The following is a 51,066-nucleotide window of genomic DNA, read 5'->3' on the forward strand; positions in this document are numbered from 1 at the left end:
CTGACTCAATCCAGGCATTACGACTTCGTGCCCATCATCGACCGCGAGCCGTTCAGGCTGCCCGACGGGGCCCGCGTAGCGGTAATGCCTTACCTGAACATCGAGCATTTCCCGGCCGACATCCCCGGAACCGCGCTGGTTCCGGGCACCCAGCAGTTCAATCCCGACCCGCTGAACTACGGCTGGCGGGACTACGGCAACCGTGTCGGACTGTGGCGCATGGCCGACCTGCTCGACGAGTGCGATGCCCGTGCGACCGTGTGCCTGAATTCCGAAATCATCCGCGAGTACCCGCGCATCCTCGAAGAAGGCATGGCCCGCAACTGGGCCTGGATCGGGCACGGCGTCAACAACGCACCCGCCAACTTCATCAGCAATATCGACGAGGACCGCGAGCGGGAGATCCTGAGTGCGGTGCTGACGTCCATGGAGGAAACGATCGGGCGACCCACCAAGGGCTGGCTCAGTCCGTTCCTGACCCACACGGACAACACGCCGCGCCTGCTGGAGGAGTTCGGCGTGGAGTACCTGTGCGACTACACCGCCGACGACCACCCGTTCCGCTTCAATACGCCGAAAAACAACCTGATCGCCGTGCCCTACACGGTGGAATTGAACGATATTCCGGCGTTCGGCAACGTTGGCGTGTCTTCGGAGGCGTTCGGCGACATGATCATCGACCAGTTCGACGTGCTCTACGAGGAAGGCGCGACCAACGCCCGCTGCATGCCCATCTGCCTGCACACCTTCTGGGTGGGCCAGCCGAACAAGTTCAAGCACCTGGCGCGCGCGTTCCGCTACATGGCGAAGCACGAAGGCGTCTGGTTCACCACCGGCGACGACGTCAACGACTGGTACCGCGCGAACTTCATGTAGCCCCGGGACGGAGCGTATCGCTCCGCTATGGAGTGCGGGTGTCCCGCCTCCCAGGGAGAGGGAAACCTTCGCTCCCATCGGCCGGTTAACCGGGCCGCGGCCTTGTTCGCGGTAAGATTGGGCCAGCGCCCACGACTGAAGGAAACCGCGAACATGAACTACCGCTGCCTGATTCCCGCATTGACCGCAATTGCTCTTGCCGCCTGCGCGGAAACGGGCGACGACGCAATCGGCGGCACCGAATCGAACCGCTATACGATCACCGGCGACCTCTCGTCCGTTTATGAGAATGGCGAATTCGTTGTCTGGACACCAGCGCCGAAGGAGGACGCGGCCGGGGCCGGGGTCATGACGGCCGCAACCTCGATGTCAGGCGCCGGAAACTCCGAATCCAGCCTCAGGGACGGACTGAATGTTGTTGCCGAGGCACCGGTGGTGGACGGCAAGGTATTCCTGGAAGGAACGGTGGAAACGCCCCGCAATGTGTTCTTCTACGTCCTGAACGCGACGAGAGACGGCGGAATGCGATTGGCGCCGGTCAAGGGTCAATCCTTCGTGCTGGAACCGGGCGATCTGAAGCTGACCATGGACGGCCGCGCCAAGTTCATTGTCGAAGGCGGCCATTACAACGACATCGTGATCAATTCCTGGCGCCTTTCTCCGGAATACCTGGAACATATGGAAGCGTATAACCGGACGGTGAAATCCGTGGAAGGCGAGACCGAGGACGAGCGGCGCGCGCGCGTGGACAAATCCAGCGAGATCTTCAACGGCATGCTGCAACTTGAGAACCAGGGCCGTCAACAGGTGGCCCTGGCCCACGACGATCCGCTGGCGCGCAAGCTGACCATTCAATCCACCTGGCTGAGGGGTCCGTGGATCACGGATGCGGTCCGGAGACTGGCCGAGATCATCCCGGACGATCCATGGGTGATCGAGAGCCTTGCGTCCGAAGAGGCGTATGCCGCCAACCGGGCGAGAGCCGATACGTTCGCGGTGGGCAGCCAGATCGAGGACTTCGAAGCCGAAACGCTGGATGGAGAGATCGTCAGCGTATCCGGCGCGCGTGAAGGGAAGGACGTGGTTCTGGTGGAATTCTGGGCTTCCTGGTGCGGTCCCTGCCGGGCGGAGATCCCGCACATGAAGCAGGCCTATTCCGAACACGGCCCCAGTGGATTCGAGATCTTCTCGTTCACGGTGGACGATGAACGCGAGGACTGGGTGGAGGCTTCAGAGGAAGAGGACCTGCCCTGGATCAATGCCGGAATGGGCATGGATCATCCCGCCACCAAAGCCTACGGGGTTACCGGCGTGCCGGCGAACTTCCTGGTGGACGCCGCCTCGGGCGAAATCGTGGCCAGGAACCTGCGGGGACACAAGCTCGACGAAGCGCTTGAGGAGCGCTTCGCGAATTCAGGCGACGAGGGCTAGAGCGGCGCTCCGACCGACCCCGGCGCTCGGTCAGGCGTTCTCGACCGCTTCGATGACCAGGTTCGGAGTGAGAATCTGAGGCAGAACCAAGGCCTCGTCGGCCCCGGGCTTGAAATAGAGATACAGCGGCACGCCCGCCCGTCCATGGCGCTGCAGAATCTCGGTGATCGCCGGGTCCTCGTTGGTCCAGTCGCCCACCATGACCTGCACGCCCTCACTGGAAAAGTACTCCCTCACCGCGTCGCTCTTGAGCGCCACGTTCTCGTTCACCTTGCAGGTGATGCACCAGTCGGCGGTGAAGTAGGCGAACACAGGCATCTCATCGGAGCGCAACTCGTCGAGCGTTGCCGCCGAGTAGGCCACCTCGTTTGAGGCCACCGGCGTGCTGTCCGGCGCCGCCGTAAAACGCGGCACCGCCCAGATGCTGAGCGCCACCACGAGCAGTCCGGCTACGCTTGCGGTGCGCCAGGGGCGCGAATAGCTCTCGGCGCTGCGGCGATTCCATCCGAACGTGCCCAGCCCAAGGGCCAGGGCGGCGATCAGCGCCAGCGTCAACGCGTTGACTCCGGCCTGGTTGCCGAGCACCCAATACAGCCAGATTGCCGTTCCGAACATCGGAAACGCCAGCGCCTGGCGAAAACTCACCATCCAGGCGCCGGGCCTGGGCAGTAGCCGCTGGGCATCGGGCAGGAACGAAACGACGAAATAGGGGAGCGCAAAGCCCAGCCCAAGCGCCAGGAACACGCCGACCGTAACCGCGGCCGGCTGCACCAGCGCGTAGCCGATCGCACCCGCCATGAAGGGCGCGGTGCAGGGTGTCGCCACCAGCACCGCCAGGACGCCGGTGAAGAACTCGCCGGCCTTGCCCTGGGTAGCCTTGCCGCCGAGCGCGCCCCCTCCTACGTTGACTTCGAACGCGCCGAGCAGATTGAGGCCCACCCCAACCATGACCAGCGAGAGGATCGCAACGATGAGCGGGTTTTGCATGTGAAATGCCCAGCCCACGAGCTGACCGCCCTGGCGCAATGCAATGATCAGCGCCGCGAGGACCAGGAAACTCACCAGCACGCCGGCGAGGAACTGTATGCCCGAATTGCGCGCGGCGCGCGGGCTTTCACCCGCCATCTGGGCGACGCCCAGCGCCTTGAGGCTCAGGATCGGCAAGACGCAGGGCATGAGATTGAGGATCAGACCGCCCAGGACCGCAAAACCGATTGCCTGCACAAACCCGACCAGGAAATTTCCGTCGGAACCTGCCGGGCCCGGGGAGGACCCCGAACCGCCGCTGCCCGCCTGGCTTCCCCCGCCGGGGCTGGAGTACCCGCCCCCGCCGGGCGTGACGCTGAGGCTCGCAATCGCTTCCGTCTCCGCTTCGTCCGGGCCTTCCGTGCGCTGTGCCGACAGACTGAACGACTGCCGCGGAGCGCCGTCCACGGCCACCGAAATCACCAGACCGGTATCGTCATAGCGGGCCACCCGCCGACCGGCAGGAACGCTGACATGGAGACGGTCCGCCCAAAGGCCCACCTGCTGCGCGACCGTGTGGTCGATCATGCCTTCGGCTTCCGGGAACAAGTAAACGCTGGCCGCGTTTTCCATCGAAAGAGGCGTGGCCACGTCGAAGACCACTTCGCCCTCACGCTCGGAGAAAACGGCAGGCCACTCCACGTCCTGCGGTATCAGCGCGCGTGCCTCGGCAAAGGCCGCGGTCCGCCATTCTTCGGCCTCGGGGGCCGTTCCGCCCGAACCGGACACCGGAATCTCGAGCGTCAGGTTCGCGCGCTCGGGAATACAAACCTGGTCGTCACATACCAGCCACGAGGCCCGGGCGCTGATCGCCAGAGAATCGCCGGACACCGGCTCGGTTTGAATCACGTCCACCAGCAGGAGCGTCGGCCCGTTGTAGCCGTAGCTCATCATGGTCATGAAGGGCACGAAACCGGGGGCGGGAAATTTCAGTTCGCCGAACTCCAACTCCTCCGGAGCGTCCCATTTGAGTTGCGCCGGCTTGCCGGCGTCGCCCGGATTGATCCAGTAGGTGTGCCAACCGGGATCGGGGGTGAGATTGAGGCCAATTGTGAAAGGCTGGCCCGGTGTGACGCTTGCCACCTCCGCCAGCAGTTCGGCCTGCGTGTTACCGGTCTTGACCGGCGCCGCCTGCGCCGGCTTAAGCGCAAATGCAGCCACCGAGATGAGGATTCCGGCGCATATCGCCAGGATCCGGTCACTGCGTGTGTGGAGCCTCATCAGATTGTTGTCGCCCTTGCCTTGTTCCATTTTCCTGTTCCCGCTTGCACCCCGTTCAATGATCATAGCGCAGTCCCGTCCCGCTTACCTTACGATTTCCTGATCATGCCGGGCCGTCGTCCACCCCTGATGCCGGCCGGTTGCGGGCCTCGCCGTTTCGCAGGGCAACGTCGGCGATGACCTCAAGGAAAGCGTCTCCGAAGCGCTCCAGCTTGGCCTGCCCCACGCCATGCAGGGTGAGCATTTCCTCGGGCGAGCGGGGACGGGTGCGCACAAACTCCCTTAGCGTCGCATCGTGGAACACCACGTAAGGCGGGACCCCGGCCTCGTCGGCCAGAGCCAGCCGGCGTTCCTTCAGCGCCTGCCACAAGGGTTCGTCGCCGGGGCCGATTTCCCAGTCCGGCTGCCGGCGTTTCGGCTGATGCCTGGGGCGGGCGGCGCGCACCTCCTGGCGCAATTCAATCGACTGTTCGCCCCGCAGCAGGGGCCGTGAATCCGGCGTAAGGACCAGCGCCCCGTGCCGTTCGGGATCCACCCGCGCGAAACCCAGCGCCACCAGCTGCCGGGCGACGGCATGCCACTCGCGCGCCGACAGGTCGGCGCCGATTCCGAAGGTGGACAGCTCCTGATGCCGGTGTCTTTGCACCTTGTCGGTTTCCTTCCCGCGCAATACGTCCGCCAGGTGGGCCACGCCGAACCGCTGCCCGGCGCGCACCGCGCAAGACAGGAATTTCTGCGCGGGAACGGTGCCGTCGAAGGTGTTGGGCGGGTTCAGGCAGATGTCGCAGTTGCCGCACGGCCCCGCATATCGCTCGCCGAAATAGGCCAGCAGCGCGGCCCGCCGGCAGCGCGTAATTTCGCACCAGGCCACCAGGGCCGCCAGGCGGGCCCGCTGCACCCGCTTGTGCTCGTCGCCGGCCTCCGATTGATCGACCATTTGCCTGAGGCGCACGACGTCTTGCAGCCCGTAGCACATCCAGGCTTCGGCCGGCTTGCCGTCGCGTCCCGCGCGCCCGGTCTCCTGGTAATAAGCCTCCAGGCTCTTGGGGAGGTCGGTATGGGCCACAAAACGAACGTTCGGCTTGTCGATCCCCATGCCGAAGGCGATCGTCGCCACCACGATCGCCTCGTCGGACCGCTGGAAGTGCGCCTGGCAGCGACGGCGCTCCCCTGCCGAGAGGCCGGCATGATAGGGCCAGGCGTCATACCCCGCCTCCCGCAGGCGCTCGGCGGTCGTTTCCACCTTTCGCCGCGAAAGGCAATATACGATTCCCGCCTGGCCCTTGCGTGTAGTGAGAAAGCCCGCCAGGTCCGCCCCGGGGCCCCCTTTCATGCGCACGGTGTAGCGGATGTTGGGGCGGTCGAATCCGCTTATGAACCGGGACGCCCCGGTCAGCTTCAGGCGCCGCACGATTTCCTCGCGGGTCGCCTCGTCCGCCGTGGCGGTGAGCGCCATGCGCGGCGTGCCCGGGAAATGGTCCCTGAGCACATCCAGGCCCAGGTACTCCGGCCGAAAATCGTGCCCCCATTGGGACACGCAATGCGCCTCGTCTATGGCGATGAGAGCGATTTGCGTTTCCCTGAGCAGCGCCAGAGTCCGCGTTTCTTCACGAAGCAGCCTTTCCGGGGCCAGATAGAGAAGGTCCAGTTCCCCTCGCCTGACAGCACCGATGACCTGCCGCTGGTCCTCAGTGGACATGGATGAATTGAGGAACGCCGCAGCGACGCCATGCTCGCGCAAGGCCGCAACCTGGTCCTGCATGAGCGCGATGAGCGGCGAGACCACCAGGCCGACGCCGGAGCGAAGCATCGAGGGAATCTGGTAGCAAAGCGATTTGCCGCCGCCGGTGGGCATCAGCACCAGCGCATCGCGGCCGGCTAGGACGGCTCGTATGATCGCTTCCTGCTCCGGCCGAAAGGCCGAATACCCGAAGACGGAGCGCAGGAGCCTGTGGGCGGTCGTGAGATTCACGGCGGGATTATAGGAATCGCCGCGATCCCCTTTAGTTGCGCCCCGCTTCCTCCGCTACCTGCTGCGCAGCGCGCTACGAGAGGCGTCAGCCGATGGCGATGGGCCGCACGGGCGAACCGGAGGCGCCCACGGAACGCAAGGGCAGGATGATCGTGCAGGACTCCCATACCTGGTCCGCGGCGAGTTCGGCCAGGTTTGCGTTCTGGATGTTGTGCACGCCGGACTGCGTGAGGTTGTGGTGGTGAATCACGAACGGCAGGCCTTCCGGAGTGCCTTCGGGCGGGCCCGCCTGACCCATGAGTTGCCCGTCGTGGGCCGGATCGGTGAACGGATTGTCCAGCGCCACCAGCACCACTCCCTTGTCGCCCAGCATCTTTGCCGCGTCGTATCCCAGGCCCGGCCCCATCGCGTAGTACGGCGGCTGGTTCCAGTTATCGCTCCATCCCGTGTAGATATAGACCACGTCGCCGGGCAGGATGCCGCGCTCGGCCAGGCCCTGGGCCGCCAGCATCGCTTCGATATCGGCCGCGGTGATCACCTGCCCCGGCTGCAGGGGATCGCCGCCGCCCATCTGGGCGCGGGCGTCCAGCAGCAGGGCGCTGGTCACCAGCGGCGGCGCGTGCTCGATGCCTAGCTTCAGCAAGGGGGAATCGGGCGTCGGCTTTACGTCGGCCTGCGAATAGCCGCCGTAATACATCGCCGAATCGGCGGGCAGATCGCCTTCGCCCAGCCAGGGTTCGGGAAGGTAGGCGAAGTGTCCCAGCGCGTCCATCTGGGTGCCCTGCGCGCCCGGCTCGCCGCCGGTCAGGTGCTCGCCGTTGAAGGCGTGGGCGGTATAGGGAATGCCGACGGTGGGACGGTAAACGTATTCGAGCGCAGGCGAGAACGGTGATTGGGGCATGGACATCGAGCGCGGGTGCGACAGTTCGTAGACCTTCGCGCCGGGTTTGCCCATGTGAAACGCGCAGCGCATCCAGGTGCCCGGACCCTGGGTATTGCCGTTGCCGCGCTGGTCGCCCTCCGCCCAGGGACCGGCCGGAGTCAACTCGACGGACTGCGCCCGGATAGCGGCCTGCGGATCGGCCGCCTCCTCCACTTCACCCTGCGGCGCTTCGCAAGCCCAGATCAGGGTGAGCAGCGCAACACAGGCGCCCGTTGTGCGATAAATCGAAGTCATTTGCTGTCTCCCTTGGCGCGGTCTCCGCCGCGGCCCCTGCCCCGGTAGCTTGCCACAAACATAGCCGCGATCACGATCGCCGGCAGCACGATCTGCACCACGAAACTCTCGATCGGAAGTCCGAGAATCATGGCCCGCGGCCCTCCCGGCCGGCCGCCGCGACGCCGCCGATGGCGACGGCCGGCGGCGTAAAGGCATTGACCAGCGCCATCGTTGCGCCGGCCACCAGCAGGCCCGGAATGCCCGGATGCAGGACTTGCGCCCAGCCCTGACCGCTCAGCGTGCCGGCAATCCAGATCAGCGTGGTGGCGACGCCGCACACCGACGAGGCCAATGCGGCCTCGGCGCTCACGCGGCTGCTCACCATCCCCGCGATCAGCGGGAAGAAGAAGGCCGCGCCGATGATCGCTACGGCGAAGGACACGATCCGCAGGATCAGCGCTACGTCGGGTATCGCCAGCACGAAGGCCACGGCGCCGACGGCCACGATGGCCCAGCGCGATATCCAGACGTAGCTGCGCTCTTCGCGTTCGACCCCCCGCGGCTCGTCCACGCACTTGCGCACCAGGTCATGGGCCAGGGCCGAACCCGCCATCAGCAGCAGCGAGTCCGTCGTGGACATCGCGGCCGCGGCGATCCCGGTGAGCGCGAACGCGGCCAGAGCCGGAGCCAGGTACTGGCTGACCAGCGCGACGTAGGCCTGATCGGGCGAGGCCAGGCCCTCCCAGACCGTGATCCGGGCCACCGCGCCCAGGTACATGTTTCCGTAGAGCAGGAACACCATCACGATCAGGATGGTCCACGGCAGCGATACCCGCGCGACCCACGAGTCGCGCGCGGCGTACATTTTCGTGACCAGCTCAAGGCGCGTGCAGTAGGCCAGCATCCAGATGATCTGCCAGGAAATGAAGTACCCCCAGCCCCAGGACACTCCGCGCAGGCTGGTCCAGCCGGGCGCGGCCTGCTCCACTTGCTGCATGACCGCGGTCCAGCCGCCGACTTCCTGCAACATGACCGGCGCGATCAGCAGCAGCCCGGCCCACATGAAGAAAAACTGGGCGATGTTCGTCCACACGACGGCCAGCAGGCCGCCGAGGGCGACATAGGCCACGAATATCAGGCTGCCCAGCGCCAGCCCCCAGAGGAAGGGGATATCGAGCAGGCGCTCCAGAATGAAGGCCATGCCGCGCAATTGCGCCACCAGGTAGACGACGCTGGACACGGCCACGACGATCGCGCTCCAGGCGCGCATTTTCCGGCTTGCATAGCGGTCGCCCAGGTAGTCCGGCAGCGTGAAGCCGCCGGACTGACGCAATTTGCGGGCGAAGAAGAAGAATACGATGGCAATGCCGACGGTGAATGCCAGAAACGGCAGCCCGGCCACGCCGCCGAATGCCCCTATGAAGGCGACGCCGCTCAGTATCGAGCCCCCGTGCATGATGGCCGCCACGTTGGCGAGAACCAGGACGGGAACGCCGAAACGGCGACCGGCGACCCAGAAGTCCTCGCTGGCCCGCTGTCCGCGCGAAGCGACCAGTCCCAGCGCCACCACCAGCACCAGGTAGGCGGCGAAAATGGTCGGGCCCATGCCGTCGGCGGCGGGTCAGCGCGGCCGCTCGCTGCCGGCCAGTCGCGCAATCATGCTGCGCAGCATCTGTTTGAAGTCCTGCTGCTCCAGTTCGGGGAAATCCGCCAGCACGTCCGCCTCGCGGGCCTTGGCCACGGCCAGCAGCTTGACGACCTGCCGGCTGCCCCGCTGGGTGCAAACCAGTCGCGGCAATCCGCCTTTCACCCTGGGTTCGGCTTTCGCGATCATCTCCTGGTCGAACAGTGCCCTGAGCGTTTTGTCGAGAATCTCGTCCGGCATGCGGATGATCCACGCGAGTTCGTCGCGGGTGCAACTCTGGTCGCTCAATGTGGCCAGCACCCGCCATTCGTCGCGGGGGATTTTCTGCTCGGTCAGGTGCTCGTAGAACGGCAGGCCAAAAAGCCGGTAGGCCCGCGCGAGCAGGGGCAGCAGGAAGTCATCGACATAGCCGCCGGCGATCTCCGATCCGTCCGGGCCATCCGCCGGGCGCGGCATCGTGACCGTGTAGTCGCCGCGGTGGAAGACCAGCGGAGTTCGGTCGTGAACCTCGAACTGGAGCACCTCTCCCACGAAGATCGCATGATCGCCGCCGCTGTAACGGTGCACGTTGCGGCACTGGAAGGTAGCGGCGCACCCGGCGATCACGGGCGCGCCGCCGATGCCCTCCATGCAGTCCAGTCCCGCAAACCGGTCCTCCACGTCGCGCGAGAAACGCCGCGAAACATCGACCTGGTCGGCCGCCAGCACATTGACCGCAAAGTGGTCCGCATTCGCGAACACCTCGAAGTTCAGCGAATCGTTCCTGAGGCTCCAGAGCACCATCGGCGGATCCAGAGAGGCGGAATTGAAGCTGTTGGCGGTCAGCCCGATGCGGTCTCCGCTCCCGGACTTCGTGGTCACCACCGTTACGCCGGTTGCGAACTGCCCGAGCGCGTTGCGGAAACCACTTGAGTCCAACTGTGTTCCTCGTGACCGGCTAGCCGTCGTCTTGGGAAGAAGTGCGAAGAAACTCGCGCACGCGTTCCATGTACGGAGTGCGGTCCTTGGAGTGGAAGATCGCGCCGGCCATCCGCACGGGATCGCCGAAGAAATAGGTCTCGTACTGCACCTGCCGGGACGCGAAAGCCGACAGCGCCGTGTCCCAGGCCAGGCGGTAGAGCGGAATACGATCCTTCGCCTCCAGCCGCGCCGCCTGGTAGTAGCGATGCACCTCCTCGCTCAGCGGACCCTTTAGGTCCGCTTCGGTGGGCATGGCAACGAGGCCGCTGGCGCCCAGCAGGCGGACGATCTCGACCATGCGCGGGTAGAGGCGCGGATACAGGTTGCGGGCCGCGTCCAGCGGATCGAAGGCCGGCGTCATCATGCCGTGCTCATTGACGGCCGCGTCGGCCTCCGCGGCCCGCCGGAAGGCCTTCATGGTTTCCAGGTTGACCCAGATCTCGGCCACCTTCTCCTGCACATGCTGGAAGATCTCGATCCCCACGGCGTCGATCATCAGCGAGACCAGGCCCAGCAGGAACTCGGTCTTGGCGATGTTCTTGCAGATGACCTGGTGCGACATGTGCACCACCGCGGAGGTGGCCGCGTAGGCCTCGTTGCAGGCCTTCACGTCGCGGTACAGGAACACGTTCTCCCACGGCACGAACACGTCGTCGAACACCACCAGCGCGTCCAGTTCCTCGAACCGCGAGCCCAGCGGGTGATCGAAGTGGTTACGCCCGTAGTCCACCGTTTCCCGGCAGATGAACTTCAATCCTTCGGTCGCGTTGGGCAGGCAGAAGGCGAACGAATACGGCGCGTCCTCTTCGGGATTCTTCAGAAGCGTGGAAGGAAACACCATGATCGAGTCGGAGATCGGCAGCGTGGCCAGCATCCGCGCGCCCTTGATCACCAGGCCGGCGTCGGTTTCCTCCTTGACCCGCGCCGCCAGGAACGGGTCGGCCTGCTTCGCGGCGCTGACCGCGCGGTTGATCTGCGGGTTGATCAGCGTATGCGTTAGCGCCAGGTCGCGTTCGCGCATGTCCCGGTGAAACGACCTGGCGTTCGCCCCGCCCCCCGGGTGCGCCGAATCCAGCCAGCCGGCGGCAGCAGCGTAGGCGCTCATTGCGCGGTTCAGGTAGCTGGGGTCGCGTCCCGCCATCCCGAAGCTGAAATCCGCGAGCCGGTGCATCGAATCGCCGACGCGAACGAGATCCTCCCGCGTCTCGGGAATCATGAAGCTCATTCCCACCGGGTCGCCCGTCTGGGGCGAGGGAAAGAGCAAGGTTTCGGGTTCTTCGTGCTGAAAGTCGTAGCGGGCTGCAAGGCTGCGCACACCGCCGGCTATGCCGTCTTCGGCGGTGATGTCTTCAACCTTTCGTCCCCGATGCCACAACTCCATCGGAGAGTCCCTGAGTGCCTGTATGAGCTCGTCGCCTGTTCTCGCTGGCAAGACCTGTTCCTTCTGCGCTTACTTCCGGTCGGGCGGCCATTCTAGCCCGAACGCCATCCCGCAACGGGGCAGGCATAATTCCGCCCATGAATACCGAATCGAATCTGCAGGAGGCCGTCGCCGGCGTCCTGCGCCAGTTGCAGAAAAACTGGGACCGCATGGACCTCAAGGCAATGGCCGACCTTTGGGACACTTCCGATCCCGAGCCCTTCTACCTCCCGGAGGAAGTCGATCAGCCGTTGCGGGACTGGGACGCGATCCATGCGTATTGGAACAAGACCATGGAGTTGATCCCACGTCTGAAGATGCGCATCTGGGACGTGAAGGCCGTACCGCTCAGCGACGACCTGGCGTGGGTTTCCTACCAGTTTCACTGGGACGCGGTAGCCGAGGGCTACGACAAGCCGGTTGGCGCGGACAACCGCGCCGTCGCGCTGTTTCGCAAGCTCCCCGAGGGCTGGCGGATCTGCCGCTACGTCGAGGCGCCGCTCGCGCCCATCCTCTACATGCGCAAGCTCTACGAGAACTCGGTGGAGGCCGATTTCAGCTAAGCAGCCAGTAGGTGATCGTTGAGATCACGAGCGCGCCCAGGAAGTTGAGCACCAGGCCCTCGCGGGCCATTTGCGGAACGGTCAGGCGCCCCGAACTGAAGATCACGGCGTTGGGTCCGGTCGCGACCGGCAGCATGAAGGCGAAACTGGCGCTGATCGCCGCCGGAACCATGATCAGGCGCGGTTCCATGCCGGCGGCAACGGCGGCGGCGGCCAGTATCGGCATGAGCAGCGAAGTCGTGGCCGTGTTGCTGGTGATTTCGGTCAGGAAGGTGACCGCCAGGCAGATGAGCAGGATCAGCAGCAAGGGTGTCCAGTCCGCCTGAGCGGCAAGCGCCGAGCCCAGGCTGGCGCTCAGGCCCGTGCTGGCGAAGGCGCCGGCAAGGCAGATGCCGCCGGCGAACAGCAGCAAAACGCCCCAGGGAATGCCGGCGGCCGTCTTCCAGTCCAGCAAACGACCGCCGGCGCCATTCGGAATGACGAACATAGCGACTACCGCAAGCAGCGCCACGCTGCCGTCGTGGGCCTGGTCCAGGCCCAGCAGTCCGGACCAGCCGCCGAAGGGTTCGCGACGGGTCACCCAGAGCAACGCGGTGATCGCGAATACCACGAGAGTCCGCACCTCCTCGGTGCGCCACGTTCCGACGGCCGGCAGTTGCACGGGCGCGCGCAGCTTGAGCTCGCGGGTCAGCCAGAATCCGGCTATCGGCAGCATCACCAGGACCACGGGCAAGGCCCAGCTCATCCACTGCGTGAAGCCCAACTGATTCCCCGTGGTCTCCTCGTAAACGCGCATGAAGATCAGGTTGGGCGGCGTGCCCACCGGAGTGCCGGTGCCGCCGATGCTGGCCGCATAGCACATTCCGAGCAAAAGCGGCAGGGCCAGCCTCTTGTCGTCGCAGCCCTGGATGACAGCCAGCGCGATCGGCAGCAGCATCAGGGTGGTGGCCGTGTTCGATATCCACATGCTGAGCACCGCGGCCGCGGCCATGAAACCGAACACGAGCCTGCGGCCGTCGCTGGCGCCGAAAAGATTGATCATCCCCAGCGCGATCCGGCGATGCGCGCCGCTCTTTTCCATGGCCGTGGAAAGCATGAATCCGCCCATCAGCAGCATGATCAGAGGATCGCCTACCGCGTGCGCCGCCTGCGACGGCGGAATGGCGCCTACCAGGGGCAGCAGTGCTATGGGAATCAGCGCCGTGACCGGAATCGGCACCGCCTCGGTGATCCACCAGGCCGCGCACAGCGTCGTCACGGCCACGGTCCAGGCCACGGCCGGCCCGGCATCCCGCATCAGGAGACCCGCCGTCAGGGCCGCCAGCGGGCCCGCAAACAGCATGATTTTCTTCAGCAAACGGCGGTTACCCCGGACCGAAGGCTGCCCGGCACCATTCCAGCAGCGGATTGGGCCAGACGCCGATGACCACCAGCGCCAGCCCGTTGGCGCCCAGCATTACGCTGGCGCCCCAACCGGGCTTCAATCGCTCCTGCTCCTGCTCGCGCGGGGCCTCCATGAACATCAGCCGGATGATCCGCAGGTAATAGTAGGCCCCGACCACGGCGAATACCACCGCGACGATCGCAAGGGCCGTGAAACCCTGGTCCACCAGAACCATCAGCACCTGCCACTTGGCCAGAAAGCCCGCCAGCGGCGGGATCCCGATCATGCTCAGCATGATGAGCAGCATGATGGACGCCATCCCCGGGTGGCGGCGGTAAAGCCCCCGCAGGCTGTCCAGCGGAGCGGTTTGTTTCTCCAGGGCGATGACCACCCCGAAGGCGCCGGCCGCCATGAGCACGTAAACCAGCGTGTAGAACAGCGCGGCGCTCAAGCCCTCGCCGCCGCCCGCGACCACGCCGAGCAGCAGGAATCCGACATGCGCGATCGCGGCCCATGCCAGCAGCCGCGCGGCCTGGGTCTGGGCCATGGCCACGATGGTGCCCAGGGACAGGGACGCGACCGCCATCACGATCAGCAGCAGGTTCCACTGCTCCTGCGAAGCGGAAATCCCGTCAACCAGCAGCCGCACGATCAGGGCGAACGAGGCGAGCTTCGGGACCGTAGCAAGCAGTACGGCCACACCCAGCGGAGGCCCGTCATACGCGTCGGCCACCCACTGGTGGAAGGGGACGGCGCCGAGTTTGAACGCCACTCCCGTCAGCACCAGGGCCGCGGCGACATACGCCCCCACGCTTTCGGGCGCCAGGGTCGCCGTTTCGCTCAGGAGCAGCGATCCCGACAGGCCGTAAAGCAGGGACATGCCGTACAGCATCGCTCCCGAGCCGATCGCTCCGAGCACGAAATATTTCATTGCCGCCTCGGCCGCGCGGGCGGAGTCGCGCTGCAGGGCCACCAGGGTGTACAAGGCCAGCGCAAGCAGTTCCAGGCCGAGATACAGGGTCAGCAGACTGCCGGCGGATGCGGTCACGAAAACGCCCAGCAGCGCAAACAGGCCCAGGAGGTAATACTCGCCGCGCAGCGCACCGGCCTGGCGCAGGTCGCGCGGCGCATAGACGAAGGCCACGACGCTCATCAGCACACCGGCAATCTTCAACAGGCGGGCCAGCCTGTCCATCACGAATGCGTCGTAGAACATGGCCCCGTCCGCCGCCGCGAAGCAGGTCCACCCCACAAGGACCAGTCCGGCCAGACAGACCGACTGAATGACGACCGGCCGCTTCCTGCCCACGGCCAGGTCCACAAGCAGCAGGACCGGAATCAGCAGCGCAAGCGCCAGTTCCGGGTATAAGGGCGCCCAGGAGGTCAGGTCCATCATCATCCCGCCACCTTCCCGGCCAGGACGTGCCGGGCCAGCCCGTCCAGCGAGGGCTCCATCATTTCAACCAGGGGATCCGGATACAGGCCAAGGACAATCACCGCAAGGCCGATGCCGCCCAGCGCAATCAGTTCGCGGGTATCCAGGTCCTCAAGGCCCGCCACCCGGTCGTTCGCCACCTCGCCGAACACCACCCGCTTGAGCATGTACAGGCTGTATGCCGCGCCCAGCACAAGGATCGTGCCCGCGCCCAGGGCGACCAGCGGTTCGGCGCGGAACGACGCCAGGATGACGAGGAATTCACCGACAAAGCCGGAAGTACCGGGCAGTCCCGCGTTGGCCAGCGCGAACAGCACCAGCAGGACGGCAAAAATCGGCATCGTGTTGGCCACGCCGCCGAAATCGTCGATCCGGCGCGTGTGTACGCGGTCGTAGAGCACCCCGACGCACATGAAAAGGGCGGCCGAAATGAAGCCGTGCGAAATCATCTGCACCATGCCCCCGCCCATGCCCAGCGCCAGGAGCTGGTCCTTGCCCGCGCCCGCGTAAACCAGGGGAATGAACAGGCCCAGGGTCACGAATCCCATGTGCGCCACCGACGAATAGGCGATCAGCTTCTTGAGATCGCGCTGAGCCAGAGCCACTACGGCGATATATACGATCGCGACCAGCGACAGGCCCACGATCAGCGGCGCGAACTGGTATGCGGCATCCGGCGTGACCGGCAGGCTGAACCGAAGCATGCCGAAGCCGCCCATCTTCAGCAGGATCGCCGCCAGAATGACCGAGCCGCCGGTCGGCGCTTCCACGTGCGCATCGGGCAGCCAGGTATGCACAGGCCACATCGGCACCTTGACCGCAAACGCGGCCAGGAAACCGAAGAACAGCAACTGCTGCTGGGCCAGCGTGAGCGGCGCGGCGTGCAGGTCGGGTATGGCGTAACTGCCCGCCTTCAGGTACAGATAGACCAGCGCGACCAGCATGAACACCGAGCCCAGGAAGGTGAAGAGGAAGAACTTGACCGTTGCGTAAATCCGCCGCTCGCCGCCCCAGATGCCGATGATCAGGAACATGGGGGCGAGCATGAATTCCCAGAACACGTAGAACAGCAGGCTGTCCAGCGCGCAGAAAACGCCCAGCATCAGCCCCTGCTGAATCAGCAAAGCCCCGTAGTACAGCCCCGAGCGCCGGTCTATCGCGCGCCAGCCCGCCACGACCGCCGCCGGCGTGAGCAGGAGCGTCAGCAGAATCAGCGCCAGCGCGATGCCGTCGATGCCGAGGTAGTACTGCACGTCGAAACGCTTGATCCAGTCGTGCCGCTCGACGAACTGGTAGCCGCCGCCCGGCTCGAAGGCGCGCCACAGGATCCAGCCGGGTATCCATTCGAGCAACGCTACCCCCAGGCACGTCCAGCGCGCCACGGCGGCGCTGCGCGCAAGGCCCATGATCAGCAGGCCGGCAGCCACCGGCAGCCAGACGATCACGCTCAACAGGCCTGAGTCGGGCATCAGTCCAGCACCAGGATGACCCAGGCGATCAACAGGCAGATGGCCGTCACCATCACGAAGGCATAGTGATACAGGAGGCCGGTCTGCAGGCGCCGCATGACGCCCGAGCCCCAGCGAATCGTCCGCGCCAGCCCGTTGACCAGCAGGCCGTCGATAAAGCGCGCGTCGGCCTGGTCGGCGGCGCCCCTGGCCAGCCCCTGTGTACCGGGTATTACGGCCCGCTCAAGCAGCGGATCGAAGCCGTAACCCAGTTCCAGCAGACGCTTCGGCAGGCGCAGCATCGGCCCGGCCCGGCTCCGCCAGCGAGGCTTCCATTCGTAGAGGGCCCAGGCTGACAGTCCGCCCAGTACCGCCAGCAGAAACACCGGCGAGTACAGGCCGTGGACGAAGAAGTCGAGCGTGCTCGCGCCCAGGTCCGGGGCGCCGGAACCGCTTCCTGAAAGGTTGACCAGGGACCCGGCGAAATACCCGCCCAGGACCACCGGTTGAAACGTGAACCAGCCGATCAAAAGCGAGGGAACCGCCAGGAACACCAGCGGGCCCAGCATCCACCGGCCGCGCGGCTCCCGTTCCGTCATATGGGAAGCGGCTTCGGTCTCGCGGCCGTGAAATACCACCAGCAGGAACCGGGCGCTGTAAAACGCGGTGACCGCCACCCCGGCCAGCAGGCACCAGCCGGCGTATGCGCCGACCGGACCGGAGGACTGGGTCACGGCCGAGATCAGCGCGTCCTTGGAAAAGAAACCGGCGGTTCCCGGTATGCCGGCCAGCGCCAGGGTCCCGATCAGGGCGGTTGCGTAAGTGATCGGCATCCGCCGGCAGAGGCCGCCCATGCGCCGGATGTCCTGCTCGTGATGCAGGGCGACAATGACCGCGCCCGCGGCCAGGAACAGCAGCGCCTTGAAGAACGCGTGGGTGAACAGGTGGTAGATGGCCACCGAATAGGCCGAAACGCCGATACCGGCCATCATGTAGCCGAGTTGGGACAGCGTGGACCAGGCGACGATGCGCTTGATGTCCTGCTGCACGATCGCCACCAGGCCCGTCGCCAGGGCGGTGGTCGCGCCTACCGCCAGCACCAGGGAAAGCGCGAACGGGCTGTATTCGAACAGGGGCGACATGCGCGCCACCATGAATACGCCCGCCGTGACCATGGTCGCGGCGTGGATCAGGGCCGAAATGGGGGTGGGGCCTTCCATCGAGTCCGGCAGCCAGATGTGCAGCGGCATCTGTGCCGATTTGCCCATCGCGCCCACGAACAGCAGCACGCAGCCCAGGTCCAGCGCCGGCAGGCTCACTCCGGGCCAGATGGTGATTTGCTGTTGCGCCAGGCCGGGGGCGCCGGAAAAAACCACGGCGTAATCGAGCGAGCCCGCGGCTCCGCCGATGAGGGCGATACCCAGCAGCAGCCCCAGATCGCCGATGCGGTTCACCAGGAAGGCCTTCAGGCTGGCGAAATTCGCCGAGGGCCGCTTGAACCAGAAGCCGATCAACAGGTAAGAAGCCAGCCCGACGGCTTCCCAGCCCACGAACAACTGCATGAAGTTGTCGGCCATCACCAGCAGCAGCATGGCCGAGGTGAAGAAGGCGATCAGCGCGAAGAAGCGCGCGTAGCCGGGATCGTCCCGCATGTAGCCGACCGTGTACACGTGCACAGCCAGCGACACCCAGGTGACGACGCAGGCCATCAGGGCGGTCAGGCGGTCGATAAGCAGGCCAAAGCTCAGTTCGAACCCGCCGATGCTGAGCCAGTCCAGCAGCTTTACTCTGACTGGTTCGCCGCTCAGCTGCTCCGAAAGGGCCAGGATCGACAGGACGGCGGACAGGCCCACGGCCAGGATCGGCAGGCCGTGAACCACCTGGCGCGGCAGGACCCTGGCGCCCAGCGCCACCAGCGCCGCCGCGCACAGCGGCGCGAACAGGATTGCTTCGTACATCATCCCTTGAGCAGGCTGAACTCTTCCACGTTCACGCTGAGCCGGTTGCGGAACAGCACCACGAGGATCGCCAGGCCAATCGCGGCCTCCGCCGCGGCCACGGTCAGGATGAAGAACACGAACACCTGCCCGGCCAGGTCGCCGAGGAAGTAGGCGAACGCGATGAAATTGAAATTGACCGCGAGCAGCAACAGTTCCACGCACATCAGAAGCAGGATCACGCTGCGGCGGTTGATGAAAATGCCGCACACGGCGATCGCGAACAGGATCGTGCTCAGGGTCAGCAGGTGGGCAAGCCCGATCACTGGTCCTTCTCCACGGGCATCCTGACCAGCCGGACCCGGCTTTCCGGCCGGACGGCGACCTGTTCGGACACCTGCTGCACGCGCAGGCCCTTGCGGCGGCGCAGCGTGAGCGTAATCGCGCCGATGATGGCCAGCAGGAGGATATAGCCGGCTATCTCGAAGGCATACAGGTGCTCGGTATACAGCAGCGTGCCCAGCGCCTGCGTATTGCCCTCCTCGAAAACCAGCGTATCGGCGGGCGCCGCGGCTTCCAGTCCGGAGCGCCGCAACCACCAGACCGAGGAAAGCTGCGCGGCCAGCAGCAGACCGACCAGCACGCCCAGGGGAGCATAGCGCGTGAGCCCTTCACGCATGCGCTCGACGTTGATGTCCAGCATCATCACGACGAACAGCAGCAGCACCATGACCGCGCCGACGTAAACCAGCACCAGGGCCACGGCCAGGAACTCGGCGCGCAGCAGCAGCCAGATGGCGGCCGAGATGACGAAGCACAGCACCAGAAGCAGCACCGAATGAACCGGATTGCGCGCCGTGATCACGCCCACGGCGGCCGCAATCAGCATGCCCGACCAGCCGTAGAAGAGTATGAGCGGGAAAATTTCCGGAATCTGCTGCATGAAGATGCGGTTCAGCGGTAGGAAGCGTCGGCGCTGCGATCGGCGGCAATCTGTTCCTCGTATCGATCGCCGATTTCAAGCAGCCGTTCCCGGGTCAGGATGTTCTCGCCCCTGTTCTCCATGTGGTACTCGTGAATCCGGGTCTCCACGATCGCGTCCACCGGACAGGCTTCCTCGCAGAACCCGCAGTACACGCACTTGAACAGGTCGATGTCGTAGCGGCTCGCCCGGCGGGTGCCGTCCTCGCGCACTTCGGACTCGATCGTGATCGCCAGCGCCGGACAGACGGCTTCGCACAGCTTGCAGGCGATGCAGCGCTCCTCGCCGTTGGCGTAGCGGCGCAAGGCGTGCAGGCCCCGAAAGCGCGGCGATTGCGGGGCCTTCTCTTCCGGATACCTGAGCGTGACCTTGCGCCTGAAGAAGTTGGTGAGGGTTACGCGCAGTCCCCGCAACAGCTCCCAGAGAGCGAAAGTGCGGAAAACCGCCCGGACGCGATCGCCGGGGCCGGGCTTGCCGGCCGCGGGCCTTTTTTCGGAATCATTCATTTGAACGGCCCCATTTCAAGCACGGACAGCACGGCCTCCACGCCGATCCACACCAGCGTCACCGGAATGAACACTTTCCAGCCCAGACGCATGATTTGGTCGTAGCGGTAACGGGGGAAGGTCGCGCGCAACCACAGGAAGACGAACACGAACAGAAACGTCTTGGCGGCCAGCCAGAACAGGCCGGGGGCCGCGAGAATTCCCACAACCGGCCATTGCCGGTCAATGAGGCCGGCAAACGGCGAGTCCCAGCCGCCGAGGAACAGCACGGCGGTGAGCGTGGCGATCAGAATCATGTTGGCGTATTCCGCCAGGAAGAACATGGCGAACGTGGCGCCGCCGTATTCCACGTGGAATCCGGCCACGATTTCCGACTCGCCCTCGGCCACGTCGAACGGAGCCCGGTTGGTCTCGGCTATGCCGGAGATGAAATACACGAGGAACAGGGGCAGGAGGGGAAGAACGAACCAGTTGCCCACTCCCCCCGCCTGTTTCTCGACGATGTCGCCCAGGTTCAGGCTGCCGGCCGCCATCAGCACGCCCACCAGTGCGAACCCCATCGCGATTTCGTAGGCGACCATCTGCGCAGCCGAGCGCATCGCCCCGAGCAGCGCGTACTTGGAGTTGCTGGCCCAACCGGCCAGGATGATTCCGTAGATTCCCAGCGAGGTCATGGCCAGCAGGTAGAGCAGGCCGGCGTTCAGGTCCGCCACTGCGAAGTCGGGGAACAGCGGCACCACGGCCCAGGCTGCAAGCGCCGGAACCAGCGCCAGCACCGGAGCGGTAAGGAACAGCCAGCGGTTGGCGCGGCCGGGAATCACGATTTCCTTCACCAGCAGCTTCAGCACATCGGCGAACGGCTGCAGGAGTCCGCGAAAGCCCACCCGGTTCGGGCCCTGCCGCAGTTGCATGAAGCCGATCACCTTGCGCTCCAGGTAGGTGGCGTAGGCCACGCAGAGGATCACGACTACCGTGACCGCGAGTATCGCCACCAGGTCGATCAGCGCACCGACCGCCTCGGGGGGCAGGAAATCCAGCCAGGTGGAGAGCAGTTCGGTCATGGGACGGCTTCAGGCAGCCCTTTGAATCGCAGCGGCTTGCTGCAGGGGTGCGGAACGCCGCACCAGGCCATCGACCGAGTACATGGGCAATTCCAGCCCGGCGAATTCTTCATCGTCGAAACGCCGCGAGCCGGGCGCGCCGCCATTCGAAGTGGACGCCGGGGAGGCAGCGGGGCTTTCGATACGCTGCCTGAGTTCCGCCACGACCTGGTCCGTGTCGGCATATCCGAAGCTGTCGAGTCCCAAACGGTCCGCCAGCGCCCTCAGCACTTTCCAGGCCGGGCGGGCCATACCCGGAGGCGGAGCGGCTGCGTCAAAACTCTGCCAGTCCATCTGTCCGTTCACCAGGGTCCCCGGAGTCTCCAGGTAAGTCGCGGTAGGCAGCAATACATCCGCGTGGCTGAGCAACCAGGGCGAAACCCAGGGATTCAGCGCAAGCAGGAAACCGGCGTCGCGAATCGCATCATGGGCGCCCGCGACGCAATCAAGATCCGGCTCGACGCCCATCAGGACCATTCCCGGAAGGGACATGCGGCCCATCCGGTCCGCATCGAGACCGGCAGCACCCTCTCCATTGGCCTGGCCGGGCAGGACGCCAGCCAGGTGCAAGCCGGCGGCGTTTCCGCCCTGCGTCACATGGCCGAGCGCGGCGGCGCCGGCCGCCTCGGCGGCCGCTTCCAGCAATTCGACGTAGGCCGGATGGCGAAGCGCGAGTCCGCCCAGCCACAATGCACGGCGCTCGCCCTTGAGGGCGCGATGGGCCAACGGCCCCAGAGCGCGGGCCCAATCCCGGGGCGGCTGCACGCTCCTGCTGCCTATAGGATGCAGGTATTCCCGCTCGGCCAGGTCCAGATAGCTGACCCGGGCGCCGGCCATGGCCGCCTTGCGAACCCGGTGGGCCAGAATCGGCGCTTCGCTGCGCAGATCGCAGCCCACCAGCAGCAGGGAGTCCAGCGACTCCACGTCGCCGAAACGGGTCCCCAGCCACGGCGCCTCGCCGGCCGGCGCGGCGCCGCGAAAATCGCGCTGCCTGAGCCTGTGATCGACGTTGGCCGATCCCAGTGCGCTCATCAGTTTCCCCAGGAGGTAGCCTTCCTCGGCCGTCGCCGAAGGAGAGACCAGCGCCCCAGGCCCCTCGCCGCCCTGCTCTTCCGCCGCGCGCATCAGGCCCGCGGCAGCCGCGGCCAGCGCTTCCTCCCAGCCGGCCTCGATCAGCCGCCCATCGCGCCGCACCAGCGGCTTGTGAAGCCGCTCCTCCACATACAGGCCCTCGCAACTGAAGCGGTCCCGGTCGGAAATCCAGGTCTCGTTCACCGCCTCGTTCTCGCGCGGCACGATCCGCCGCACGCGCCCGCGCAGGACGTGCGCATAAAGCGCCGAACCCACGCAGTCGTGCGGCGCCACCGTCGCGTGAGCGCTCATTTCCCAGGCGCGGGCGGTGAAGCGGTACGGCTTGTTGTTCAGGGCCCCGACCGGACATACGTCGATGACGTTGCCGGACAGTTCGTGCTTCAGGGACCGCTCAACGTGGGTGGTGATCTCCATGTGCTCGCTGCGGCCGGTCGCGCCGAGTTCCTGCACGCCGGCGACCTCCTCGCCGAAACGTATGCAGCGCGTGCAATGGATGCAGCGGGTCATGTCGGTGGACACCAGCGGGCCCAGGTCCGGATCGGGCACCGCCCGCTTTCCTTCCGAAAAGCGCGAGATATCGCGGCCGAATCCCATTGCCAGGTCCTGAAGCTCGCACTCCCCTCCCTGGTCGCAAACCGGACAATCGAGCGGATGGTTGATCAGCAGAAACTCCATCGTCGCCCGCTGGGCCGCTATCGCCCGGCCGGACCGGGTTTCGACCTCCAGGCCGTCGGTGACAGGCAGGGCGCAGGCAGGCATGGGCTTGGGTGCGCCGGCCACGTCCACCAGGCACATGCGGCAATTGGCCGCGACGCTCAGCTTGGGGTGATAGCAGAAACGGGGCACGTAAATGCCGGCCCGGTCAGTCACCGCGATCAGCATCTCGCCGGCCGCGGCCTCGAGTTCCCGGCCGTTTACGGTAAGGCGAACGCTCCGGTCAGGCATAGGCCGTCTCCCGCTGACGGGCGATGGCCCGGGAACTCCGGATCTTCGCCTCAAATTCACCGCGGAAATGCTTGAGGAAGCTCTGTACGGGCCACGCCGCCGCATCTCCCAGGGCGCAGATCGTGTGGCCCTCGATGTTGTTGGCGACGCTCAGCAGCAGGTCCAGGTCCGATACGCGGGCCCGGCCTTCCAGCATGCGCGTCAGCATCCGGTACAGCCACCCGGTGCCTTCGCGGCAGGGCGTGCACTGGCCGCAGGACTCGGCGTAGTAAAAGCGTGCAATGCGCCTGAGGACGCTCACCATGCAGGTTCGATCGTCCATTACGATCATCGCCCCGGTCCCCAGCGCCGAACCCGCCTCGCTCAGCGAGTCGTAATCCATCGTGCATTCCCTGATGATTGCCGCCGGCAGCACCGGGACCGAAGACCCGCCGGGTATCACCGCCTTGAGCTCGCGGCCCTTCCAGACACCGCCGGCATGCTCCAGCAGTTCATTGAATGAAACGCCCAGCGGCGCCTCGTAGTTGCCGGGCCGCTCCACGTGGCCGGACACGGAATAGATCATGGTGCCGGCCGAATTGGGCGGCCCCAGCGACTTGAACCACTCCGCGCCCTTTTCCACGATGGCCGGCACGCAGGCCAGGGTCTGGGTATTGTTGACCGTGGTGGGACGGCCGTACAAGCCGCTTTGCGCGGGGAACGGCGGCTTGAAGCGGGGCTTGCCGGGCTTGCCTTCCAGCGACTCCAGGAGGCCCGTCTCCTCGCCGCAGATATACGCGCCCGCGCCCACGAAGGGATGCAGCTCGAAGTCGATCCCGGCAGAGCCCAGGCCACGGCCGATCAGGCCCGCCGCCCGAGCTTCGTCCAGCGCGTCAAGAAACCTCGGCACCGGTTCGCCCAGGAACTCGCCGCGAATGTAGTTGTAGCTCACCGTCGCGCCCATCGCAAAGGCGGCCAGCGCCATGCCCTCGATCAGCACGTGCGGGTTGTAGCGCAGGATGTCCCGATCGTGGCAGGTTCCGGGCTCGCTCTCGTCGGAGTTGCAGACGAGGTAGGTGGGTTGCTCGCAGTCCCCGGGCATGAAACTCCACTTAAGCCCGGTGGGAAAGCCGGCCCCGCCACGGCCCCGCAGCCCGGATGCCTTGACCGATTCCTGGATTTGTCCGGCTTCGAGTTCGCCGGCCAGCACTTTCCGCCAGACCCGGTAGCCGCCGCGGCCCTCGTAGGACTCCAGCCGCCAGGGCCGTTCCGCATCGGGCGGCGGCATGCAGACGTGAACCAGGTTCATGTCCGTCAGCTCAACCCCCCGACGATGCGGTCGGCCTCGTCGGGCGTCACGTTCTCATGGTAGTGGTGGCCCACCATCATCATCGGCGCGCCGGTGCAGGCGGCCAGGCACTCCTCCTCTTCCTTTAGAAAAATCCGTCCGTCGACGGTGCTCTCGCCCGCGGAAATCCCCAGCCGATTCTCCAGGTGTGCAAGCAACTCTCGGCCGCCGCGAAGCCAGCAGGAAATATTGGTGCACACGGATACGCAATGCCGCCCGACCGGGCGCACCTCGAACATGGAGTAGAAGGTTGCGACCTCATAAACCTGGATAGGCGGCAGCTCCAGCTCCCCGGCCACTGCGTCCATCAGTTCCACCGACAACCAGCCGCCGTTCTCCTCCTGGGCAAGGCGAAGCGCGTCCAGAACCGCGGAGCGCTGGCGCCCGCTCGGGAACCGGGCGGCCGACGCCCGGATGGCTGCGCGCGCCGCGTCGGGAAGCAAGGAGTTGTCGCTCACAGCTATTCCTGCCGCGCTAGCGGTCAATCTCGCCGAACACGACGTCCATGGTGCCGATGGTCGCCACCACGTCGGCCAGCATGTGGCCCCGCACCATCTCGTCCATGGCCGCCATATGGGCGAAGCCCGGCGCCCGTATCTTGACCCGGAACGGTTTGTTGGCGCCGTCGGAAACCAGGTAGACGCCGAACTCGCCCTTGGGGTGTTCCACGGCGGCGTAGGCCTCGCCTTCCGGCACGCAGTAGCCCTCGGTGAAGAGCTTGAAGTGATGGATCAGCGATTCCATCTTCTCCTTCATCTCCTCGCGTTTCGGCGGCGCCAGCTTGTAGTCGTCCACCATGACCGGCCCGGGGTTCGCGCGCAGCCAGTCCACACATTGCCGGATAATCCGGTTGGACTGCCGCAATTCCTCGACCCGCACCAGATAGCGGTCGTAGCAATCGCCGTTGACTCCCACCGGAATGTCGAAGTCCACGTCCGCGTAGGCCGCGTACGGCTGCTTTTTGCGCAGGTCCCACTCCACGCCCGAGCCGCGCAGCATGGGACCGGTAAAGCCCAGGTTCAGGGCCCTTTCGGGGGAAACCACGGAGATGCCCACCGTGCGCTGCTTCCAGATCCGGTTCTCGGTCAGCAGCGTTTCGTATTCGTCCACGTGGCCGGGAAAGCGCCGGGTGAAGTGTTCGATGAAATCGAGCAGCGAGCCGTCCCGCCCTTCGTCCATGGCCTTGTCGCGGCCGGAAGCCCTGTTCGCATCGGGTTGCGCCAGGTGCCTGGGCATCCGTTCGGGCAGGTCGCGGTAAACGCCGCCCGGCCGATAGTAGGTTGCGTGCATGCGCGTGCCCGACACCGCCTCGTAGCAGTCCATCAGGTTCTCGCGCTCGCGGAAACAGTAGAGGAAGATGGTCATGGCGCCCACGTCGAGGCCATGGCAGCCCAGCCACAGGAGGTGATTCAGTATCCGAGTGATCTCGTCGAACATCACGCGGATGTAGAGGGCCCGGGGCGGCGGTTCGATCCCCAGCAGCTTCTCGATCGCCAGGACATAGCCATGCTCGTTGGCCATCATGGACACGTAGTCAAGACGGTCCATGTAGCCGATGCTCTGGTTGTAGGGCTTGGACTCCGCCAGTTTCTCGGTGGCGCGGTGAAGCAGCCCGATGTGCGGGTCGGCGCGCATCACGACTTCGCCGTCCATTTCCAGGACCAGCCGCAGCACGCCGTGCGCGGCCGGATGCTGGGGGCCGAAGTTCATCGTGTAGCTCTGAAACTCAGCCATCGCCCACCTGCCCGCCGCCGTCGCCGGGCTCGGCCCTGAGCGCCGGCCGGTACCGGTTGTCGTCCCGGATCACGCGCGGAACCAGAGTTCGCGGCTCTATGCTGACCGGCTCATACACCACGCGGCGCTTGTCCTCATCGTAGCGGACTTCCACTTTTCCGCTCAACGGAAAATCCTTGCGGAAGGGATGTCCGATAAAGCCGTAATCGGTCAGGATACGGCGCAGGTCCCCATGGCCCTCGAAAACGATGCCGAACAGGTCGAAGGCCTCGCGCTCGAACCAGTCGGCCGCCTGCCAGACGGCCGTCACCGACGGCAGGATCGGCGGGTTCTCCCCCACGGCGAAGGCCCGCAGCCTGACGCGCAGGTTATGGCGCAGCGACAGCAGGTGATAGACGGCGGCGAACCGCGCCGGCTGCTCCAGCGCCCGGCGTTCGCTTTCGGAAGCCGTGCGGGTCGTGCTGGCGCCCGGCTCGACGGCCCGGCTGAAGCCGGACTCGGTCGCCGCCTCGGTCCTCCACTGGGCCTGGCCGTAGCCCAGGTAATCGACGCCGCACACGTCGATCAGGGTCGCGAAGGAAAACTCGTCTTCGTCGCGCAAGGCGACGGCGGTTGCCGGCAGGTCGGACGCGTCGAGGTCGTAGCTCAATTCGCCGCAGAAGGATTCCCGCCGGTGCAGCACGCCTTCGAAGCGCGCATGCAAGGCTTCGGCCAGGGACTCGAGGCGGGCGGACATGAAGCGCCTCGTTCAGGCTGTGGGTTGCGGACGCGCCAGCGCCTTGCTGTGGCGAATCTTGTTGCGCAACTGCAGGATGCCGTAGAACAGCGCCTCGGCCGTCGGAGGACAGCCGGGAACATAAACGTCCACCGGCACGATGCGGTCGCAACCGCGCACCACCGAATAGGCATAGTGGTAGTAGCCGCCGCCGTTGGCGCAGGAACCCATCGAGATCACCCAGCGCGGCTCCGGCATCTGGTCGTAGACGCGGCGCAAGGCAGGCGCCATCTTGTTGCACAGGGTCCCGGCCACGATCATCACGTCCGATTGCCTGGGACTGGGCCGGAACATCACGCCGAAGCGGTCGAGATCGTATCGTGCGGCGCCGGCATGCATCATCTCGACCGCGCAGCAGGCCAGCCCGAAAGTCATCGGCCACATGGACCCGGTGCGCGCCCAGTTCAGCAGCTTGTCCAGCGAAGTCACGACGAAGCCCTGCTCGCGGGCCTCCGTGAGCGTGTCGGCCATGCCGTCGATGCGCGGCCCGGCGGCTTCCAGTGGCGTATCTAGTCCCATTCCAGGGCCCCCTTGCGCCACTCGTACACGAAGCCCACGACGAGCACCAGAAGGAAGATGCCCATCGCGATCAGACCCTGGTCACCGATGGCGTCCAGCGCCACGGCCCAGGGAAACAGGAAGGCGATTTCGAGATCGAAGATGATGAACAGGATCGCGACGAGGTAGTAGCGCACGTCGAAGCGCATGCGCGAGTCCTCGAACGCGTCGAAGCCGCATTCGTACGGCTCCAGCTTGCGCTCGTCCCGCTGCCCGCGGCCGAGCAGCAGGCCCAGGCCGAGCAGCGCCAGCGCTATGCCGAACGCCACGCAGAGATAAATCAGCACCGGAAGGTAATCGGCCGGCATGACTATTCCGTTGTCCGCCGTCGCTGCATGGCCCGCCCTTGCGGGGACACGCCGGCAAGCACATCCTTGTGGGCTCGGTGTCGGCATCCCTGCCTCCAACGTTCCCCGCAAGGGCGGGCCATGCAGCGCCTCCCGTACCGCAAGTCCGGGGAACGACTTCTGCAGTTCGCGTGGGTGTGCCGATGGCCGGACTCGAACCGGCACGGCTTACGCCACTGCCCCCTCAAGACAGCGTGTCTACCAATTCCACCACATCGGCACGAAAAGAAAGGCTGCATCATTCCTGCGGGATGTCGGGTTGCTCCGCAGGCTGAAGCGAGGGCAGCTGCGGCAGGTCTTCATCTTCCTCCTCGGGCACGGCCTCCTCTTCGGCCGGCGCAGCCTGCTCGATGGTGTCGAGAAGGCTTTCCTCGGGCCGGGGCTTGCCGACCCCGGTGAGGATGAGGCTGGTGGCGAAGAACAGCGTGGCGAGTACTGCCGTGACGCGCGAAAGGAAGTTCGCCGAACCGCGCGCGCCGAACACCGTACCGGATGCGCCCGAACCGAAAGCGGCGCCCGTTTCCGCGCCCTTTCCGCGCTGAAGCAGCACAAAAACAATAATCAGGGCAGCAACGAGAACATGCGCCGCCAGGAACAATTGCTGTAACAGAACCCTACTCCGCTATACCGCCGTGATGATCCGCAAAAACTCCTTCGCATCCAGGGAAGCGCCGCCCACCAGGCCGCCGTCAATGTCCGGCTGGGCAAAAAGCGCGGCCGCGTTGGCGCCGTTCACGCTGCCCCCGTACAGAATGCGAAGGCCGACGGCAATTTTAGCATTGCTGCGGGCGATTTCGCCGCGCAGCAGGGCATGCACCTGCTGGGCCTGCTCCGGTGTAGCGGTGTGGCCGGTACCGATGGCCCAGACGGGTTCATAGGCCAGGACCGCACGCTCGAACATACCGCCGCCGCACAGTTCCAAGACCGCCCCGAGTTGCCGCAGTACGACCTCCGCAGTGCGTTCCGCCGTGCGTTCGGGAAGCGTTTCTCCAACGCAAAGCACCGGAATCAGCCCGTGATCCGCCGCCTTTTGAAATTTCTTCGCCACGAGCTCGTCGCTTTCGCGCAAGCCGGTGCGTCTTTCCGAGTGCCCGACAAGAACGTGGCTGCAGCCGCAATCCAGCAGCATGTCCGCGGACACTTCGCCGGTATGTGCGCCCTGTTCATGGATTGACAGGTCCTGCGCCCCCAGTTGGACGGCGAGGATTCCCGCCGACTCCGCGTCTTCCAGTGCCCGGCGCACGGCGTCCAGGTGCGGGAAAGCCGGAAACACGATCACTTCCGGTAGGCCGCGGCCGGGATCATGCGTTGTAGAGGCCAGCGCCGCGGCCAGTTCGCTTGCCGAGACCAGGCTGCCGTGCATCTTCCAGTTGCCGGCCACGATCCGGCGCCGATCGGTCATGCGGCGTCGCCTTGTGCTAACTGGCCCTAAGCGCCTGGGCCACGCCTTCGGCGGCCCTGTCCACGCGTGTGCGGTCGGGGCCCTCCGCCATGATGCGGAAAACGGGCTCGGTGCCCGACGGCCGCACCACGATGCGGCCTTCCTCGCCAAGCAGCCGGCGGGCCGCGCGCATGGCCCTTTCGACAGCGGGGTCTCCCAGGCTGCCGTCGCCGTTCGCGGGCACGTTCAGGTTCGCCTGCTCCATATGCGGCATGTCCTCGGCCAGTTCCGCCAGCGAACAGTTTCTCGCCTGCATCACGGACAGCACTTCCAGGGCCACCAGCAGCCCGTCGCCGGTGGTGGACTTGTCCAGGCACAGAATGTGCCCGGAACTTTCCCCGCCCAGGACTCCGCCTTTCTCGCGAAGCATCGTTACCACATGCCTGTCGCCCACTTCCGCGCGGCAGAAAGCGATTCCCTCCACCTGCAGGGCCCGTTCCAGCGCCATGCTGCTGATCTGGGTCCCCACAACCGGACCGGTCAGCCTCCCGGCATCCTTTCGCGCCAGGGCGAGAACCAGCAACAGCGTATCGCCGTTCAGGGTCGCGCCGCCGGAATCCACCATGATTACGCGGTCGCCGTCGCCGTCCAGGGCGATCCCCACATCGGCTTCGACCGCCTTGACCGTGCGCCGCAGCAGGTCGGGCTCGGTGGCGCCGCAGCGGTCGTTGATATTGCGCCCGTTCGGCGAACAGCCCAGCGGAACGAGTTCGGCGCCCAGCGCCGTCAGCGTCGCCGGGGCCACCCGGTAGGAAGCGCCGTGCGCGCAGTCCACAACGATCTTGACGCCCTCCAGCGACATGTCCCCGGGCACCGTGCCCAGGCAATGCTGCTCGTAGCGCTCCAGAGCGTCGTCGACCCGTCGCACCTGGCCCAGCGCGGTGGAATCCAGCGTTACGGCGGCGTCTTCGATATGGCTTTCGATCAGCGCCTCTTCCCCGGCCGCCAGCTTGAAGCCGTCATGCTTGAAAAACTTGATTCCGTTATCGCCGTAGGCATTGTGCGAAGCGCTGATGACGACACCAAGATCGGCGCCCAGCTCCCGGGTCAGCAGGGCCACGCCGGGCGTCGGCAGGGGGCCGGAAAGGCGAACGTCGGCGCCGGCGGCGACAAAACCCGCCTCCAGCGCCGATTCGAACATGTAGCCGGAAACCCGCGTGTCCTTGCCGATCACCACCTTGCCGCCGCGGGGCAGCAGGGCGCGGGTGGCTGCACCGGCCAGCCGCAACGCGAACTCGGCCGTCATCGGATGCTGCCCCACCGTGCCGCGCACGCCGTCTGTGCCGAAATACCTCATCCCCGGCTCCTCCTCACGGCCCTTCCCGCCATCAGTCGGCGAAGTACTCGTCCCAGCGGCGGTCGACGAGCTTGAACGAGTCCGCGGCGCGCTCTTCCATAACCGTGCGGTTGTCCTCGGCGAACACGTTGGGGCCGCCTTCCGCCGGCAATTGCCGGGTGGCGTCGATCAGCATCTTGCTCGACAGCGCGTTTCGGTGGGTGCTGGGATCGATCATGAATGAGAACGTCTGCCTCACGGTGAGGCTGGCCGGCCAGGGCTGCCAGCGCGTGGTGACTGCGTGCAAGACCCGCGTGAGGTCGGTGGGGTCCACGTCCTTGTCGAGGATGATGATCATCTTCTTGCTGAACCCGATCATCCGGTAGCCCATGATCAGGAGCCCGGCTTCGATCCCCTCGCCGGGCAGGCGCTTGTTGATGCAGGCGATCACCATGCTGGGAATGTCCGGCGGCATGTGCAGCTTCACGAGGTTGGGCATGATCCGCTTCAGCCGCGCGAAATGCCCCACCTGCCACGGCCAGGTGAGATAGGCCCCGCCGATTCCCGGCCAGATGTTGTAAACCCAGGGCTTTTCGCGGTGCGTGATGGCCTTGACCGTCATGAAGTGATTGGGCGCCGGTTCCCCTATGTAGCCCAGCATCTCGCCGTACGGGCCCTCCATCTCCTTGTCGGTGCTGATTTCCCCCTCGATGACGATCTCGGCGTGCGCGGGCGCCATCAGCGAGTTCGTTTCGGCCCGGACCAGCTCCACCGGCTCGCCCCGGAACCCTCCGGACAGGGCGAATTCATCGTCACCCAACTCGCCCACCCGGGTGCTGCTCATCATCCAGGTGATCGGGTCCAGGCCGGTGGCCACGACGCAAGGCACGCTCTTCTTGCCCTGCGCGATGGCCTTGCGCATCATCATCGCGCCGTGATTCTGGCCGGTAAAGCAGATGCCGAGTTTCTGCGGGCCCTTGACCTGCAGCCGGTAGGTGCCGACGTTGCGGCCGATATCGGGGTCTTCCATGATCACCGAGCCGGTACTGATGAACCGCCCGCCGTCGGCCGGATTGTTCATGATCCACGGAAACCGGTCGAGGTCGGCGTCCTCGCCGAACAGCTTCACCTCCTTGCACGGAGCATCCGCCCCGTCCACCTCCACGGGAGGAATCTGCGCGAAACGATAGTCCTCGTTCATGTACTTGAGCAGTTCCTTCTCCACCACCTTGTTCATTTCGCGCTCTTCGTCGCTGAGATCCTCCACTCCGAGACACATGGCGACCGTCTTGAAACTGTTCAGGACGTTGCAGATGACCGGCGTTTCGTACCAGCGGCCGTTCATCTTCGTGCGTTCCACCAGGAAAGCCGGAGCCGAGGTCCGCATCCGGTCCTCCAGGCGGTAGGAGAAAGCCGTCATCTCGAACTGGTCCTGGTCCATGTCCGGGATGCGCAGCAGATTGCCCTGCTGCTCCATGGCTTGGGCATATTCTCTGAGGGAATTGAATACCGACATTCTTAAGGTCCTTGATGGGCGACGGGCTGCACGCTGATTGGCTTCGTGGCCGAATCAGCGGGGCGGTGTCGCATTGCGTTGTATGGCCTAGTAGCGGTACCGGTCGGGCTTGAAGGGACCGGTCTCCGGGATGCCGAGATACTCGGCCTGCTCCGGCGTAAGGCGGCTGAGCGAGGCGCCCAGCTTGGGAAGGTGCAGGCGCGCGACTTTTTCGTCGAGCCGGCGCGGCAGCGTGTACACGCGGTTTTCGTAATCCCTGCGCGTCAGCAGTTCGATCTGGGCCAGGACCTGGTTGGTGAAGCTGGTCGACATAACGAAACTGGGGTGCCCGGTGGCGCAACTCAGGTTCACCAGCCGGCCGCGGGCCAGCAGGATGAGCCGCTTGCCGTCCGGAAAGATCACGTGATCCACCTGCGGCTTGATTTCCTCCCACTCGCAGTCCTTCAGGCTTGCGACGTCGATCTCCACGTCGAAATGGCCGATGTTGCAGAGGATGGCCTGGTCCTTCATGCGCGCCATATGGTCGTGGGTGATGACGCTCCTGTTGCCGGTCGCGGTAACGAAGATGTCGGCCTGCCCGCAGGCTTCGTCCATCGTGACCACCGGATAGCCTTCCATCGCCGCCTGCAAGGCGCAGATCGGATCGATTTCGGTAATCCACACCTGCGCCCCAAGGCCCTTGAGCGATTGGGCACAGCCTTTGCCCACATCACCGTAACCGCACACCACCGCAATCTTGCCCGCCACCATCACGTCGGTAGCCCGCTTGATGCCATCGACCAGCGATTCGCGGCAGCCGTACAGGTTGTCGAACTTGGACTTGGTCACCGAGGCGTTCACATCCATGGCCGGGCAACGCAGCGTTCCCTGCTCATGCATCCGGTAGAGCTGATGAACGCCCGTCGTGGTCTCCTCGCTGAGTCCCAGCAGCTCGGCGGCGAGCTTGGGGTGCTCCTCGTGAACGATACGGGTCAGGTCGCCGCCGTCGTCCAGCAGGAGGTTGGGGACCCAGCCGCCCGGGCCGGTGATGGTGCGGGCGATACAGGCGATGTATTCCTCTTCCGTTTCGCCCTTCCAGGCAAACACCGGCACGCCCCGGCGCGCCATGGCGGCGGCGGCGTGGTCCTGGGTGGACAGTCGGTTGCACGACGACCAGCGCACCTCCGCGCCCAGTTCCAGCAGCGTTTCGATCAGTACGGCGGTCTGCACCGTCATGTGCAGGCAGCCGGCAATCCGCGCCCCGGCGAGCGGCCGCCGGTCGGCGTATTCGGCCCTCAGCGCCATGAGCCCGGGCATTTCGCTGCGGGCGATGGCAATTTCGCGTTCGCCGAAGTCGGCCAGCGACAGGTCGGCGACCCGGTAGTCCTCGTGCAGGCGGGTTACGGCTGACCGGGACATCAGGCGACCTTCGCCGCGCGGGCGTCGTCGGCGAGCTGCGCAGCCCGTCCGGTTTCTTCCCAGCTGAAACCGCAATCCTCCCTGCCGAAATGGCCGAAGGCGGCCGCGGGGCGGTACGACATGCGCTTCAGGTCAAGGTCCCGGATAATGCCCTCCACCGACAAGTCGAAATGGGCCCGCACCAGCGCCTTGAGGCGTTCGTCGCTGACCTTCGCGGTACCAAAGCTCTCGACATCGACCGCTACCGGCTCCGGCTCGCCGATCGCGTAACAGACCTGCACTTCGCAGCGCTCCGCCAGGCCGGCCGCGACGACATTCTTGGCGGCGTGCCGGACCGCGTAGGCGGCGGACCGATCCACCTTGGACGGATCCTTGCCTGAGAACGCGCCGCCGCCGTGCCGGGCCATTCCGCCGTAGGTGTCGACGATGATCTTGCGCCCGGTCAGGCCGCAGTCCGCCTGCGGCCCGCCTTCGACAAACCGTCCGGCGGGATTGATCAGGTAGTTGATCGGGCCCGCCAGCCACTGGGGACCCAGCACCGGCTTGATCAGCAGCTCGATGATCGCTTCCCTGAAGTCCGGCGGACAAACGCCCCGCGCGAAGTCGTCCGGCCAGATATGTGGGGCATGCTGGGTGGACAGAACGACATCGGTAACGGCCACCGGCTTGCCGTCCTCGTAGCGCACCGTGACCTGCGACTTGCCGTCGGGCCGCAGCCAGTCCAGTTCCCCCGACGCCCGCATTTCGGCATGTCTGAGCATGAGCCGGTGCGCCAGGTCGATCGGCGCCGGCATGAGGGTGGGCGTTTCCCTGCAGGCATATCCGAACATCATTCCCTGGTCGCCGGCGCCCAGCGGCTTGCCCTCGCCGGCGTTCACTCCCCTGCGGATATCGGGGGACTGCTTCCCGATCGCGTTCAGAACGCCGCAGGTCGCGCCATCGAAACCCAGTTCCGAGTTGTTGTAGCCGACGTCCTTGATCAGTCCCCGAACCAGCGATTCGAGATCCACCCAGGTCGATGTGGTGATCTCGCCGGCGACCAGCACGAAACCGGTCTTGACCAGCACCTCCGCCGCCACGCGCGCGTCCTCATCCCGCGAAAGGATGGCATCGAGCACGGCGTCGGAAACCTGGTCCGCCAGCTTGTCCGGATGGCCGTCGGAAACCGACTCGGAAGTAAAAAGAGAGGTCTTGGGCATACGCTAAACCGTACGATGAAGCAGCCGGACATTATATGCACAAGGCGCTTGGCGGCGCCTCTACGGGACCCGCTCCCCGGGCGGCCTCAAGGCCAGCGCGCGCCGGTACGCGAGGCGGCGCGAACACCCTGCGATCGAAGCCGCAAGCCGGGCCGCCTGGCGGGTCGGCAGCTCCTCCAGCAAGGGGCGCAGCACGGCGTCCAGCTCCTTCTCGTCCTGATCCTGCGCGCCGCTGCCGGCCACGACCAGCGTGAACTCGCCCCTGGCGACGATCACGCCCGCCGCGGCTGCCGCGCACAGCTCCGCCAGGCTGTCGCCGTAAGCGCTCTCGTGGATCTTGGTCAGTTCGCGGGCCAGAAATGCCTTGCGTTCGCTGCCGAAAATGTCCTGCATGTCTTCAAGGGCCGCCGTCAGCCGATGCACCGCTTCGTAAAAGACCAGGGTTTCGGGAACTGCCTCGAGTTGTTTCAGCCGCGCGCGCCTCGCCGCCTGCCGTGCGGGCAGGAATCCCTCGAAGTGAAAGCGGTCGGCGGGAAAGCCGGCCACCGACAGGGCCGCCACCGCGGCGCAGGGTCCGGGCAGTGGACTTACGCGTATGCCCGACTGCCTTGCTTCGCGAACCAGGCGCATGCCCGGATCGCTGATGCCGGGCGTTCCTGCATCGCTCATCAGGACCAGGTCCTCTCCCGACAGCAGTCTCTGCAGAAGTTCGGGAATCCTGGAACGCTCGTTGTGGGCGTGCAGGGAAACCATCGCAACGCGTATTCCCAGGCTGTGCAGCAGCTTGCGGGTTCGGCGCGTATCCTCCGCCGCCACGCCGGAAGCGCGCTCGAAAACCGCTGTCAGCCGCGTGCTAACATCGTCCAGGTTGCCAATTGGAGTGGCGGCGACAAACAAGGCCCCCGCTTCTTCAGGCGCGCCTGCCCCCGCCATCTTCGCAACCGTCATATGATCACCTCCATGCCCGCCCCAAGGCGCCGAGCCAGCCGTTACGCGACGCCGGCACTGGTACGCCATGCCCGGTTTGCGGCTCTCGCAGCCCTGGCGCTTGTCGCCCTGGCCGCCTGCACTCCCGCGGATCTGATGCGGGCTTCCAGCGAGGAACTGGCGGCCCTTGGCGAACAGGCGCGCACCCTTTCCACTGCCGGAGATCACGGCGCTGCCCGCCAAGTCTACCTTTCCATGGTTCGCCGGGCACCTCCGCAGCTGCGACAGCGCTACCGGATCCTGGCGGCACGTGAAGCGGGCCGCGAGGGCCGTAACCGGCGGGCGCTCAGCGAACTGCAGGCGATCGACCCCGACATCGAATGGATCGGGCTATGGTCGCTCGCGGCGGCCGAAAGCGAAAGGATGGTCGGAGGCCCGGACGTCGCGTACGAGAGGCTTGCGGCGATCGATCCCGACCGGTATCCCGACCTTGCAGGCGACCTGCTCCGGACCCGCTCGGAACTGCTCTTTGCACTGCAGAGGCCGGCCGAAGCCTTGCAGGACCTGACGCTGCTCGGCGCGGGATTCGCCGAGGGCGATTTCGAAAGCGCCGAGTTCACCTGGTCGCTGCTGCGCGAATACCGTGCCCAACTGACTACCGACGGCGTGGAAGGGGTTCAATTGGGCTGGATAGAACTCGCCATGCTCACCAGTGAACTGGAGGCCGACCCGACCGAGGCCCGCGCCGCCCTGCAAGACTGGCAGGAGAGGTTTCCGCAGCATCCGGCCGTCGATCTGCTGGGTGACACGATCACTCCCGAGATTTGCCGGTCCGCCACGCGTCCTTCCCGCATTGCAATGCTGTTGCCCGGATCGGAACGATACGCCGATGCCCGGCGGTCGTTGCGCGACGGATTCCTGGCCGCGCGTTACGCACTGAAGTCCTCCTGCGCCAGCCCCGAGGTCGCGTTCTACGAAGTCGTCGATCCCCTTGATGCGGCGCGGGAATGGAGCCGCGCGGTGGAGGAAGGCGCGGACATCGTCGTCGGGCCGCTGCTGCCCGAATCGGTTGAGCGGGTCGCGGAAATCGCCGGCGAACGTCCCACGCTCGCCCTGAACCGTTTGCGTGCCGGTTCTCCGCCGCCCCGATTCGAAGAGTTCGCCCTCGCGCCCGAGCACGAGAGCCGCCAGGCGGCGCGCCACGCCCTCGGCCGGGGGCTCAGGCGCGCGCTGGTGCTGTACCCCGGCAACGAGTGGGGACGGCGCATCTACCGCAGTTTCGCGCAGGAGTACCAGGATGGCGGTGGCGAGATCATTGCACAGGAGCCGTACAGCCTTGCGGCGGTGGATTATTCCGACCAGATCGGACGGCTGCTGAAGATCGGCGCAAGCAACCGCCGGCACGACGAGCTGCAAAGGCGCCTGGGCAGAAGGTTGAGCTTCGAGCCTCGCCGCCGCCAGGACGCGGACCTGGTCTTCGTGGTGGCGCGCGCGGCCCAGGGCCAATTGCTGGTCCCCCAGCTGCGCTACAACTATTCGGGCGATCTGCCGATTTACGCCATACAGAACATCTTCGATCCCGAGCATCTCGATAATCGCGACTTGAACGGCGTGGAAATGCCCGCGCTGCCCGTGCTGGCGGACCGGCATGTGCAGGTGGTGCACGGCGAGTTTTCGCCCGACTGGCTTGCCGCCTCGGGATTCAACATCGCGCTTTTTGCGATGGGCTACGACAGCTTCAAGCTGGCGCTGTCCCTGTTTGACGGATCGAAGGGGCTGGTCAAGGGCATCGGCGGTCTTACCGGCATTGTCTCCCGTGCTCCCGACGGGCGGCTGCAACGGGAACTGGCATGGACGCGGGTCGAAGAAGGCAATTTGACAGCCGCACCGGCAACGCCCTAGGCCGCCCCGGCGCCGGCCCTCGCAGGGGATCCGAGGCCGAAAGGCAGGCCTGCGGATACCTTGAAGCCCGCGGCCTGAAACGGCTCGCCGCCAACTACCGCTGCCGCTACGGTGAGCTTGACCTGGTCATGCGTGATGGCGCTCAACTGGTGGTGGTCGAGGTGCGCGCGCGGCGCAGCGACCGCCATGGCGCGCCCGAGGCTTCCATTAACCACCGGAAAAGACGTTCACTGATGCTTGCGGCGCGCTGTTTCATTCGCGACAACCCGCAATTCAACGGTATGATGCTGCGCTTTGACGTTGTGGGCGTTCTGACCGAAGCCACCCGCGCCAGGTTCCGCTGGATCCGCAACGCATTGCAATTTGATGGACGCTGAACGAGTCAAACGCGAATTCGCCGAAAGCCTCGAGGTCAACCGGCGGTCGGCCGACGCGCTGGCCGTCCCGATTGCCGAAGCGGCGGCGCTGATGCTCGAATCCTTAAGCGCCGGCGGCAAGATTCTGAGCTGCGGCAATGGAGGTTCGGCGGCGGACGCGCAGCATTTCGCCTCGGAACTGCTGAACCGGTTCGAGACCGAGCGCGCCAGCCTTCCCGCGATCGCCCTTACGACCGACAGTTCCACGCTCACCTCGATCGCAAACGACCGCAGCTACGAAGAGGTCTTTTCTCGCCAGGTAAGCGGACTGGGCAGGTCCGGCGACGTTCTGCTGGCGATCAGCACCTCCGGCGCATCGCCCAACGTCACGAACGCGGTGCGCGCCGCTCACCGGGCCGGCATGCGCGTCGTGGCGCTGACCGGCCGCGACGGAGGGGAAGTCTCAAGGACCCTGGGAAAGGCCGATATCGAACTGCGGGCGCCGCATACCCGCACGGCGAGGATCCAGGAGATTCACCTGTTCGCCATCCATTGCCTTTGCAGGCTTCTGGACGACGCGTACGGGGACAGCGGCCCTACTTGACCAGCCTGAGCTTCGGCGTCCCGCGGGGCGGCGGGGTGGGCGACGGACCGGCCACTTCCCCGATAGCGGCGCCCAGTTGATCCGTCAGCACGACCCCCTGGCCGGTTTCCCGCGAAAAAATACAGAGTACCGCGTCCACCGGCACCGATACCCGGTGAGCGGCGCCGGAGAAACGCGCCTCGAAACTGAGTGTTTCGCCGCCCAGTTCAAGATTGCGCGTGGCCTGATAGCTGATGTTGAGAACGATTCGCCCGTCCTTGATCCCGTCCCTGGGCACCGCAACGTCCGTGCGGTCGGCGTTTACCACCACCTGCGGAGTGTCGCCGCGATCGGTAATCCACTCATGCACGGCGCGCAGGAGGTACGGCTTCAGTGAAAGGGTTCCCTCGCTCATGCCATGCAAGCCGGTGGCGGGCAGCCCGTGGCGTCAGGCGGCCAGCGGGCGCATGTCCCGCTCCAGTTCGGACAGGCCCTCCATGAAGGAGGGGCGGCCGAATACTCTCCGCATGTAGCCGTACAGGGCCTCGGCGCGCGGGCCGGGATCGATGCCGTAGCTGCGCAGGCGCCAGAGCACGGGCGCCAGGCTGCAGTCCACGAGGGAGAATTCGTCGCCCAAAAAAAAGCGGCTGGACTCCACCGCTTCGGAAACTTCGATCATCGCCTCGCGGAGCTGCCTCTTCTCGCCTTCTCCGTCGTTGCCGTCCAGTCGTGCGGCGAGGTTGTAGAAGTCGTTCTCGATTCGGTGCAGCGCCAGCCGGAAATGCGCCCGCCGCTTGGGGTCGACCGGCATCAGCGGCGGTTGCGGAAAGCGCTCGTCGAGGTAGTTGATGATGATTCGGGAGTGATAGACCGCCAATTCCCGGTCCACGAGCGTCGGCAGCGTGTTGTAAGGGTTCAGCAACTGAATATCGGGCGGAAGATTGCCGTCTCGCACCTGAACAATTCGCACACCGATATTCTTTTCCGCTACAACTATTCGAACCCGGTGACTATGAAGATTGATGGGACTGGAATACAGGATCATGGGCCGGATTATACGCGGCGGATAACCGCGCCCAGATCGTTCAGTTTCTCCTCGATTCGCTCGTATCCGCGGTCCACATGATAGACGCGGTGAATCACGGTTTCGCCCTCGGCGACCAGCGCGGCGAGCACCAGGCTGGCGGAAGCGCGCAGGTCTGTGGCCATTACCGGAGCGGCCTGCAACTTCCGGACGCCGCGTATCAGAACCTCCCGGCCCAGGGGTTCGATGTCCGCGCCCATGCGCTGGAGCTCCGCCACGTGCATGAACCTTTGCTCGAATACGCTTTCCCGAACCAGCGCGTGTTCGCTGGCGATCGCGTTCAGGGCCGTGAATTGCGCCTGCATGTCGGTAGGGAAGCCGGGCCAGGGCGCGGTCACCAGGTTGACCGAATGCGGCCGGCGACCCCGCATGTCCAGCTCCACGAAACCTTCGCCGCGGCGGACCCTGGCGCCCGTGTTCCGGAGCGCGCCCACGACCTCGCCCAGGGCCAGTTCCCCACTGAACCGGGCGACGACGCGCCCTCCGGTCATGGCGCCGGCAACCAGGTAGGTGCCGGCCTCAATGCGGTCGGGAAGAATCGCGCGGCTGGCGCCATGCAGCTTCTTTACGCCCCTGACGGAAATGCGTGATCCGCCGGCCCCGGCAACCTTTGCCCCCATCGCGTTGAGGCAGTCGGCCAGATCGCGCACTTCCGGTTCCCGCGCGGCATTCTCGATGACCGTCTCGCCTTCGGCCAGAACCGCGGCCATCAGGATATTCTCGGTTCCGGTTACCGTCGGCAGAGGCAGATCGATGCGAGCGCCCTTGAGCCCGCAGCAGCGTGCGGAAATATAGCCGCCACGAATCTCCACTTCGGCTCCCATCGTGCGAAGCGCATTGACATGGATATCCACCGGGCGGGCGCCGATGGCGCAGCCTCCGGGCAGTGATACGTCGGCCCGCCCGAAGCGCCCCAGCAGCGGGCCGAGGACAAGCAGCGACGCGCGCATCGTGCGCACCAGTTCGTATGGCGCGGAAAACGACTCCGGGTCCTCAAGCGACACGCTGGTTCTGCCGGGCGCCGAGCCATTGACCCTGGCGCCAAGGATCCTCAGCAGGTGCAGCATCGTGTGCACGTCGCGCAGATCGGGCAGGTTGGCCAGTTGCAGCGGTTCCGGGCTGAGCAGCGAGGCCGCCAGTATCGGCAGGGCCGCGTTCTTGGCGCCGGAAATGGGAACTTCGCCGTCCAGCGTTGCACCGCCGGAGACAACAAATTTATCCACGCGGCGTCTCTGTTTCCCGCCCCGGCAGCCGCGCCCACTCGCCGGGCGTATGGGCCTCTATCGATAGGGCATGAATTTCCCTGCCCATACGCGAACCCAGCGCCTCGTACACGATCCGATGACGCCCCAGCGGGCGCAGACCCTCGAAGGCGCTGCTGACTACGGTGGCGTTGAAGTGCGTGTTATCCTCGCTCGCGACGCTGACTTCGCTGCCTGGCAGGTGCGCCGAAATCAGAGCGGAAATTTCCCCCGGTGTCATCGCCGGAATTTTACTTTCAATTCCGGTGTGCTGTCCCATGAGTTCCTTGCCTTTCAGAGCGGGCCTAAAGCGTCAATGCAAGGCGCCGGCCGCAGGGAATACGTCCGTATTGCCCAGGACGGCAACGCCGCAGTGGCGCTTCAGGCCCGCTCCCGAAGGGCGCGGCCCCTGTGGCCCGTGGCCGCGTTGCGCCCCTGGGCAATGGGCAATACCATTCCCGGCGGAACGCGCCTCGCCACACGCCACAGGGGACACGCTGAAAGGCAAGGAACTCATGAGACAGCACACTAGCGCACAAACTTGAATACTCTTGTCCCATGGTTGCTCGCGGCGGCAGTCGGCCTGGCGCTTCTGGCTTTCGGCGCCCGACTGTTCATCGAGGGGGCCGCCGACGGGGCCAGGCGCCTGCGGATCTCCCCGATGCTGGTGGGCATGTTCCTGGCCGGCTTCGCAACCTCCATGCCCGAGGCCGTGGTGGCGGCGGTCGCGGCGTACAGGGACAGCGTGGAGTTGGCGCTCGGCAACGCCGTCGGTTCCAATATCGCCAACATCGGCCTGGTACTGGGCGCGGCCGTGCTGCTCATGGGCATGCGCCGCGAACGAGGCGCAGGGGGCGTGGAACTTGGGGTGATGTCGGCCGTTACCGCACTGGCCTGCCTGCTGGTCTTCAATCAGTATCTCTCGCGGCTGGATGGCCTGCTGCTGTTGGCGGCGATGCCTCTCGTGGCCTGGCTGCTGGTGCGAAACGCCGGCCTCAGGCGCAGCACGGAAATCGCGGACGACCAGGCGCAGGCGCCGTTGCGCAGCCTGCCGCGCAACGCCGCGTACGCTGCCGGGGGGCTGCTACTGCTGCTGGGGGGCGCGGAACTGCTGGTGCGCGCCGCCCAGCAGGTCGCGATGATCGCCGGCGTGGAAGAACTGGTGATCGGCGCAACGATAGTCGCCATCGGCACCAGCCTGCCGGAACTGGCCATCACGATCGCCGGCGCGATCAAGCGCGAAGCGGAACTCGCCCTAGGCAACGTTATCGGGTCCAACATATTCAACCTGCTGGTGGTCATCGGCGTGGCGGGCGCTATCGCTCCTTCCGGATTCTCGCCGCAGCTGCTGACCCTGCACGTTCCGATGCTTGTGGGCTTTACATTGTGGTTTGTCGCTCTGGCCGCGTTGTGCCGGATGCGGGGCCGCCTTGGCCCTGCCTGGAGCGCGAGCCTGCTCTTGCCCTTTGCGCTGTATCTGGTCGTGGTGATAGCGTGGGCGGCGTAAGTCGCTCGGCGTCCCCGATTATCATGCCAGCCCATGCCTGAGAAGACACGTTTCATCGAGGAGGCGCGCCGGGTTCTGAGAATGGAAGCCAGGGCCGTGGCGGATCTCGAAGAGCGGCTGGGCGAGGATTTCGCCACCGCCTGCGGGCTATGCCTGGAAACCGAGGGCCGTGTAGTGCTTACCGGCATCGGGAAGTCGGGCCATATCGCCGGCAAGATCGCGGCCACCCTGGCCAGTACCGGGACGCCGGCATTCTTCATGCATACGGGCGAGGCCGGCCACGGCGATCTGGGCATGATCGCGCCGGAAGACATCGTGATCGCGTTGTCGAATTCCGGCGAAACCGAGGAAATCGTCCGCCTGCTTCCGATGCTGAAAAGCGCAGGCGTTCCGTTGATCGCGATGACCGGTCAGGAGGATTCGACGCTGGCCCGCCACGCCACGGCGGTCCTGGACGCGCAGGTGCGGGAAGAAGCCTGTCCGCTGAACCTCGCACCCACGTCCAGCACGACTGCGATGCTGGCGCTCGGCGACGCGCTGGCGGTTGCCCTGCTCGAGGCGCGCGGCTTCACTCCCGAGGAGTTCGCCCGCACCCATCCGGGCGGGCGGCTGGGACGGCGCCTGCTGGTGCCGGTATCGGAAGTGATGCGCACCGGCGCCGAAATCCCGCAGGTGGCTCCGACCGCCACGCTCGCCGAAGGACTGCTGGAAATGAGCCGCAAGGGCCTGGGTATGACCGCGATTACCGATGACAGCGGGCGCCCCCTCGGAGTATTCACGGACGGCGACCTGCGCCGCGCCATGGATCGCGAGGTTGATCTCAGGAAGACCCGCATGGCCGATGTCATGACCCGGGGAGGGCGCTCGGTGGCGCCGGACCTTCTGGCTTCGGCAGCGGTCACGGAAATGAAACAGAGCAGGATCACGGCGCTGATGGTCGTGGCGGATGGTTTCCTCGTTGGCGTATTCAACATCCACGACCTGATGCGGGCCGGCGTGGTCTGATGCGCCCGCCTGTGTCCCTGCGCGATCGGGCTGCCGGTATCCGCCTGCTGGCGCTGGACGCCGATGGCGTGCTGACCGACGGGCGAATCTTCATCGCGGATGCGAGCCGGAGCGAGTGGACGACCGGATTCTCGGTGCGCGACGGCTACGGTATCCGTGCCGCAATGCGGGTCGGCATCGAGGTAGCGGTGATCTCAGGCCGGGACAGCTACGGCTTGCGATTGCGATTGAGCGAATTGGGGATCCGGCACTTTTCGCTGCGGTGCAGGGACAAGCAGGCGGCGCTCTCGAGTCTGCTGGGGGAACTCGCCCTACGGCCCGATCAGGCCGCATTCGTCGGCGACGACGTGGTCGATCTTCCGGCCATGCGGCTGGCCGGACTTGCCGTTGCCGTGGCCGACGCCCATACCGAAGTGCGGGACGAAGCGGACTGGGTGACCTCCCTGCCGGGAGGGCATGGGGCCGTTCGCGAAGTATGCGACTTCATGCTGGCGGCGCAATCATGAGCCGGTTGCGCCGCCATGTACCGACGCTGCTCCTGCTGGGCCTGGCTCTCGCGAGCCTGCTGCTTGGCTTCCGGACCGAGTCCGTTTCCGGGCCGGAACAGGCAAGTCTTGCCGGTAACTATTTCTTTCGCGACGCACGGATGACGCTGGCCGGAGAGGACGGCCGGGCCACGCTTGTCGTGACCTCCGGCTCCGCTGTCCGATCCCAGCACGGCACTGCCCTGAGGATGGAGCCGGTATCGATCCGCCGGCGCGGTCCCCAGGCGTGGGAACTGGCGGCCGATTCCGCGGAAATGCCCGACGCAGACGCCGATATTGTTGCGCAAGGCGGCCTTCGCATGACCTTCGGGCCTACCGGGGACTGGGCCGCGACGGCCCGGCGCGCCACGTTCCCGCCCGACGGAACGAGCATCACGCTCACCGGAGACGTTCATGTCCACAAGCCCGAAGGAGGGGCGGGCGGATCGGCCATCTTCGGCGAACACATCATCCTTGAGCCGAGGGGCATGACGGCCCGGACCGACCGGCCGGTCCGGCTGCGGATCGGCGCTTTTGAATTTGAGGCGAACGGCCTTGACGCGAAAATCGGCGAGCAGATCATTACACTAGAGTCCGATGTACGTTCGATCGCCAATCCGTAACGCACTGCGACTCATCGTTCTGTCGGCGCTCCTGCTGCCGGTTGTGGCATATTCACAGGAAGGTTCCGGCGAACCGGAATCCAGGCTTCAGATCGACGCGGACGACGGACTGCACTACGACGCCGCTACCGGCCGCATGACCCTCACGACCGTCCGGATCAGCGAGGCGGGCTACGAAATCATCGCCGACCAGGCGGACAGCGACTCTTTCGACCTGACGAACGCAACCTGGAACTTCGTGGGCAATGTGCGCTTTCGCGCGCTGACGGCCAGCCTGACCTGCGATTCGGCCGAACTGCGTTTCGAGGAAAACCGGCTGAAGAGCGCCACCGTTCGCGGCGAGCCCGTGCGGATGCGCAATGAAGGAGACATCGTGATCGAAGGCAATGCCGCGACCGTGGAGTACGACGCAGAATCGCAATTGGTCCGCTTCATGGGCGAAGCGGTCCTCGAAACCCGGGCAAGCCGGGTCAGCGGCCAATCGATTGCCTACGATCTACGCAACGAAACCGTGACGGTCAATCCGCAGGACGGGGTACCGGTCCTGTTCACCTTCGACTTCTTCGCTTCCGACGAGGATGAAGAGCCTTAGTGCGTGACACGGCACTTAGAGCTGAGAGCATCTCGAAGCGCTTCGGCGAACGCCGCGCCGTCCGCGAGGCGTCCTTCGATGTCCGGGGCGGCGAAGTCGTGGGTCTGCTCGGCCCCAACGGCGCCGGCAAGACCACGGCCTTTTACGTCGTCGCGGGATTACTGAGCTGCGACACCGGCTGCGTGCGGTTGGACGGAGTCGACGTCACGGGATTCCCCGTTCATCGGCGAGCGCTTCTGGGATTGGGCTACCTTCCCCAGGAAGCCTCGGTTTTCCGAAAGCTGTCGGTGGAGCAGAACATACTCGCCATCCTTGAATTGCGGGCCGACCTGAAACGCGCGGACCGGAACGACGAGTTGAATCGCCTTCTCGACGATTTCCAGCTTCACGGCGTCCGCAAGTCGGTGGGCATCAGCCTCTCCGGCGGGGAACGCCGCAGGGTGGAAATCGCCCGAACCCTGGCGAGGTCGCCCCGCTACGTGCTGCTGGACGAACCCTTCGCCGGAATCGACCCGATCTCGGTGAACGAAATCCAGGGGATCATCGCCGAACTGGCCCGGCGCGGCATCGGCGTGCTGATTACCGACCATAACGTGCGCGAGACGCTGGGCATTTGCAGCCGGGGATATATCCTGCACGAGGGCGTTGTGATCGCGTCCGGCACGCCGGAGACACTGCTCGAAGACCCGAAGGTGCGTTCCGTTTATCTCGGCGAGTCCTTTCGCCTCTAGTCAGGTGGAGGGCGTCCCGCCCTTCACGAGGCCGGGACAGCCTCGTTCCCGGGGCCTTCCCCCGATTCAGGCGTCGGCGCTGATTGCGCCGTGGCAGCGTTTGTACTTCTTGCCGGAGCCGCAGGGGCACGGATCGTTGCGGCCCACCCGGGGCCGGGAGCGGCGATAGGTCTGGACCGGCGCCGGGGCCGCTGCGGGCGGGCGGCGGGGGCCACGGGCTGCGGGCGCCTGCGCGCGGGCAGGCTGGCGGGCGGCGGGAGCGGCCAGCGCCGAGGCTTCATCATGCTGCAGTTTCAGCTTCCTGCCCGGCGCGGGGGCTGGCGCGGCGGGCTTTTCCGAGGCCGAGAATTGCGCCCGGCACAGTGTCACCGTGACCTGTCTGGCCACCATGCCGAGCATTTCGGTAAACATCTCGAAGGCTTCGCGTTTGTACTCCTGCTTTGGATTCCTTTGCGCATAACCCCGCAGGTGGATTCCCTGGCGCAGGTAGTCCATGGCCGCCAGGTGTTCCTTCCAGTGATGGTCCAGTTGCTGCAGCAGAACCACGCGCTCGATATGCCGCATGACGTCGGGCGCGACCGATGCGGTCTTCTCGCGGTAGAGCCGGTCCAGCTCGCCGGTGACCCGCTCGGCTACGGCGTCCGGCGACAGTTCGGGGCTGGCCCGGAGCCATTCGGTGACCGGCGCATCGGCGCCCAGTTCCAGCGACAGGGCCTTCTCCAGCGAGGCCGGGTCCCAGTCCTCATCGGCGGTGTCATCGGGCATGTGCTGCGCCACCAGGTCCTGCACCATCTCGTCACGCATGCCCGCGACGATGTCGGTGACATCGCCCGAGCCCAGCAATTCGTCGCGCCGCTCGTACACGACCCGGCGCTGGTCGTTGGCGACGTCGTCGTATTCCAGCAACTGCTTGCGAACGTCGAAATTGTGCGCTTCCACCTTGCGCTGGGCGCGCTCGATCTGGCGCGACAGGAGCTTGCTCTCGATCGCCTCGCCTTCGCGCATGCCGACCGACGAGAGCATTCCCTGCGTGCGTTTCGGGTCGCCGAAAATCCGCATCAGGCTGTCTTCCAGCGAGATGTAGAAACGCGATGCGCCGGGATCGCCCTGGCGCCCGGAACGCCCACGCAACTGGTTGTCTATTCGCCTTGATTCATGGCGCTCGGTGCCCACGATGCGCAGCCCGCCCGCTTCGATCACTCGCCGGTTGCGCCCCTTCCAGTCTTCCCTCAGCGCCCCCTTTTCGCTGTCCGGAGCTTCGTCGCCGAGTCCCTTCAATTCGGCTTCGAGGTTTCCGCCCAGCACGATGTCGGTCCCGCGGCCCGCCATGTTTGTGGCGATCGTCACCACGCCCGGGCGGCCGGCTTCGGCGATGATCTGCGCCTCCCTGGCGTGATGCTTGGCGTTCAGGACCTGGTGGGGAATCCGCACGCCCTTCAGCATTCCGGACAGCAATTCCGAAGTCTCGATCGAGGCGGTTCCGACCAGTACGGGCTGACCCCTGTCCCTGCTTTCCTGAATGTCCTCGACCACCGCGTCGAATTTGTCGCTGGCGGTAAGAAAGACCAGGTCCGGATCGTCGCGGCGAATCATCTTCATGTGGGTCGGAATGACCACGACTTCCAGGCCGTAGATCTGCTGGAACTCATACGCTTCCGTGTCGGCGGTGCCGGTCATGCCGGCCAGCTTTTCGTACATGCGGAAGTAGTTCTGAAACGTAATCGACGCCACGGTGCGGTTTTCCTGGCGCACCGCCACCTTCTCCTTGGCCTCGACGGCCTGATGCAGCCCGTCGGACCAGCGCCTGCCCGGCATGGTGCGGCCCGTAAACTCGTCCACGATGATCACTTCGCCGTCGCGAACGATGTATTCCACGTCGCGCTTGAAGAGGTGGCGGGCCCTGAGCGCGGCGGTAAGGTGGTGCATGAGGCGCACGTTGGCCGCGTCGTAGAGGCTCGCGCCAGCCTCGATCAGCCCAGCGCCGGCCAGCAGCGTCTCGACGCGCTCGTGACCCTCGTCGGTCAGGTATGCCTGCTTGGCTTTCTCGTCGAGCGTGAAGTCTCCCGGCCCGTCCTCCTGCTCCCGCATTCTCAGGCGGGGCACGACCAGGTTCATGCGCCGGTAGAGTTCGGTGCTTTCTTCCGCGGGGCCCGAGATAATCAGCGGGGTGCGCGCCTCGTCGATCAGGATGGAATCGACCTCGTCGACTATGGCGTACCTCAGTCCCCGCTGCGCCTGGTCCTCGTCGCGCAGCGCCAGGTTGTCGCGCAGGTAGTCGAACCCGAATTCATTGTTGGTGCCGTAGCACACATCGCAGCGGTAGGCCTCGCGCTTTTCCTCGGGGGTCTGCTGGCTGACTACCACGCCCACCGTGCATCCCAGGAAACGGTAAACGGGCCCCATCCACTCGGCGTCGCGCCGCGCAAGATAGTCGTTGACGGTAACGATGTGTACGCCATCGCCTCCCAGGGAATTGAGGAAGGCGGGCAGGGTGGCCCCCAGCGTCTTGCCCTCGCCGGTGCGCATTTCGGCGATCTTGCCTTCGTGAAGGGCTATGCCGCCGATCAACTGCACGTCAAAATGCCTGAGGCCCAGGGTTCGCACGCTGGCTTCCCGCACCAGGGCATAGGCTTCCGGCAGCAGTTCTTCCGCGCCGTGTCCTTCACGCGCGCGGGCGCGCAGGGCCGCGGCGCGTTCTCTCAGCTTTGCGTCCGACGACTTCCCGAGCTCCGGCTCCAGCGCGTTGATGCGCCGGGCGACTTTCTCGTACCGCGACAGCATCCGCTGATTGCGGCTGCCCATGATCAATTGCAGCGGATTCACCGGCTAGGCTCCTGGTGTTCTCCTGCCGCGCTGTGTGCGCAGCCCTTCGATGCCCACTTCTTCCGGGGTGGATTCATGCAATCCACCATGAATACATCCGTGTAGCTTGCTCCGGTCTGCGCGCCAAGCCATTGGCACGCAGTGCCTCCAATACTCCCGGAAGAAGTGGGCATCGAAGGGCTAAATCAGTGGTAGCGTTGTGGCGGGTTCAGGGAGTTCTGCGGAGAAAATCAACCGGGTTCACGTTAGCGCCGTTGCGCCAGACTTCAAAATGCAGGCTGCTGCCGGTTACCCGCCCACTGTCGCCCATGCGGGCGATTTCCTGGCCTCGCTGCACGTAATCGCCCACCGCCACGAGATTGAGGGAATTGTGCGCATAGCGGGTGACGTAGCCGCCGGCGTGAGTGATTTCCACCAACTCCCCGTAACTGCCTTTGCGGCCCGACCAGGTGACGATGCCCGACGCCACGGCGTATATCGGGTCGCCCATGGCGCCGTCGATGTCCACGCCGTCGTGCCACTGCCGTTTGCCCGTAAAGGGATCCTTGCGAAAGCCGCGGTGCGAGGTGATCCGGCGCGTATCCACCGGCCAGCCCGAAGGCGCATACATGGATTCCGCGCCTTCCCGGGTAAGCGCGTCGGCCACGTCCTGCAACTCCCTGAACCGCTGGTTCATCCGGGCCGTCAGTAGGTTGAGCTCGGCGATCAGGTCCACACGTTCGCCTGCGCCGGCGCCCTCATAGCCCAGCGCCGGGTTGGGGATGTCGGCGCTCACCGGCTTGAACGGAGCCTCGCCGCCCATTTCCTCAAGCGAGGTCTGCCAGGTTTCCATCTGCACCAATGCCGCTTTCATTTCCTCGACTCGAACCGCCATCATGGCGATCCGGCGCTCCGCATTCGCGCGGGCCTCGGCAAATTCCGCGTTCTGCGCCACCAGCGCGGCCTGCAGCTTGTCCAGCCGGTCAACCACGGACGGCATCGCCCGGTCCTGCAACAGGCTCCCGGCGAAATAGCTTCCGGCCGAACAGGCAACCAGGGCGAAGGCCCAGATCAGGTTACGGTTCAGCAACAGGTTTCGGGTATTCAAGCTCATGGCAATATCGCAAGGTAAGGATTCTACGACATGCGCACCAATCGAACGCCGCCACGCAGGAGCCGCCCGGAAACTCTGGGGTCCGCGCTCGGCGATCTGTCGGAGCAGGCCCGCGACCAGGTGGCGCTGGCCAAGCTGCTGCGCGAATCGCTGCAACCCGGCCTGCGTGCAGGCTTTGCCGGCAGCGACCTCGATCCGGGTGGCACCCTGACGGTATTCGCCGCCGCTCCCGAATGGGCCGCCCGTCTCAGATTCGAGGCCGGCAACATGGAACAGGCCGCAGGCAACGGCGGCTGGCCGGTCAGGCGCGTTCGCATCAGGTTAGCCCTGTAAGACTGTCGAGCCGGCCGGCGGGCTCGGGCCTGCGCGACGCGCCCGCGGCGCAGGAGACTCCCGTTACCTCCTCCCAGGCCGAAGACCGCTGCATCAGTTCCATCATCAGGCGGGCGTTGAGGGTGTGGCCCGACCCGAAGCAGCGGTACCGGCCGATCAGGGGCCGGCCGAGCAGCGACAAATCGCCAACTGCATCCAGCAGCTTGTGCCGTATCGGCTCGTTCGCGTAGCGCAGGCCACCCTCGTTTACGACCCGGTAATCGTCGAACACCACGGCATTGTGCAATCCGCCGCCCAGCGCCAGGCCATGCCGGCGCATGGCCGCAACCTCGTGCAGGAAACCGAAGGTGCGCGCGCGGCTTATCTGTTCGACATAACCCCCGGCCGAAAACTCGAATTCGTGTGCCTGGCCGCCGCGAGCGAAAGCGGGATGGGCGAAATCGCCCCGGTAGGAAAGCGTGTAACCCTCGCCGGGCAAGAGCGCCGCCCAATGCCGACCCTGCTCCACCCGGACTTCCTCGAGCACCCGGATATAGCTCCTGGGCGTCTCCTGTCGCTCCACACCCGCTTCTTCCACGAGCAGAACGAAAGCCGAAGCACTGCCGTCCAGCGCCGGCACCTCCGGACCGTCCAGATCGACCCATGCGTTGTCGATGCCGGTTCCTGCCAGGGCGGACAGCAGATGCTCCACCGTCGCCACCCGTGCGTTGCCGTTCCCCAGCGTCGTTCCGAGCCGGGTATCAACGATGAAGTCGTGACGCGCCGGAATGTCCGGCGCGTCCGCAAGGTCCGCGCGCCGAAACACCACTCCGTTATTGGGAGCGGCGGGACGAAGTGTCATTTGCGCCTTTCGACCGCTGTGCAGACCTATGCCGCAAACCGTGACAGTGCCGCGCAGGGTTCGTTGCCGGACAAACTCTTGCCGGATGGAATCACCCATAAGCTACCGAATTATCGGCATTTTTCGGAATAAAGCAAGCTACGGGACCGGGCAGGCGCCAACTAAAGCCCTTCGTTCGTCCCCCTCCTCGTGGGAGCGTTGGAGTATCCATGTTGTCAAGCATGGGTA

Annotated in this window: 48 protein-coding genes and 1 tRNA gene; 13 read left to right on the plus strand and 36 right to left on the minus strand. The window is 65.6% G+C overall.

Translation table 11 applies throughout. The annotated features are described in order from the left end of the window. A partial coding sequence (locus F4Y72_08385) for a polysaccharide deacetylase family protein (GenBank protein MXZ28305.1) occupies nucleotides 1-876 on the plus strand: 876 nt, incomplete at its 5' end. 27 nt (nucleotides 877-903) lie between these two features. Beyond that, on the plus strand, nucleotides 904-2,307 hold the full coding sequence (locus tag F4Y72_08390; protein ID MXZ28306.1) for a redoxin domain-containing protein: 1,404 nt from the start codon (nucleotides 904-906) through the stop codon (nucleotides 2,305-2,307). Between the two features lie 30 nt (nucleotides 2,308-2,337). Here F4Y72_08390 and F4Y72_08395 read toward each other — a convergent pair whose 3' ends face one another. The 6 genes from F4Y72_08395 to hpaB form a co-directional block, all read right to left on the minus strand. Further along, entirely contained in the window at nucleotides 2,338-4,620 is a 2,283-nt protein-coding gene (locus tag F4Y72_08395; protein ID MXZ28307.1) for a thiol:disulfide interchange protein, read from the minus strand. A gap of 37 nt (nucleotides 4,621-4,657) precedes the next feature. After that, entirely contained in the window at nucleotides 4,658-6,526 is a 1,869-nt protein-coding gene (gene recQ / locus F4Y72_08400) for a DNA helicase RecQ (GenBank protein ID MXZ28308.1), read from the minus strand. A gap of 85 nt (nucleotides 6,527-6,611) precedes the next feature. Continuing rightward, complete coding sequence (locus F4Y72_08405; GenBank protein ID MXZ28309.1) at nucleotides 6,612-7,703, minus strand: cyclase family protein; 1,092 nt, start codon at nucleotides 7,701-7,703, stop codon at nucleotides 6,612-6,614. A 127-nt stretch (nucleotides 7,704-7,830) separates the two neighbouring features. Next, nucleotides 7,831-9,291, minus strand: a complete 1,461-nt coding sequence (locus F4Y72_08410; protein ID MXZ28310.1) for a sodium:solute symporter family protein — start codon at nucleotides 9,289-9,291, stop codon at nucleotides 7,831-7,833. A gap of 15 nt (nucleotides 9,292-9,306) precedes the next feature. Continuing rightward, complete coding sequence (locus F4Y72_08415; GenBank protein MXZ28311.1) at nucleotides 9,307-10,383, minus strand: flavin reductase family protein; 1,077 nt, start codon at nucleotides 10,381-10,383, stop codon at nucleotides 9,307-9,309. Then, entirely contained in the window at nucleotides 10,268-11,722 is a 1,455-nt protein-coding gene (gene hpaB, locus F4Y72_08420) for a 4-hydroxyphenylacetate 3-monooxygenase, oxygenase component (GenBank protein ID MXZ28312.1), read from the minus strand. Before hpaB ends, F4Y72_08415 begins: the two co-directional genes overlap by 116 nt. Nucleotides 11,723-11,808: 86 nt before the next feature. Here hpaB and F4Y72_08425 point away from each other — a divergent pair, with 86 nt between their 5' ends. Next, nucleotides 11,809-12,273, plus strand: a complete 465-nt coding sequence (locus F4Y72_08425; GenBank protein ID MXZ28313.1) for a nuclear transport factor 2 family protein — start codon at nucleotides 11,809-11,811, stop codon at nucleotides 12,271-12,273. Here F4Y72_08425 and F4Y72_08430 read toward each other — a convergent pair. The 23 genes from F4Y72_08430 to rsmI all read right to left on the minus strand — a co-directional run bounded on the left by F4Y72_08430 (nucleotide 12,266) and on the right by rsmI (nucleotide 35,606). Continuing rightward, entirely contained in the window at nucleotides 12,266-13,615 is a 1,350-nt protein-coding gene (locus tag F4Y72_08430) for an SLC13/DASS family transporter (protein ID MXZ28314.1), read from the minus strand. The genes F4Y72_08425 and F4Y72_08430 overlap by 8 nt on opposite strands. 22 nt (nucleotides 13,616-13,637) lie before the next feature. Further along, on the minus strand, nucleotides 13,638-15,056 hold the full coding sequence (locus F4Y72_08435) for an NADH-quinone oxidoreductase subunit N (GenBank protein ID MXZ28315.1): 1,419 nt from the start codon (nucleotides 15,054-15,056) through the stop codon (nucleotides 13,638-13,640). Beyond that, nucleotides 15,053-16,561: an NADH-quinone oxidoreductase subunit M gene (locus tag F4Y72_08440; GenBank protein MXZ28316.1), complete on the minus strand. Its 1,509-nt coding sequence runs from the start codon at nucleotides 16,559-16,561 to the stop codon at nucleotides 15,053-15,055. Before F4Y72_08440 ends, F4Y72_08435 begins: the two co-directional genes overlap by 4 nt. Next, entirely contained in the window at nucleotides 16,561-18,501 is a 1,941-nt protein-coding gene (nuoL, locus tag F4Y72_08445) for an NADH-quinone oxidoreductase subunit L (GenBank protein ID MXZ28317.1), read from the minus strand. Before nuoL ends, F4Y72_08440 begins: the two co-directional genes overlap by 1 nt. Beyond that, nucleotides 18,498-18,803: an NADH-quinone oxidoreductase subunit NuoK gene (gene nuoK, locus F4Y72_08450; GenBank protein ID MXZ28318.1), complete on the minus strand. Its 306-nt coding sequence runs from the start codon at nucleotides 18,801-18,803 to the stop codon at nucleotides 18,498-18,500. Before nuoK ends, nuoL begins: the two co-directional genes overlap by 4 nt. Next, complete coding sequence (locus tag F4Y72_08455) at nucleotides 18,800-19,420, minus strand: NADH-quinone oxidoreductase subunit J (protein MXZ28319.1); 621 nt, start codon at nucleotides 19,418-19,420, stop codon at nucleotides 18,800-18,802. The genes nuoK and F4Y72_08455 overlap by 4 nt, the downstream gene beginning before the upstream one ends. Before the next feature lie 11 nt (nucleotides 19,421-19,431). After that, on the minus strand, nucleotides 19,432-19,965 hold the full coding sequence (gene nuoI / locus F4Y72_08460) for an NADH-quinone oxidoreductase subunit NuoI (GenBank protein ID MXZ28320.1): 534 nt from the start codon (nucleotides 19,963-19,965) through the stop codon (nucleotides 19,432-19,434). Next, nucleotides 19,962-21,026 (minus strand): NADH-quinone oxidoreductase subunit NuoH, encoded by a 1,065-nt coding sequence (gene nuoH / locus F4Y72_08465; protein ID MXZ28321.1) that lies wholly within the window; start codon nucleotides 21,024-21,026, stop codon nucleotides 19,962-19,964. Before nuoH ends, nuoI begins: the two co-directional genes overlap by 4 nt. Before the next feature lie 9 nt (nucleotides 21,027-21,035). After that, entirely contained in the window at nucleotides 21,036-23,207 is a 2,172-nt protein-coding gene (nuoG, locus tag F4Y72_08470) for an NADH-quinone oxidoreductase subunit NuoG (GenBank protein MXZ28322.1), read from the minus strand. Beyond that, nucleotides 23,095-24,369 carry an NADH-quinone oxidoreductase subunit NuoF gene (gene nuoF / locus F4Y72_08475; protein MXZ28323.1) on the minus strand — a complete coding sequence of 425 codons (1,275 nt, stop codon included), beginning with the start codon at nucleotides 24,367-24,369 and terminating at the stop codon, nucleotides 23,095-23,097. Before nuoF ends, nuoG begins: the two co-directional genes overlap by 113 nt. A 26-nt stretch (nucleotides 24,370-24,395) precedes the next feature. After that, nucleotides 24,396-24,887 (minus strand): NAD(P)H-dependent oxidoreductase subunit E, encoded by a 492-nt coding sequence (locus F4Y72_08480; protein MXZ28324.1) that lies wholly within the window; start codon nucleotides 24,885-24,887, stop codon nucleotides 24,396-24,398. Between the two features lie 16 nt (nucleotides 24,888-24,903). Then, nucleotides 24,904-26,163, minus strand: a complete 1,260-nt coding sequence (locus F4Y72_08485) for an NADH-quinone oxidoreductase subunit D (protein MXZ28325.1) — start codon at nucleotides 26,161-26,163, stop codon at nucleotides 24,904-24,906. After that, on the minus strand, nucleotides 26,156-26,899 hold the full coding sequence (locus F4Y72_08490) for an NADH-quinone oxidoreductase subunit C (GenBank protein ID MXZ28326.1): 744 nt from the start codon (nucleotides 26,897-26,899) through the stop codon (nucleotides 26,156-26,158). Before F4Y72_08490 ends, F4Y72_08485 begins: the two co-directional genes overlap by 8 nt. 12 nt (nucleotides 26,900-26,911) lie before the next feature. Beyond that, on the minus strand, nucleotides 26,912-27,409 hold the full coding sequence (locus tag F4Y72_08495; GenBank protein MXZ28327.1) for an NADH-quinone oxidoreductase subunit B: 498 nt from the start codon (nucleotides 27,407-27,409) through the stop codon (nucleotides 26,912-26,914). A gap of 38 nt (nucleotides 27,410-27,447) precedes the next feature. Further along, nucleotides 27,448-27,804 (minus strand): NADH-quinone oxidoreductase subunit A, encoded by a 357-nt coding sequence (locus F4Y72_08500; GenBank protein ID MXZ28328.1) that lies wholly within the window; start codon nucleotides 27,802-27,804, stop codon nucleotides 27,448-27,450. A 177-nt stretch (nucleotides 27,805-27,981) separates the two neighbouring features. Beyond that, nucleotides 27,982-28,063: transfer RNA gene (locus F4Y72_08505), tRNA-Leu, on the minus strand. Nucleotides 28,064-28,081: 18 nt separating this feature from the next. Then, complete coding sequence (gene secG / locus F4Y72_08510; protein ID MXZ28329.1) at nucleotides 28,082-28,453, minus strand: preprotein translocase subunit SecG; 372 nt, start codon at nucleotides 28,451-28,453, stop codon at nucleotides 28,082-28,084. Between the two features lie 12 nt (nucleotides 28,454-28,465). Continuing rightward, nucleotides 28,466-29,245, minus strand: a complete 780-nt coding sequence (locus tag F4Y72_08515) for a triose-phosphate isomerase (protein ID MXZ28330.1) — start codon at nucleotides 29,243-29,245, stop codon at nucleotides 28,466-28,468. Nucleotides 29,246-29,261: 16 nt separating this feature from the next. Then, nucleotides 29,262-30,581, minus strand: a complete 1,320-nt coding sequence (gene glmM / locus F4Y72_08520; GenBank protein MXZ28331.1) for a phosphoglucosamine mutase — start codon at nucleotides 30,579-30,581, stop codon at nucleotides 29,262-29,264. Between the two features lie 31 nt (nucleotides 30,582-30,612). Continuing rightward, a complete protein-coding gene (locus F4Y72_08525) occupies nucleotides 30,613-32,076 on the minus strand; it encodes a UbiD family decarboxylase (protein ID MXZ28332.1) in 1,464 nt (487 codons plus the stop codon). 87 nt (nucleotides 32,077-32,163) lie between these two features. Further along, nucleotides 32,164-33,474: an adenosylhomocysteinase gene (locus F4Y72_08530; protein ID MXZ28333.1), complete on the minus strand. Its 1,311-nt coding sequence runs from the start codon at nucleotides 33,472-33,474 to the stop codon at nucleotides 32,164-32,166. Then, the gene (locus F4Y72_08535) at nucleotides 33,474-34,673 is read right to left on the minus strand and encodes a methionine adenosyltransferase (protein ID MXZ28334.1); all 1,200 of its coding nucleotides are present in this window, start codon (nucleotides 34,671-34,673) and stop codon (nucleotides 33,474-33,476) included. The genes F4Y72_08530 and F4Y72_08535 overlap by 1 nt, the downstream gene beginning before the upstream one ends. A gap of 60 nt (nucleotides 34,674-34,733) precedes the next feature. After that, nucleotides 34,734-35,606 carry a 16S rRNA (cytidine(1402)-2'-O)-methyltransferase gene (gene rsmI, locus F4Y72_08540; GenBank protein ID MXZ28335.1) on the minus strand — a complete coding sequence of 291 codons (873 nt, stop codon included), beginning with the start codon at nucleotides 35,604-35,606 and terminating at the stop codon, nucleotides 34,734-34,736. A gap of 15 nt (nucleotides 35,607-35,621) precedes the next feature. Here rsmI and F4Y72_08545 point away from each other — a divergent pair, with 15 nt between their 5' ends. The 3 genes from F4Y72_08545 to F4Y72_08555 are packed head-to-tail and all read left to right on the plus strand — an operon-like array spanning nucleotide 35,622 to nucleotide 38,462. Then, on the plus strand, nucleotides 35,622-37,502 hold the full coding sequence (locus tag F4Y72_08545; GenBank protein ID MXZ28336.1) for an ABC transporter substrate-binding protein: 1,881 nt from the start codon (nucleotides 35,622-35,624) through the stop codon (nucleotides 37,500-37,502). After that, nucleotides 37,451-37,879, plus strand: a complete 429-nt coding sequence (locus F4Y72_08550; protein MXZ28337.1) for a YraN family protein — start codon at nucleotides 37,451-37,453, stop codon at nucleotides 37,877-37,879. The genes F4Y72_08545 and F4Y72_08550 overlap by 52 nt, the downstream gene beginning before the upstream one ends. After that, a complete protein-coding gene (locus F4Y72_08555; GenBank protein MXZ28338.1) occupies nucleotides 37,869-38,462 on the plus strand; it encodes a phosphoheptose isomerase in 594 nt (197 codons plus the stop codon). The genes F4Y72_08550 and F4Y72_08555 overlap by 11 nt, the downstream gene beginning before the upstream one ends. Here the strand turns inward: F4Y72_08555 and F4Y72_08560 are convergent. From F4Y72_08560 to F4Y72_08575, 4 genes are read right to left on the minus strand one after another with little or no spacing between them, the layout of a single operon-like run. After that, complete coding sequence (locus tag F4Y72_08560; protein MXZ28339.1) at nucleotides 38,455-38,856, minus strand: ClpXP protease specificity-enhancing factor; 402 nt, start codon at nucleotides 38,854-38,856, stop codon at nucleotides 38,455-38,457. The two genes, F4Y72_08555 and F4Y72_08560, sit on opposite strands and share 8 nt — an antisense overlap. 33 nt (nucleotides 38,857-38,889) lie before the next feature. Continuing rightward, entirely contained in the window at nucleotides 38,890-39,486 is a 597-nt protein-coding gene (gene sspA, locus F4Y72_08565) for a stringent starvation protein A (protein ID MXZ28340.1), read from the minus strand. Between the two features lie 8 nt (nucleotides 39,487-39,494). Next, nucleotides 39,495-40,748, minus strand: coding sequence for a UDP-N-acetylglucosamine 1-carboxyvinyltransferase (gene murA / locus F4Y72_08570; GenBank protein ID MXZ28341.1), 1,254 nt, complete (start codon nucleotides 40,746-40,748; stop codon nucleotides 39,495-39,497). Beyond that, the gene (locus tag F4Y72_08575; GenBank protein MXZ28342.1) at nucleotides 40,741-41,007 is read right to left on the minus strand and encodes a BolA/IbaG family iron-sulfur metabolism protein; all 267 of its coding nucleotides are present in this window, start codon (nucleotides 41,005-41,007) and stop codon (nucleotides 40,741-40,743) included. The genes murA and F4Y72_08575 overlap by 8 nt, the downstream gene beginning before the upstream one ends. Before the next feature lie 300 nt (nucleotides 41,008-41,307). Between F4Y72_08575 and F4Y72_08580 the strand changes: the two genes are divergently transcribed. Genes F4Y72_08580 through lptB form a run of 6 tightly spaced genes read left to right on the plus strand, consistent with a single transcriptional unit; the run spans nucleotide 41,308 to nucleotide 45,748 of the window. Continuing rightward, a complete protein-coding gene (locus F4Y72_08580; GenBank protein MXZ28343.1) occupies nucleotides 41,308-42,273 on the plus strand; it encodes a calcium/sodium antiporter in 966 nt (321 codons plus the stop codon). Between the two features lie 33 nt (nucleotides 42,274-42,306). Next, nucleotides 42,307-43,278 carry a KpsF/GutQ family sugar-phosphate isomerase gene (locus F4Y72_08585; protein MXZ28344.1) on the plus strand — a complete coding sequence of 324 codons (972 nt, stop codon included), beginning with the start codon at nucleotides 42,307-42,309 and terminating at the stop codon, nucleotides 43,276-43,278. Beyond that, on the plus strand, nucleotides 43,278-43,784 hold the full coding sequence (locus F4Y72_08590) for an HAD hydrolase family protein (GenBank protein ID MXZ28345.1): 507 nt from the start codon (nucleotides 43,278-43,280) through the stop codon (nucleotides 43,782-43,784). The genes F4Y72_08585 and F4Y72_08590 overlap by 1 nt, the downstream gene beginning before the upstream one ends. Further along, the gene (gene lptC / locus F4Y72_08595) at nucleotides 43,754-44,425 is read left to right on the plus strand and encodes an LPS export ABC transporter periplasmic protein LptC (protein ID MXZ28346.1); all 672 of its coding nucleotides are present in this window, start codon (nucleotides 43,754-43,756) and stop codon (nucleotides 44,423-44,425) included. Before F4Y72_08590 ends, lptC begins: the two co-directional genes overlap by 31 nt. Then, on the plus strand, nucleotides 44,400-45,017 hold the full coding sequence (locus F4Y72_08600; protein ID MXZ28347.1) for a hypothetical protein: 618 nt from the start codon (nucleotides 44,400-44,402) through the stop codon (nucleotides 45,015-45,017). Before lptC ends, F4Y72_08600 begins: the two co-directional genes overlap by 26 nt. Beyond that, the gene (lptB, locus tag F4Y72_08605) at nucleotides 45,017-45,748 is read left to right on the plus strand and encodes an LPS export ABC transporter ATP-binding protein (GenBank protein MXZ28348.1); all 732 of its coding nucleotides are present in this window, start codon (nucleotides 45,017-45,019) and stop codon (nucleotides 45,746-45,748) included. Before F4Y72_08600 ends, lptB begins: the two co-directional genes overlap by 1 nt. 66 nt (nucleotides 45,749-45,814) lie before the next feature. On the opposite strand, the gene secA is transcribed toward lptB, so the two are convergent. Continuing rightward, entirely contained in the window at nucleotides 45,815-48,550 is a 2,736-nt protein-coding gene (gene secA / locus F4Y72_08610; GenBank protein MXZ28349.1) for a preprotein translocase subunit SecA, read from the minus strand. A 229-nt stretch (nucleotides 48,551-48,779) separates the two neighbouring features. After that, nucleotides 48,780-49,664: a peptidoglycan DD-metalloendopeptidase family protein gene (locus F4Y72_08615; GenBank protein MXZ28350.1), complete on the minus strand. Its 885-nt coding sequence runs from the start codon at nucleotides 49,662-49,664 to the stop codon at nucleotides 48,780-48,782. 30 nt (nucleotides 49,665-49,694) lie between these two features. Here F4Y72_08615 and F4Y72_08620 point away from each other — a divergent pair, with 30 nt between their 5' ends. Further along, a complete protein-coding gene (locus tag F4Y72_08620) occupies nucleotides 49,695-49,997 on the plus strand; it encodes a hypothetical protein (GenBank protein MXZ28351.1) in 303 nt (100 codons plus the stop codon). Here F4Y72_08620 and F4Y72_08625 read toward each other — a convergent pair. Continuing rightward, nucleotides 49,981-50,937: a UDP-3-O-acyl-N-acetylglucosamine deacetylase gene (locus F4Y72_08625; GenBank protein ID MXZ28352.1), complete on the minus strand. Its 957-nt coding sequence runs from the start codon at nucleotides 50,935-50,937 to the stop codon at nucleotides 49,981-49,983. The two genes, F4Y72_08620 and F4Y72_08625, sit on opposite strands and share 17 nt — an antisense overlap. Nucleotides 50,938-51,066 lie beyond the last annotated feature (129 nt).

The organism is Gammaproteobacteria bacterium (genome assembly GCA_009838035.1).
In the GTDB taxonomy this organism is placed as follows: Bacteria; Pseudomonadota; Gammaproteobacteria; order Steroidobacterales; family Foliamicaceae; genus Foliamicus.

Excerpts from the sequence above, each read along its gene's own strand:
- F4Y72_08405 (MXZ28309.1), bottom strand. The coding sequence starts at position 7,703 with ATGACTTCGATTTATCGCACAACGGGCGCCTGTGTTGCGCTGCTCACC.
- F4Y72_08550 (MXZ28337.1), top strand. The coding sequence starts at position 37,451 with ATGGACGCGGGTCGAAGAAGGCAATTTGACAGCCGCACCGGCAACGCC.
- F4Y72_08535 (MXZ28334.1), bottom strand. The coding sequence starts at position 34,673 with ATGCCCAAGACCTCTCTTTTTACTTCCGAGTCGGTTTCCGACGGCCAT.
- F4Y72_08600 (MXZ28347.1), top strand. The coding sequence starts at position 44,400 with ATGTACGTTCGATCGCCAATCCGTAACGCACTGCGACTCATCGTTCTG.
- F4Y72_08455 (MXZ28319.1), bottom strand. The coding sequence starts at position 19,420 with ATGCAGCAGATTCCGGAAATTTTCCCGCTCATACTCTTCTACGGCTGG.
- F4Y72_08545 (MXZ28336.1), top strand. The coding sequence starts at position 35,622 with ATGATCACCTCCATGCCCGCCCCAAGGCGCCGAGCCAGCCGTTACGCG.
- lptC (MXZ28346.1), top strand. The coding sequence starts at position 43,754 with ATGCGACTTCATGCTGGCGGCGCAATCATGAGCCGGTTGCGCCGCCAT.
- glmM (MXZ28331.1), bottom strand. The coding sequence starts at position 30,581 with ATGAGGTATTTCGGCACAGACGGCGTGCGCGGCACGGTGGGGCAGCAT.
- F4Y72_08395 (MXZ28307.1), bottom strand. The coding sequence starts at position 4,620 with ATGATCATTGAACGGGGTGCAAGCGGGAACAGGAAAATGGAACAAGGC.
- F4Y72_08500 (MXZ28328.1), bottom strand. The coding sequence starts at position 27,804 with ATGCCGGCCGATTACCTTCCGGTGCTGATTTATCTCTGCGTGGCGTTC.
- rsmI (MXZ28335.1), bottom strand. The coding sequence starts at position 35,606 with ATGGCGGGGGCAGGCGCGCCTGAAGAAGCGGGGGCCTTGTTTGTCGCC.
- F4Y72_08390 (MXZ28306.1), top strand. The coding sequence starts at position 904 with ATGGAGTGCGGGTGTCCCGCCTCCCAGGGAGAGGGAAACCTTCGCTCC.
- F4Y72_08490 (MXZ28326.1), bottom strand. The coding sequence starts at position 26,899 with ATGTCCGCCCGCCTCGAGTCCCTGGCCGAAGCCTTGCATGCGCGCTTC.
- F4Y72_08425 (MXZ28313.1), top strand. The coding sequence starts at position 11,809 with ATGAATACCGAATCGAATCTGCAGGAGGCCGTCGCCGGCGTCCTGCGC.
- F4Y72_08410 (MXZ28310.1), bottom strand. The coding sequence starts at position 9,291 with ATGGGCCCGACCATTTTCGCCGCCTACCTGGTGCTGGTGGTGGCGCTG.
- F4Y72_08625 (MXZ28352.1), bottom strand. The coding sequence starts at position 50,937 with ATGGGTGATTCCATCCGGCAAGAGTTTGTCCGGCAACGAACCCTGCGC.
- F4Y72_08620 (MXZ28351.1), top strand. The coding sequence starts at position 49,695 with ATGCGCACCAATCGAACGCCGCCACGCAGGAGCCGCCCGGAAACTCTG.
- F4Y72_08585 (MXZ28344.1), top strand. The coding sequence starts at position 42,307 with ATGCCTGAGAAGACACGTTTCATCGAGGAGGCGCGCCGGGTTCTGAGA.
- F4Y72_08575 (MXZ28342.1), bottom strand. The coding sequence starts at position 41,007 with ATGACACCGGGGGAAATTTCCGCTCTGATTTCGGCGCACCTGCCAGGC.
- nuoG (MXZ28322.1), bottom strand. The coding sequence starts at position 23,207 with ATGCGGCGGCGTGGCCCGTACAGAGCTTCCTCAAGCATTTCCGCGGTG.
- F4Y72_08485 (MXZ28325.1), bottom strand. The coding sequence starts at position 26,163 with ATGGCTGAGTTTCAGAGCTACACGATGAACTTCGGCCCCCAGCATCCG.
- sspA (MXZ28340.1), bottom strand. The coding sequence starts at position 39,486 with ATGATCCTGTATTCCAGTCCCATCAATCTTCATAGTCACCGGGTTCGA.
- nuoH (MXZ28321.1), bottom strand. The coding sequence starts at position 21,026 with ATGACCGAACTGCTCTCCACCTGGCTGGATTTCCTGCCCCCCGAGGCG.
- F4Y72_08530 (MXZ28333.1), bottom strand. The coding sequence starts at position 33,474 with ATGTCCCGGTCAGCCGTAACCCGCCTGCACGAGGACTACCGGGTCGCC.
- F4Y72_08560 (MXZ28339.1), bottom strand. The coding sequence starts at position 38,856 with ATGAGCGAGGGAACCCTTTCACTGAAGCCGTACCTCCTGCGCGCCGTG.
- F4Y72_08590 (MXZ28345.1), top strand. The coding sequence starts at position 43,278 with ATGCGCCCGCCTGTGTCCCTGCGCGATCGGGCTGCCGGTATCCGCCTG.
- F4Y72_08440 (MXZ28316.1), bottom strand. The coding sequence starts at position 16,561 with ATGCCCGACTCAGGCCTGTTGAGCGTGATCGTCTGGCTGCCGGTGGCT.
- F4Y72_08615 (MXZ28350.1), bottom strand. The coding sequence starts at position 49,664 with ATGAGCTTGAATACCCGAAACCTGTTGCTGAACCGTAACCTGATCTGG.
- F4Y72_08555 (MXZ28338.1), top strand. The coding sequence starts at position 37,869 with ATGGACGCTGAACGAGTCAAACGCGAATTCGCCGAAAGCCTCGAGGTC.
- nuoL (MXZ28317.1), bottom strand. The coding sequence starts at position 18,501 with ATGATGTACGAAGCAATCCTGTTCGCGCCGCTGTGCGCGGCGGCGCTG.
- F4Y72_08515 (MXZ28330.1), bottom strand. The coding sequence starts at position 29,245 with ATGACCGATCGGCGCCGGATCGTGGCCGGCAACTGGAAGATGCACGGC.
- F4Y72_08430 (MXZ28314.1), bottom strand. The coding sequence starts at position 13,615 with ATGCTGTTTGCGGGCCCGCTGGCGGCCCTGACGGCGGGTCTCCTGATG.
- nuoF (MXZ28323.1), bottom strand. The coding sequence starts at position 24,369 with ATGCCGCCGCCCGATGCGGAACGGCCCTGGCGGCTGGAGTCCTACGAG.
- secA (MXZ28349.1), bottom strand. The coding sequence starts at position 48,550 with ATGGGCAGCCGCAATCAGCGGATGCTGTCGCGGTACGAGAAAGTCGCC.
- nuoI (MXZ28320.1), bottom strand. The coding sequence starts at position 19,965 with ATGAATGATTCCGAAAAAAGGCCCGCGGCCGGCAAGCCCGGCCCCGGC.
- F4Y72_08525 (MXZ28332.1), bottom strand. The coding sequence starts at position 32,076 with ATGTCGGTATTCAATTCCCTCAGAGAATATGCCCAAGCCATGGAGCAG.
- F4Y72_08495 (MXZ28327.1), bottom strand. The coding sequence starts at position 27,409 with ATGGCCGACACGCTCACGGAGGCCCGCGAGCAGGGCTTCGTCGTGACT.
- F4Y72_08435 (MXZ28315.1), bottom strand. The coding sequence starts at position 15,056 with ATGATGATGGACCTGACCTCCTGGGCGCCCTTATACCCGGAACTGGCG.